At 64.2% G+C, this 47,984-nt stretch carries 39 protein-coding genes and 2 pseudogenes; 28 read left to right on the top strand and 13 right to left on the bottom strand.

Annotation, left to right across the window (positions count from 1 at the left end; translation table 11 throughout):
* Positions 1-161, bottom strand: a pseudogene (locus V6M61_RS04600) (MFS transporter); the annotation flags it as partial.
* 79 nt (positions 162-240) lie between these two features.
* Positions 241-957 (bottom strand): alpha/beta fold hydrolase, encoded by a 717-nt coding sequence (locus tag V6M61_RS04595; RefSeq protein WP_332775389.1) that lies wholly within the window; start codon positions 955-957, stop codon positions 241-243.
* A 174-nt stretch (positions 958-1,131) separates the two neighbouring features.
* Between V6M61_RS04595 and V6M61_RS04590 the strand changes: the two are divergent.
* From V6M61_RS04590 to V6M61_RS04580, 3 genes and pseudogenes are all read left to right on the top strand, one after another.
* Positions 1,132-1,701, top strand: a pseudogene (locus V6M61_RS04590) (succinylglutamate desuccinylase); the annotation flags it as partial.
* A gap of 207 nt (positions 1,702-1,908) precedes the next feature.
* Positions 1,909-2,778: a nucleotidyl transferase AbiEii/AbiGii toxin family protein gene (locus V6M61_RS04585; RefSeq protein WP_332775388.1), complete on the top strand. Its 870-nt coding sequence runs from the start codon at positions 1,909-1,911 to the stop codon at positions 2,776-2,778.
* Complete coding sequence (locus V6M61_RS04580) at positions 2,775-3,407, top strand: hypothetical protein (protein WP_332775387.1); 633 nt, start codon at positions 2,775-2,777, stop codon at positions 3,405-3,407. Before V6M61_RS04585 ends, V6M61_RS04580 begins: the two co-directional genes overlap by 4 nt.
* Before the next feature lie 80 nt (positions 3,408-3,487).
* Here V6M61_RS04580 and V6M61_RS04575 read toward each other — a convergent pair whose 3' ends face one another.
* The gene (locus V6M61_RS04575) at positions 3,488-4,132 is read right to left on the bottom strand and encodes an NAD(P)-dependent oxidoreductase (RefSeq protein WP_332775386.1); all 645 of its coding nucleotides are present in this window, start codon (positions 4,130-4,132) and stop codon (positions 3,488-3,490) included.
* A gap of 115 nt (positions 4,133-4,247) precedes the next feature.
* Between V6M61_RS04575 and V6M61_RS04570 the strand changes: the two genes are divergently transcribed.
* Positions 4,248-5,147 carry a LysR family transcriptional regulator gene (locus V6M61_RS04570; protein ID WP_332775385.1) on the top strand — a complete coding sequence of 300 codons (900 nt, stop codon included), beginning with the start codon at positions 4,248-4,250 and terminating at the stop codon, positions 5,145-5,147.
* On the opposite strand, the gene V6M61_RS04565 is transcribed toward V6M61_RS04570, so the two are convergent.
* A complete protein-coding gene (locus V6M61_RS04565; RefSeq protein WP_442957727.1) occupies positions 5,117-6,040 on the bottom strand; it encodes an EamA family transporter in 924 nt (307 codons plus the stop codon). The two genes, V6M61_RS04570 and V6M61_RS04565, sit on opposite strands and share 31 nt — an antisense overlap.
* Positions 6,041-6,071: 31 nt before the next feature.
* On the bottom strand, positions 6,072-6,545 hold the full coding sequence (locus V6M61_RS04560) for an acyl-CoA thioesterase (RefSeq protein ID WP_332775383.1): 474 nt from the start codon (positions 6,543-6,545) through the stop codon (positions 6,072-6,074).
* Between the two features lie 281 nt (positions 6,546-6,826).
* Here V6M61_RS04560 and V6M61_RS04555 point away from each other — a divergent pair, with 281 nt between their 5' ends.
* Positions 6,827-7,324 carry a hypothetical protein gene (locus tag V6M61_RS04555; protein WP_332775382.1) on the top strand — a complete coding sequence of 166 codons (498 nt, stop codon included), beginning with the start codon at positions 6,827-6,829 and terminating at the stop codon, positions 7,322-7,324.
* A 94-nt stretch (positions 7,325-7,418) separates the two neighbouring features.
* On the opposite strand, the gene uvrA is transcribed toward V6M61_RS04555, so the two are convergent.
* Positions 7,419-10,490 (bottom strand): excinuclease ABC subunit UvrA, encoded by a 3,072-nt coding sequence (gene uvrA / locus V6M61_RS04550; protein WP_332775390.1) that lies wholly within the window; start codon positions 10,488-10,490, stop codon positions 7,419-7,421.
* A 295-nt stretch (positions 10,491-10,785) separates the two neighbouring features.
* On the opposite strand from uvrA, the gene V6M61_RS04545 reads away from it, so the two are divergent.
* Together V6M61_RS04545 and ssb are read left to right on the top strand one after the other, a co-directional pair.
* Positions 10,786-12,012, top strand: coding sequence for an MFS transporter (locus V6M61_RS04545; protein ID WP_332775381.1), 1,227 nt, complete (start codon positions 10,786-10,788; stop codon positions 12,010-12,012).
* A gap of 18 nt (positions 12,013-12,030) precedes the next feature.
* The gene (gene ssb, locus V6M61_RS04540; protein ID WP_332775380.1) at positions 12,031-12,528 is read left to right on the top strand and encodes a single-stranded DNA-binding protein; all 498 of its coding nucleotides are present in this window, start codon (positions 12,031-12,033) and stop codon (positions 12,526-12,528) included.
* Positions 12,529-12,643: 115 nt separating this feature from the next.
* On the opposite strand, the gene mnmA is transcribed toward ssb, so the two are convergent.
* Both mnmA and V6M61_RS04530 read right to left on the bottom strand, forming a co-directional pair.
* Positions 12,644-13,834, bottom strand: a complete 1,191-nt coding sequence (mnmA, locus tag V6M61_RS04535) for a tRNA 2-thiouridine(34) synthase MnmA (RefSeq protein WP_332775379.1) — start codon at positions 13,832-13,834, stop codon at positions 12,644-12,646.
* Positions 13,835-13,871: 37 nt separating this feature from the next.
* Complete coding sequence (locus V6M61_RS04530) at positions 13,872-14,384, bottom strand: NUDIX hydrolase (RefSeq protein ID WP_332775378.1); 513 nt, start codon at positions 14,382-14,384, stop codon at positions 13,872-13,874.
* A 215-nt stretch (positions 14,385-14,599) separates the two neighbouring features.
* Between V6M61_RS04530 and V6M61_RS04525 the strand changes: the two genes are divergently transcribed.
* From V6M61_RS04525 to V6M61_RS04500, 6 genes are all read left to right on the top strand, one after another.
* Entirely contained in the window at positions 14,600-15,715 is a 1,116-nt protein-coding gene (locus V6M61_RS04525; protein WP_332775377.1) for a Re/Si-specific NAD(P)(+) transhydrogenase subunit alpha, read from the top strand.
* A 62-nt stretch (positions 15,716-15,777) separates the two neighbouring features.
* The gene (locus V6M61_RS04520) at positions 15,778-16,110 is read left to right on the top strand and encodes an NAD(P) transhydrogenase subunit alpha (protein ID WP_332775376.1); all 333 of its coding nucleotides are present in this window, start codon (positions 15,778-15,780) and stop codon (positions 16,108-16,110) included.
* A complete protein-coding gene (locus V6M61_RS04515) occupies positions 16,107-17,540 on the top strand; it encodes an NAD(P)(+) transhydrogenase (Re/Si-specific) subunit beta (RefSeq protein ID WP_332775375.1) in 1,434 nt (477 codons plus the stop codon). The genes V6M61_RS04520 and V6M61_RS04515 overlap by 4 nt, the downstream gene beginning before the upstream one ends.
* A gap of 187 nt (positions 17,541-17,727) precedes the next feature.
* On the top strand, positions 17,728-19,416 hold the full coding sequence (locus tag V6M61_RS04510) for a long-chain-fatty-acid--CoA ligase (RefSeq protein ID WP_332775374.1): 1,689 nt from the start codon (positions 17,728-17,730) through the stop codon (positions 19,414-19,416).
* Between the two features lie 378 nt (positions 19,417-19,794).
* On the top strand, positions 19,795-21,459 hold the full coding sequence (locus V6M61_RS04505; RefSeq protein ID WP_332775373.1) for a M14 family zinc carboxypeptidase: 1,665 nt from the start codon (positions 19,795-19,797) through the stop codon (positions 21,457-21,459).
* A 69-nt stretch (positions 21,460-21,528) separates the two neighbouring features.
* On the top strand, positions 21,529-22,251 hold the full coding sequence (locus V6M61_RS04500; RefSeq protein WP_332775372.1) for a 5'-methylthioadenosine/adenosylhomocysteine nucleosidase: 723 nt from the start codon (positions 21,529-21,531) through the stop codon (positions 22,249-22,251).
* 242 nt (positions 22,252-22,493) lie between these two features.
* On the opposite strand, the gene corA is transcribed toward V6M61_RS04500, so the two are convergent.
* A complete protein-coding gene (gene corA / locus V6M61_RS04495) occupies positions 22,494-23,480 on the bottom strand; it encodes a magnesium/cobalt transporter CorA (RefSeq protein ID WP_332775371.1) in 987 nt (328 codons plus the stop codon).
* 157 nt (positions 23,481-23,637) lie between these two features.
* Positions 23,638-24,867, bottom strand: coding sequence for a patatin-like phospholipase family protein (locus V6M61_RS04490; RefSeq protein WP_332775370.1), 1,230 nt, complete (start codon positions 24,865-24,867; stop codon positions 23,638-23,640).
* Between the two features lie 84 nt (positions 24,868-24,951).
* Between V6M61_RS04490 and V6M61_RS04485 the strand changes: the two genes are divergently transcribed.
* From V6M61_RS04485 to hprK, 4 genes are all read left to right on the top strand, one after another.
* Positions 24,952-26,211 carry an MFS transporter gene (locus V6M61_RS04485; protein WP_332775369.1) on the top strand — a complete coding sequence of 420 codons (1,260 nt, stop codon included), beginning with the start codon at positions 24,952-24,954 and terminating at the stop codon, positions 26,209-26,211.
* Between the two features lie 343 nt (positions 26,212-26,554).
* Positions 26,555-26,893, top strand: coding sequence for a ribosome hibernation-promoting factor, HPF/YfiA family (gene hpf, locus V6M61_RS04480; RefSeq protein ID WP_332775368.1), 339 nt, complete (start codon positions 26,555-26,557; stop codon positions 26,891-26,893).
* Positions 26,894-27,040: 147 nt separating this feature from the next.
* Positions 27,041-27,514, top strand: a complete 474-nt coding sequence (gene ptsN / locus V6M61_RS04475; RefSeq protein WP_332775367.1) for a PTS IIA-like nitrogen regulatory protein PtsN — start codon at positions 27,041-27,043, stop codon at positions 27,512-27,514.
* A 36-nt stretch (positions 27,515-27,550) separates the two neighbouring features.
* Positions 27,551-28,501 carry an HPr(Ser) kinase/phosphatase gene (gene hprK, locus V6M61_RS04470; protein ID WP_332775366.1) on the top strand — a complete coding sequence of 317 codons (951 nt, stop codon included), beginning with the start codon at positions 27,551-27,553 and terminating at the stop codon, positions 28,499-28,501.
* Between the two features lie 269 nt (positions 28,502-28,770).
* Here the strand turns inward: hprK and fur are convergent, their stop codons facing one another.
* Positions 28,771-29,217, bottom strand: coding sequence for a ferric iron uptake transcriptional regulator (gene fur / locus V6M61_RS04465; protein WP_332775365.1), 447 nt, complete (start codon positions 29,215-29,217; stop codon positions 28,771-28,773).
* A gap of 104 nt (positions 29,218-29,321) precedes the next feature.
* Between fur and V6M61_RS04460 the strand changes: the two genes are divergently transcribed.
* From V6M61_RS04460 to V6M61_RS04435, 6 genes are all read left to right on the top strand, one after another.
* Positions 29,322-29,876, top strand: coding sequence for an outer membrane protein assembly factor BamE (locus V6M61_RS04460; protein ID WP_332775364.1), 555 nt, complete (start codon positions 29,322-29,324; stop codon positions 29,874-29,876).
* On the top strand, positions 29,873-30,694 hold the full coding sequence (gene dapB, locus V6M61_RS04455) for a 4-hydroxy-tetrahydrodipicolinate reductase (RefSeq protein ID WP_332775363.1): 822 nt from the start codon (positions 29,873-29,875) through the stop codon (positions 30,692-30,694). Before V6M61_RS04460 ends, dapB begins: the two co-directional genes overlap by 4 nt.
* Before the next feature lie 31 nt (positions 30,695-30,725).
* Positions 30,726-31,367, top strand: a complete 642-nt coding sequence (locus V6M61_RS04450) for a MotA/TolQ/ExbB proton channel family protein (RefSeq protein WP_332775362.1) — start codon at positions 30,726-30,728, stop codon at positions 31,365-31,367.
* A gap of 174 nt (positions 31,368-31,541) precedes the next feature.
* Positions 31,542-31,967, top strand: coding sequence for an ExbD/TolR family protein (locus V6M61_RS04445; protein ID WP_332775361.1), 426 nt, complete (start codon positions 31,542-31,544; stop codon positions 31,965-31,967).
* An 84-nt stretch (positions 31,968-32,051) separates the two neighbouring features.
* Positions 32,052-34,799 carry a leucine--tRNA ligase gene (gene leuS / locus V6M61_RS04440; RefSeq protein ID WP_332775360.1) on the top strand — a complete coding sequence of 916 codons (2,748 nt, stop codon included), beginning with the start codon at positions 32,052-32,054 and terminating at the stop codon, positions 34,797-34,799.
* Between the two features lie 12 nt (positions 34,800-34,811).
* Entirely contained in the window at positions 34,812-35,318 is a 507-nt protein-coding gene (locus V6M61_RS04435) for an LPS-assembly lipoprotein LptE (RefSeq protein ID WP_332775359.1), read from the top strand.
* Between the two features lie 24 nt (positions 35,319-35,342).
* Here the strand turns inward: V6M61_RS04435 and rocF are convergent, their stop codons facing one another.
* Positions 35,343-36,266 carry an arginase gene (gene rocF / locus V6M61_RS04430; protein WP_332775358.1) on the bottom strand — a complete coding sequence of 308 codons (924 nt, stop codon included), beginning with the start codon at positions 36,264-36,266 and terminating at the stop codon, positions 35,343-35,345.
* Positions 36,263-37,378: an ornithine cyclodeaminase gene (locus V6M61_RS04425; RefSeq protein ID WP_332775357.1), complete on the bottom strand. Its 1,116-nt coding sequence runs from the start codon at positions 37,376-37,378 to the stop codon at positions 36,263-36,265. The genes rocF and V6M61_RS04425 overlap by 4 nt, the downstream gene beginning before the upstream one ends.
* A gap of 222 nt (positions 37,379-37,600) precedes the next feature.
* Between V6M61_RS04425 and holA the strand changes: the two genes are divergently transcribed.
* From holA to V6M61_RS04400, 5 genes are all read left to right on the top strand, one after another.
* Positions 37,601-38,689 carry a DNA polymerase III subunit delta gene (gene holA / locus V6M61_RS04420; RefSeq protein WP_332775356.1) on the top strand — a complete coding sequence of 363 codons (1,089 nt, stop codon included), beginning with the start codon at positions 37,601-37,603 and terminating at the stop codon, positions 38,687-38,689.
* Positions 38,690-39,056: 367 nt separating this feature from the next.
* Positions 39,057-42,608, top strand: coding sequence for an LAGLIDADG family homing endonuclease (locus V6M61_RS04415; protein ID WP_332775355.1), 3,552 nt, complete (start codon positions 39,057-39,059; stop codon positions 42,606-42,608).
* A gap of 22 nt (positions 42,609-42,630) precedes the next feature.
* Positions 42,631-43,923: a glutamate-5-semialdehyde dehydrogenase gene (locus tag V6M61_RS04410; RefSeq protein WP_332775354.1), complete on the top strand. Its 1,293-nt coding sequence runs from the start codon at positions 42,631-42,633 to the stop codon at positions 43,921-43,923.
* A 189-nt stretch (positions 43,924-44,112) separates the two neighbouring features.
* Positions 44,113-45,408, top strand: coding sequence for a glutamate--cysteine ligase (gene gshA / locus V6M61_RS04405; protein WP_332775353.1), 1,296 nt, complete (start codon positions 44,113-44,115; stop codon positions 45,406-45,408).
* A 305-nt stretch (positions 45,409-45,713) separates the two neighbouring features.
* On the top strand, positions 45,714-47,582 hold the full coding sequence (locus tag V6M61_RS04400; protein ID WP_332775352.1) for a potassium transporter Kup: 1,869 nt from the start codon (positions 45,714-45,716) through the stop codon (positions 47,580-47,582).
* The last annotated feature ends 402 nt before the right edge of the window (positions 47,583-47,984 follow it).

The following is a 47,984-nucleotide window of genomic DNA, read 5'->3' as shown; positions in this document are numbered from 1 at the left end:
ATCTGCTCGATGTAGCGCCCGGGTTTGCCGATGTCGCGCAGCAGCTCCCAGCCCAGTGCGCCCTGGCGCAGGCGGCTGCGGCGGCTTTCCTGCATCAGCGCGAGGAAGTCATCGCTGCGCTGCTGGTCGATCAGGTATTCGATCGTCACCACCACCGGGCCGTTGCAAGTACAGCCCGGTACGCTGAAGCCGCCCAGGCATCTGCGCGGCTTCAGCTCAGATGTGAATTTGCACGCTGGGCTACGCCATGCCCAGGATGGCATTTGCAAGCTCCCGTGGCCGCGAGAAATACGCAGAGTGACTCGCATCGATGGTAGACACCGTTTGGCACGGAGAGTTGACCACCATGGCGCGCTGTAGCGCGATGGACACCGCCCTGTCTTGCGTGAGTTCAATGTAGTGGCGCGGCACCGTGCCATACCGGGCGTCCGTGAGCCGCAAACGTGTTAGTGCGGGCAACGAGGGTTCGGGTGTCAGCAGGCTACGCGCAAGCTCCACATCGGCATGGCTACAGTCTGCGTAAAGGGCAGGCTGGTAGGCCTCTTCCGCCAGACTGTCCGTCAGCGTCATCTTGTTGACGCGGATGTTTGGCAACACCAGCGAGTCTCTGTCCTTCTTGAAGTAATCGACAACCCGCTCACCGTTGCGCAACATATACGCGGCAACGTATGCCGTGCCGCGCAGTGCTTGCGGGCGCATCTCCGCAACGGTCGATGCGACGATCCCCCCACGGCTGTGCGCGACGAGCAGCGCAGGTTTATCCAACTGGTCCAGGATCGCACACACGTACGAAGCCATGCTTGCCAGCCGTGTACGCCCCCGCGCGACGCGCCAGTTGCGGCCGTGGGCCGGCAAATCGGGAACGTGCACGCGGTGGCCCGATGCCTGTAGATGTGGCACCACCTTGTGCCAGCACCAGGCCCCGTGCCAGCTACCGTGTAGAAGAATGATGTTCATGGGAATGCGCCTCACGTTTGTTCAAATGCAGTACCAAAACGGTATGCACAGGAGCGTACGTGAGGCCGCACGAAAAACCTGGCCACTTTCGGACCTGTGAATGAAGTAGTGCCAGGCTTTGAGCGCCGGTAGGCATCGCAAGGGGGCGACCGCTGTAGGCAGGCGGCCATGGGTTCGATGCACGAACGCGCCGCCCCCTTGCTGCTGGCCGGCATGCAGGCGCGCAACCTCGCGCTGGCCAAACAACTGCGCTCCCCCGAGTACATCGTGGTCGATGCCGGCCACCAGGACGGCGTGCGCATGCGCGACTTTGGCCGTTTTGGCGCGCTGAACCCCGAGGGCGCTGATGCGGATACCCGCTCGCTGTTGCTGGAATGCGGCTTTCATGGCGACCTGTCCAGTCGCACAGTGGCCCAGGACATGTGCGCGCGTTTCCTGCGGGCTGCCGGAACGCTGGATACAGAAGCCTTGCAGCGCGCATTGCCGGGCTGGCTGCAGGACGATGCGCCGCGCCAGTGGGTGCTGGAAGTCACCGGCCCGGTGGTGGCCCGCAGCGCGCAGTTCCGCTTCAGCCAGCCCTTTCAGGGGCTGGAACTGATAGCGAAAGCCGATACCGTGATCGGCTGGAACGAGGACCAGCCCGTGACCACGCCTTACGACGATTGCGTGCTGGTGATGCCCTCGGTGCGCCAGGCGCGCGCCGGCGTCAGCGTGGTCCGCTTCGCGCGTCGCCGCCCCTTGTGAGGAGGTTGCACAGTCGCGTCGAGTTGACGTGCTATTACTTTTGTAGCTGTTTACGTCCATCAATCAAGGGCTACAAGCGGTTTTAATCGAATATATTTCAAAATGAGCGGGAACCAAGCAGCTGCCGATCCTCATAACATCGTCCGAACATTGAGTTTCTCTAAAGTTTATTAGATAATTAAACAATCTAATCAACTGGGGCGGCACATGGCCAAACGGCAACTCACGGCCGCTGAGGCGTTTGATCTGCGGCAAGCACTGCACGTCGCGACCCTGGATGCTCTGATGGCCTCACGTCGTTGGGCGCCCGGCGACCTGATCTTCCAGGGTGGAACCAGTCTGCACCTAACGCACGGCTCGCCTCGCTACAGTGAGGATCTGGACTTTTTGGTGAACTCATCGCTCAAACTGGATGCGATCAGCGCGGCTATTCAGGCGCGGCTCACAGGCACGGCATGGTTGCCGCCCGATACCAGTTTGAGCGTCAGCAAAGCCAAGGACGGCCGCAACCCGCACGCCTTTGTCGTTGCCATCGGTGGCCCCGACGTGATCGGCGCAGTGCGAGTCAAAGTCGAGTTGTGGCAAACGAATCAAAAAGCCATGTCAGCCCTCAAAGCCGTTGTCGCACCGGTGCGGTTGGCCCGAGGACCTGCTGCAGGGATGCAGACCTTCGTGCCCACAGCAGACCTGTCGGAAATCCATGCGGACAAGGTATTCGCGCTTGCAGCGCGCCCCTATCTCAAGCCGCGCGATGTGTTCGACCTGCACTGGCTCGCTGCACACGCAGGCCTGCGCAATTGCTCCACCGACGACATGCGCGTGCGGCTGGCCACCTACCCGAACGAAGCGCCGGAGGCGTGGCTAGAAAAAGCCTATGCCAGGCGGCAGGAGCTTCAATCTGCCATCCCTGCCATCACCCGTGAACTTAAGCGGTGGTTACCATCGTCGTGGCCGCTGGACGAAGCCAGCGTCAAGGCGATGGTGGACGCCGCGCTAGCCGCGCTTGAGCAAGGCATTGGCCTGATGCGTGAAATCGCGGCTGAACGCAAGGATGGCCACGAACATCCAAGCCCATGAAACAAATTTCAGCCATTGAGCGACTGCAAAGCCTGCCCCCGATTTTTCGGGGTGCTGATCTGACCGTTCGCTTCCAGTGGACATCCAAGACCGCTTCGCACTACCTCTACCTTTGGAAACGCCGAAGACTGGTGGCTGAGTTTGGCGGACACAGCGACGTGTTCGCGAATCTGCTGGTGAACCGACAGCCGAACTGGGAAAAGGCGTTGTTGACAGCCATGCCTTCGGCGGTGGTTCTGGGTATCGAGGCGCTGCGACTGGCGGGCTGGGTCACACAACTTCCCAGCCGTCCCGCCGTTGCAGTCAATGCACGGCAGTCCGTGTTCAAGACGGAACGATTCGAGATCACCCCCCGTGATCCCAAGTGGTTCGATGCCATCCGCGCAGGGATCATCGGGGACAGAAGAGAGGGGTTGCCGACCCTTGCTCCTGCCTGGGCGCTGGCAGACCTGCTGCGCGAGTTCGGATGGGGCACCTGCGGCCTGTGGCCTGACGACATTGAAGGCTCGGGAATCACGCCGCAGGACGAGGACCATTGGAAGGCCGCGTGCAGGGCGTTCGATCAGCCCGAGACCGACTTGCTATCGTTGGTGGAGTCACCGCGAAGCCATGGACGCGGCGGGCTTTGAGTGCCATGAAAAGCGTGTTGCCCCCTTTTGCCGGGGCGTTGAAGGCTTTGCGGCACGCTGTTACGAATACCCTTTGCTCGTTAATTTGCAACCGTAAAGCGGCGTTGCACATGGCGCGGCTTTTCGATTTCGTCAACGATGGCCACGGCCAGGTCCGCCACCGAAATACCGGCCGGCTGCTCGCCCTGACCCGGCAACAGCTGGTCCGTCCCCAGCCGGTAGTGGCCGGTGCGCTCGCCCGGTGCCAGGCCAATCGGTGGTGAGACAAAGCTCCAGTCCAGCGTGCTTTCCCCCTTGAGCTGGTTCAACGCCTCGCGTGCCGCCAGTGCGCCCTGCTTGTATGCGGCCGGGAACTCCGGCGTGTCGACCAGCTGCAGCCCGGGCGCCACATACAGGCTGCCGGCGCCGCCGACGACCAGCAGGCGCTTGACGCCGGATTTTTTGACGCCGTCCACGATGGCCTGGCTGGCCTGCAGGTGCAGGTCATGGATTTTCGGCTCGCTCCAGCCCGGGTTGTAGGCGCTGATCACCGCATCGTGGCCGGCCACGGCCTGGGTGACCTGGCTCGCATCCAGCGCATCGGCGGCGACCACGGTGAGCTTAGGCTGTGGCGCAAGCTTGGAAGGCGTGCGGGCCAGCACGGTGACTTTGTGGCCGCGGCTCAGCAGTTCTGAAAGGATGGGTGCGCCGACAAAACCGGTGGCGCCAATCAGTGCGATGTTCATGAGGGATTTCCTTGTGGGTTGAAGAAGCCTCTAGTTTGATTACTTCACAAGTTACTGAATAGATGGCTTAATTGGCTAATACTGTGAAGTACAGCTAACTAATAGCCCTCTAAACATGGATCAACTCAAACGCATGGCCATCTTTGCCGAAGTGGTGGCCGCAGGCTCTTTGACGGCGGCAGCGCGGCAGCTGGGCATGACACCTTCTGCCGTGAGCCAGCATTTGCGTCAGCTCGAGCAGGCGCTGGGCCTGGCGCTGCTGCACCGCTCGACGCGACGCCTGACGCTGACCGAAGCCGGCGAGCGCTACCACGCTGGTTGCGCCGCCATGGTGGTGGCCGCGCGCAGCGCCGAGCAGGCGCTGGAGCGGCTGCGCGATGCACCCGAGGGGGAGTTGCGGCTGGCTGCGCCGATTGGCTTTGGCAGCCTGCTGGCCACGGCGCTCGCACCCTTGCGCGTGCACCCCAAGCTGCGCCTGCACCTGCTGCTCGACGACACGCCGATCGACCTGATTGAAGCCCGGGTGGACCTGGCGCTGCGCGTCGGTGTGTTTGCCGACTCGGCGCTGGTGGCGCGCAAGATCGGCCACCTGCCGCGCCAGCTGTGCGCGGCGCCGGCTTACCTGGCGGCGCACGGCTGGCCGCAAGTGCCGCAAGATCTGCTGCAGCACGACTGGCTGGGCATGATCCGGCCCCACGCCAGCATTGACACGCTGGAGCTGCAAGGCCCGCAGGGCCAGCGCGAGCTGCTGCGGCTCGACGGGCGGGTGCAGGCTTCGCAGGTCACCGCCCTGCAGGCGCTGTGCATTGAAGGCTGGGGCATTCATGTGGTGGTGTCCGACGATGCGCGGCAGGCGCTGGCCGATGGCCGGCTGGTCCCGGTGCTGCCGGGCTGGCGGCTTGACGACGTGCCGGTCTATGCCGTGACGCCGCGGCGCGACGAGCAACCCGCCAAGGTGCGCTACGCGCTGGAGGTGCTGCGCGCCTACTTTGGCGCCGCGGCCACCGGGGACTGAAAGTACGACACAAGCTGGCTGCCAAACATCACGCAGACCAGGGCCGCCACCACCAGCGCGATGCCGGCCCACTGCCAGGCGGTGATGGTTTCGCCCAGCACCAGCATGCCTGCCGTCAGGCCCACGACAGGAACCCCCAGGCTGAAGGGCGCCACCCGGTTGGCCGCATGGCGCTTGAGCAGGCCGGTCCACAGGGCATAGGCCAGGATGGTGGCCACCCAGCCGAGGTAGGCGACGGCCAGCCAGCTGCTCCAGGGCGCGGCGGTCCATTGCCAGCGCGCGGCGGCCGGGTCCAGCCAGAAGCTGAACAGGGCAAAGGGCAGGGTCGGCACCAGGCTGGCCCACACCACAAAGGCCACGGTGTCCAGTTGCTGCGTCGACTGCTGGGCCTTGCGCGCCACGATGTTGGAGGCGGCCCACATGGCGGCCGCGCAGAGGTTCAGGAGCAGGCCCGCCGCGGTGGTGGCGCCGCTGGTGTCGCTGCCTGCGATGAAGTTCATGGCAAAACAGCCCAGGCCCAAAGCGGCCAGCAGCAGGCCGGCCTGCAGCGGCCGGCTGGCGCGCTCGTGCAGCAGCACAAAGCCAAACAGCGCGGTAAAAAACACCTGCGTCTGCATCAGCACCGAGGCCAGCGCTGCCGTCATGCCCACCTTGAGCGCCACGAACAGGAAACCGAACTGCCCCACGCCCTGAAACAGGCCGTACAGCAGCACCCATCTCCAGTGCACCGCCGGCGGCTTGATCAGCAGCACCAGCGGCAGCACGGCCACCAGGTAGCGCGCGGCGCCCAGCTGAAACGGTGTGAAATCGCGCAGGGCGAACTTCATCGCCACAAAATTGAGGCCCCAGATGACGACCACGGCCAAGGCAGCCGCCAGATCGCGGCCGGTCAGGTGACTTTTCAAAAGCGGGTTCTCCAAACCTTCAGATGAGGGCGCCGGAGCTGTTTTGGCCGCGCGTGCTGGCCGCGCGGGATGCCTCGAGTTGCGCCTTGGCATAGCTGGCCAGCACCATCTCGCCGGGGGTTTCGGGCGTCCAGGCATCGACCGGCATGGGCGTGCCCGCCTCGTCGACCGAGACAAACACGATCAGGCACTCGGTGGTTTTTTCCATCTCGCCGCCTTTCATGTCGCCGCTGTGCACTTCGACGGAAATGTTCATGCTGGTGGTGCCGGTGTAGGCCAGCCGGGCCTGCACTTCCACCAGATGCCCGATCATGATGGGCCGGTGAAAACGGATGCCGCCCACGTAGACCGTCACGCAGTAGCGCTTGGCCCAGCTGGTGGCGCAGGCGTAACCGGCTTCGTCAATCCACTTCATGACGGTGCCGCCGTGGACTTTGCCGCCAAAGTTGACCGTGCTGGGCTCGGCCAGAAAGCGCAGGGTGATGGATGACATGGCGGTTTCCTTTGATTCTCGCTTTGATTCTCGGTTTGATTCTCGGTTTGATTCTCGGTTTGATTCTCGGTTTGTCCCTGATTATCGCCACTGCGGCCGGCCCGTGGGAAAAGTCACGTGGCGTCTACAGATGGATACAAGCGAATCAAAACGGCGTGAATAAATGCACTGGATCCGGTTTAAATTGGCTGGATCGGCGACTTGTCGGTTTTGTCCTACCCGCGCCAGCGGTGACGGGCTCTAGCATTAGAACGTCAAGGTTTCCAACCAGGAGTTATCCCATGTTTTCAATCAATGCAGCAATGGGCCGCGCCCTGATCCTCGCCATCGCCTCGGTGCTGGCGGCGGGGCCGTCACTGGCCGAAAAACCCGAGTGGGCGGGTGGTGGCAAGGAAGGCAAGCACCAGAAAAAAGAAAAGCACGGCAAAAAGCAGGATGAAGGCCCCCGCCAGGACATCAAGGTCGGCGCCTATTTCGGCGATCAGCAGCGCCAGGCGGTCCATCTGTACTATGGCGAGCGCTACCGCGCCGGCCGCTGCCCTCCGGGCCTGGCCAAGAAAAACAACGGTTGCATGCCCCCGGGCCAGGCCAAGAAGTGGGCGATAGGCCAGCCGCTGCCGCACGACGTCATTTTCTACCCGGTTCCGGCCGCCGTGGTGGTGCAGCTCGGCGCGCCCCCTGCCGGGCATAAATATGTGCGTGTGGCCGCCGACATCCTGCTGATTGCCGTCGGCACCAGCATGGTGGTGGATGCCATTCAGGATCTGGGCAGGCTTTAAAGCGCAGGCAGGTCAATTGGCTATCAAATCGATAGCTGCTTGCGCGCTGGTCACGCCGGCTGGAGCCTTGAAAGACTCCGAAGTCATTTGACGATCAGGCCAGCAGCGGCTTGAGGTAGCGCCCGGTGTGGCTGCCCGGATTGGCAGCCAGGTCTTCCGGCGTGCCGACGCCGACGACGGTGCCGCCGCCCGCGCCGCCCTCGGGGCCGATGTCAATCACCCAGTCGGCGGTTTTGATCACGTCGAGGTTGTGCTCGATGATCACAATCGTGTTGCCGGCGTCGCGCAGCTGGTGCAGCACCTTGAGCAGCAGGTCGATGTCGGCAAAGTGCAGGCCGGTGGTCGGCTCGTCCAGGATGTAGAGCGTGCGGCCGGTGTCGCGCTTGGAGAGCTCCAGCGCCAGCTTGACGCGCTGGGCCTCGCCGCCCGACAGCGTGGTCGCCGCCTGGCCCAGCTTGATGTAACTCAGGCCCACGTCCAGCAGCGTCTGCAGCTTGCGCGCAATATTGGGCACCGCCTTGAAGAACTCGGCCGCGGCCTCCACCGTCAGGTCCAGAACCTGCGCGATGTTTTTGCCGCGGTACTGCACTTCCAGGGTTTCGCGGTTGTAGCGCTGGCCGTGGCAGACGTCGCAGGGCACATAGACGTCGGGCAGAAAGTGCATCTCCACCTTGACCACCCCGTCGCCCTGGCAGGCTTCGCAGCGGCCCCCGGCGACGTTGAAGGAAAAGCGGCCGGGCCCGTAGCCGCGTTCGCGGGCGGTGTTCATCTCGGCCATCAGCTCGCGGATGGGGGTAAACAGCCCGGTGTAGGTGGCCGGGTTGCTGCGCGGCGTTCGGCCAATCGGCGACTGGTCGACGTTGATCACCTTGTCGAAGTGCTCTATGCCCTCGATCGCCTCGTGCGGCGCCGGCTCCTCGTGCGCGCGGTACAGCGTGCGCGCCACGGCGGCGTACAGCGTGTCGTTGACCAGGGTCGATTTGCCGGAGCCCGAGACGCCGGTCACGCAGGTCAGCAGCCCCACGGGAAACTCGGCGTGAACGCCCTTGAGGTTGTGGCCGGTGGCGTTGACGACGCGCAGCGCCTGCATGTCGCCCTGGGTGGCCAGGTGCACGGCTTCGCGCTCGGCGCGGCGGGTCGCGGCCGGGCTGGGCGGAAAGCGCGAGGCCTTCTTTTTCTCGGCGGCTTCCATCGCTTTCACGGTGGGCAGCCAGGGCGTGCGCCGCTTGGGCACGGCGATCTTCAGGGTCTGCGCCAGGTATTTGCCGGTCAGCGAATCGGGGCTGGCCTGCACTTCTTCAAATGTGCCCTGCGCCATCACGCGCCCGCCATGGATGCCGGCGCCCGGTCCCATGTCGATCACATGGTCGGCGGCACGTATCATGTCTTCATCGTGTTCGACCACCAGCACGCTGTTGCCGATGTCGCGCAGGTGTTTGAGCGTGCCGATCAGCCGGTCGTTGTCGCGCTGGTGCAGGCCGATGCTGGGCTCGTCGAGCACGTACATCACGCCGGTCAGGCCCGAGCCGATCTGCGAGGCCAGGCGGATGCGCTGCGACTCGCCGCCCGACAGCGTTTCGGCGCTGCGGTCCAGGCTCAGGTAGTTCAGGCCCACGTCGTTGAGGAACTTGAGGCGCAGGCCGATCTCGCGTACCACCTTGCCGGCAATCTCGGCCTTGGCGCCGTGCATTTTCAGGGCGTTGAAATACTCAAAGCTGTCGCGCAGCGTGGCCTGGCTGATCTCGTAAATGGTCTTGCGCTGCGGCGCGCCGCCGGCCTCGGGCGCATCGCCCACCAGGTAGACATGCCGCGCCTCCAGGCGCAGGCGCGTACCGGCGCAGTCCGGGCAGGACTGCAGGCTGCGGTAGCGGGCCAGTTCCTCGCGCACGGCGGCGGAGTCGGTTTCGCGGTAGCGCCGCTCAAAATTGGTGATCACGCCTTCAAACGGGTGTTTTTTGCTGATCTTTTTGCCGGCAGAGTTGCCCGAGTCCATCACGTAGCTGAATTTGATGTCTTCCTCGCCCGAGCCGCGCAGCACCACCTGCTGCACGTTCTCGGGCAGGTCTTCAAAGGCCGCGTCGATGTCGAACTGGTAATGCCTGGCCAGGCTTTCCAGCATGGAGAAGTAGTAGCCATTGCGCCGGTCCCAGCCCTTGACGGCGCCGCTGGCCAGGCTCAGCGAGGGGAAGGCCACCACGCGCGCCGGGTCGAAAAACTCCATGTGGCCCAGGCCGTCGCAACTCGGGCAGGCGCCGACCGGCGAGTTGAACGAGAACAGCCGCGGCTCCATCTCGCTGAGCGAGTAAGTGCACACCGGGCAGGAGAACTTGGCGCTGAACAGGTGCGCCTTGCCGCTGTCCATTTCCAGGGCAATCGCCTTGCCGTCGGCCAGCCGCAAGGCCGCTTCAAAGCTCTCGGCCAGGCGCTGCTTGGTGTTGTCATAGTCCGTTCGGGCTGAGCTTGTCGAAGCCTGCCCTTCGCCAGGCTCAGGGCGAACGGGGGCATGGCGGACCTTGAGGCGGTCAATCACCACGTCAATGTCGTGCTTCTCGGCCTTTTTGAGCTTGGGCAGGTCGTCAAACTCGTAAGCTTGGCCATCCACCTGGAAGCGCACATAGCCCTGGGCCTGCATGTCGGAAAACACATCGACAAACTCGCCCTTGCGGTCGCGCGCGATGGGCGCCAGGATCATCAGCCTGGTGTCTTCGGGCAAGGCCAGCACGGCATCGACCATCTCGCTGACGCTTTGTGCCTGCAGCGGCAGATCGTGCTCGGGGCAGTAGGGCGTGCCGGCGCGGGCAAACAGCAGGCGCAGGTAGTCGTGAATCTCGGTCACCGTGCCCACGGTGGAGCGCGGGTTGTGCGAGGTAGCCTTCTGCTCGATGGAAATCGCCGGGCTCAGGCCCTCGATCATGTCGACATCGGGCTTGTCCATCAGCTGCAAAAACTGGCGCGCGTAGGTGGACAGGCTCTCGACGTAGCGGCGCTGGCCCTCGGCATACAGCGTGTCAAAAGCCAGCGACGACTTGCCCGACCCGCTCAGGCCGGTGATCACCACCAGCTGGTTGCGCGGGATATCGAGGTCAATATTCTTGAGGTTGTGCGTGCGCGCGCCGCGGATGCTGATCCGCTGCGCCGCCAGAATATTGGCCCCCACGCTCTTCACTGCGTGTAAGTCGCTGCCCCCCGAGGGGGCTGAACTTGGCTTGGGCGGCCCTTCGCTGCGTTCGCTGGCCAGGTATTTGCTGTCGTCGGGAGAGTTCACTTGAATGAGGGCGCCGCAAAACTCTCCATCATAGACCGAAGTGCCGTTTCAAGCACAATAGACGCTTGTTGTGCGTCGGCCGGGCAGCCGGCTGAGCCGTTCCAGGGCGGCTGACTTGACCGGATTTCCCTGTTTTAGACCCTTTTCCAGCTTTTTTCATCCCGTGACCGCGCCTTCCACCCCTCTGTCGTTCCCGATGACCGCCACCGAACGGCGTGCCAGCGCCTCGCTGGCCTCTATTTTTGCCTTGCGCATGCTGGGGCTGTTCCTGGTGCTGCCGGTGTTTGCCCTCGAAGCGGCCAAATACCCCGGCGGGGACGATCCGGCCCGGGTTGGCCTGGCCATGGGCATTTACGGGCTGACACAAGGCTTGCTGCAAATTCCGTTCGGCATGGCCTCGGACTGGTGGGGCCGCAAGCGCGTGATCATTTGCGGCCTGCTGCTGTTTGCGCTGGGCAGCTTTGTCGCCGCCTGGGCGCCGGATCTGAACTGGCTGGTCGCGGGCCGCTCGCTGCAGGGCGCGGGCGCCATTTCGGCCGCCGTCACCGCCCTGCTGGCGGATTCCACCCGCGATGAAGTGCGCACCAAGGCCATGGCGCTGGTGGGCAGCAGCATTGCGCTGATGTTTGCGCTGTCGCTGGTGCTGGCGCCGCTGCTGGCCAGCTACATCGGCCTGAGCGGATTGTTTGTTCTGACCGGCCTGCTGGCCTTGGCCGGGGTGGCGGCGGTGCTGTGGTGGGCACCGCCCGAGCCGCCGCTTCACGCCGACCGGCCGCGCGGCAGCGTGATGGAGGTGCTGAAGGCCCCGGCCCTGCTGCGGCTGGACTTTGGCGTGTTCATGCTGCACGCCGTGCAATTGGCCATGTGGGTGGCGATTCCGGCGCTGCTGGTGGGGGCCGGGCTGGGCAAAGACCAGCACTGGCAGGTCTACCTGCCGGCCATCCTGCTGTCTTTCGTGGTGATGGGCGTGACCCTGTTCCCGCTGGAAAGGCGCGGCCACCTGCGCGCCGTGTTTCTGGCTGCGGTGGCCTTGATTGCGTTGGTGCAGTTGGGCTTGTGGTGGGCGGCCTGGTCCGGGCCCAGCCTGGGCCTGCTGGCGCTGCTGCTGTTCCTGTTTTTCTGTGGCTTCAACGTGCTGGAGGCCAGCCAGCCCAGCATGGCGTCGCGCCTGGCCCCGGCGCATGCGCGCGGTGCGGCGCTGGGCGTTTACAACACCCTGCAATCGCTGGGCTTTTTTGCCGGCGGCGCGGTCGGCGGCTGGCTGACCAAAATCGCCGGCCCCGAGGGCCTGTTTGCCGCCTGCGCAGGCCTCATGCTGCTGTGGCTGCTGGTGGCCTGGCCCATGAGGACACCAGGCAGGCACCAGGCGGCTGCGACGTCGCGGCCTGCCGAGCCGCTGCCGGGCCAGCCGGTTAAACTCTGAAAATTAGGAGAACATGCCATGGCATCCGTCAATAAAGTCATCATCGTCGGCAACCTCGGCCGCGACCCCGAAACCCGCTCTTTCCCCAATGGCGACCAGGTCGCCAACGTCACCATCGCCACCACCGACCGCTACAAGGACAAGGCGACGGGCGAGATGAAGGAAATCACCGAGTGGCACCGCGTGAGCTTTTTCGGCCGTCTCGCCGAGATCGCCGGCCAGTACCTGCGCAAGGGCTCGCAGGTTTATGTGGAAGGCAGCCTGCGCACGCGCAAGTGGACCGACAAGGACGGCCAGGAAAAGTACAGCACCGAAATCCGCGCCGACTCCATGCAAATGCTGGGCAGCCGCCAGGGCATGGGCAGCCCCAGCCAGTCTGACGACGGCGGCTACGACGAACCGCGCCGCGCCGCCGCACCTGCGGCCCGTGCACCCGCACCGCGGCAGGCCCCGGCGCCTGCACCGTCCAAGGCCGCCAGCGGTTTTGACGACATGGATGACGACATCCCGTTCTGAAGTCCCGAAGTACATCGGGTCGTCGTGGCAGTCGCCGAAACGCCTGCAAAAAAGCCCGCTGATTGCGGGCTTTTTCACGTCTTTTTGCTATCAAATCAATAGCTATTGGCGCACATTAACCAAGGGCGGAAGCCCGTTTTGGCTTGAAGCCTGGGCCAAGGGCCAGGGGGTCGGGCAGGTTCTGCACATTGCTGCTCGCAATCACGCCGCCGCCCAGGCAGACATCGCCCTGGTAGAGCACCGCCGACTGGCCCGGCGTGACGGCCCACTGCGCGTCCGAAAAGTGCAGTTCGCAGCTGTCGGGGCCGGGTTGGCGCAGTTCGCAGGCGGCGTCAAGCTGCCGGTAGCGGGTTTTGGCGGCCATGGCTCCCGGCGCCGGCGCGGCGCCGGCCACCCAGCTGCAATCCTGTGCGTTGAGAACGGTTGACTGCAGCCACGAGTGCTCATGGCCCTGCACCACCCACAAGGTGTTGGTCTCCAGGTCCTTGCGCGCGACAAACCACGGTGCATGGTCGCCGCCGCCGCGCTGGGCGCCCTTGGCCTTCACGCCGCCTATGCCCAGGCCCTGGCGCTGGCCCAGGGTGTAAAAGCTCAGGCCCACATGCTCGCCGAGCACGCGGCCCTTGTCGTTCTTGATGGGGCCGGGCGCCATGGCGATGTAGCGGTTCAAAAACTCGCGGAAGGGCCGCTCGCCAATAAAGCAGATGCCGGTGGAGTCTTTTTTCTTCGCGTTGGGCAGGCCAATCTCGTCGGCAATGCGCCGCACCTCGGTCTTGTGCAGCTCACCGACCGGAAACAGGGTTTTCGACAGCTGCGCCTGGTTCAGGCGGTGCAAAAAATAGCTCTGGTCTTTGGCCGGGTCCAGCCCTTTGAGCAGCTCATGCAGGCCGGTGGCTTCGTTTTGCCGCACCCGGGCATAGTGTCCCGTGGCAATTTTCTCGGCGCCCAGGCGCATGGCGTGGTCCAAAAACGCCTTGAACTTGATCTCGGCGTTGCACAGGATGTCGGGGTTGGGCGTGCGGCCGGCCTGGTATTCGCGCAGGAATTCGGCGAACACGCGGTCCTTGTAGTCGGCGGCGAAGTTGACGTGCTCGATCTCGATGCCGATCACGTCGGCCACGGCGGCCGCGTCCACGAAGTCGATGTTGGACGAGCAGAACTCGCTGTCGTCGTCATCTTCCCAGTTCTTCATGAAGATGCCGATGACCTCGTGGCCCTGCTGTTTGAGCAGGTGCGCCGTCACCGCAGAGTCCACGCCTCCGCTTAAACCGACGACGACGCGTTGACGCTGAGCTGGCTTGTGCATTGCAGCATTTTAGATTTTGTGGTTTGGCCCTGCCAGCTCAGGCCTTTGGGGCGTAGACGCTCGGGTCGGTGGTGAGCAGCGTCAGCGGGTAGCGCTTGCCGGCCAGATAGTCTTCAATGCAGGTCAGCAGCAAGGGGCTTCGGTGCAAGTGAGTGCACGCTCTTATTTCGTCGGCACTGAGCCAGACGGTGCGCACAATGCCTTCGTCCAGCGTCTGGCCCACCACCTCGTCGCCGAGCTCTCCACAAAAGGCAAAGCGCAGGTAGGTGATGTCCAGCGGCGCAGCCTGCCCGGGCACCACCTTTTCAAAGCGCGACATGTAGACGCCGACCAGCGCGGTCGGGGTGAAGTGGTAGGCGCTTTCTTCCAGCGTTTCGCGCGTGCAGCCTTCGATCGGGCTTTCGCCGGGGTCGAGGTGGCCGGCCGGGTTGTTCAGGCGCAGGCCGTCGCGGGTCTCTTCCTCGACCAGCAGGAATTTGCTGACGCCACCGAACTGGCGCTCAATGATCGCCGCCACCGTGACGCTGGGTTTCCATCGATTGTTCTTCATCCTCTGATTATCTGTGCGGATGGCCGGGCGCACCGCCGGCCCGGCGCCGGGCACGCAAGGGCCAGGGAAATTCGCCGGAGCGGCTGGTTATAAGCTTATGTGTCTGCAAAAGACGTTATTGCCCAAATCAAATAACGGAAAATCTAATGTAAGCTTAAAGACAGGTATGAATTGCCTGTGCGCCTGAACACAACTTACGACACGAGGAGACACCCATGCTAATTGGGGTACCTGCTGAAATCACGGCGGGAGAAGCACGCGTTGCCGTCACGCCAGAGACGGCCAAGAAGCTCAAAAGCCAGGGCCATACGGTTCGCATCCAGTCCGGTGCGGGCATTGCGGCCAGTGTGCCCGATGACGCCTACGTGGCTGCCGGCGCCGAGATCACCGACGCGGCGGGCGCTTATGGCAGCGACATCGTGCTCAAGGTGCGCTGCCCGGTGGACGGCGAAACCGCGCGGCTCAAGCCCGGCACGGTGGTGGTGGGCATGCTCAACCCCTTCGACGCCCCCGGCCTGCAGCGCCTGGCCGGCGCCCAGGTGACCGCGTTTGCCCTGGAAGCCGCGCCGCGCACCAGCCGCGCGCAAAGCATGGACGTGCTGTCCTCGCAGGCCAACATCGCCGGCTACAAGGCCGTGATGATGGCCGCCGAGCAGTACCAGCGGTTCTTTCCCATGCTCATGACCGCCGCCGGGACGGTGAAGGCCGCCCGCGTGGTGATTCTGGGCGTCGGCGTCGCCGGTCTGCAGGCCATCGCCACGGCCAAGCGCCTGGGGGCCGTGATCGAGGCCAGCGACGTGCGGCCCAGCGTGAAGGAGCAGGTCGAGTCGCTGGGCGCCAAGTTCATTGACGTGCCCTACGAGACCGACGAAGAGCGCGAAGCCGCCGTCGGCGTGGGGGGCTATGCCAAACCCATGCCGGCCAGCTGGCTGGAGCGCCAAAAAGCAGAAGTCGCCAAGCGTGTGGCGCAGGCCGACGTGGTGATCACCACCGCGCTGATCCCGGGCCGCGCCGCCCCCGTGCTGGTGACCGAAGAGATGGTCAAGTCCATGAAACCGGGCAGCGTGATTGTCGATCTGGCCGCGCCGCAAGGCGGCAACTGCCCGCTGACCGAGCCCGGCCAAACCGTGATCAGGCACGGCGTGACGCTGATCGGCCAGACCAATGTGCCGGCGCTGGTCGCTGCAGACGCCAGTGCGCTGTATGCGCGCAACCTGCTGGACTTCCTCAAGCTGATCATCAGCAAGGAAGGCACGCTCAACATCGACATGACCGACGACATCGTCGCGGCCTGCCTGATGACCCAAAACGGCGAAGTCAAAAAGAAATAAACCCATTTCGGGGCCCAGCGGCCGGCCCGACGGCCAGTACGCGCCCCCTACCGGAGAAGACCATGGATGCAGTGTCACCCACCATCATCAACCTGATCATTTTTGTGCTGGCCATCTACGTGGGCTACCACGTGGTGTGGACCGTCACCCCCGCCCTGCACACGCCGCTGATGGCCGTGACCAACGCGATCTCGGCCATCGTGATGGTCGGCGCCATGCTCGCCGCTGCGCTGACGGAGACCACCCTGGGCAAGAGCATGGGCGTGCTGGCGGTGGCGCTGGCGGCCGTGAATGTCTTCGGCGGCTTTCTGGTCACACGCCGGATGCTGGAGATGTTCAAGAAAAAAGAAAAGAAAGTCGCCGCCCCGGCGGCTGACGCGGGAGCGTCCAAATGAGCATGAATCTTGTCACGCTGCTGTACCTGGTGGCTTCCGTCTTCTTCATCCAGGCCCTCAAGGGCCTGTCGCACCCCACCTCGTCCATCCGCGGCAACCTGTTCGGCATGGCCGGCATGGCGATTGCCGTGCTGACCACCGGCGCGCTGATCGTGCAGCTCTCGGGCGGCAAGGCCATGGGCATGGCCTATGTGCTGGCGGGCCTGCTGATCGGCGGTTGCGCCGGCACCATCATGGCCAAAAAAGTCGAGATGACCAAAATGCCCGAGCTGGTGGCCTTCATGCACAGCATGATTGGTCTGGCCGCGGTGTTCATCGCCATTGCGGCGGTGGCCGAGCCGTTTGCGTTCGGCATTGTGGCCAAGGGGCTGGCGACGTCCGACATCCCGTCGGGCAACCGGCTCGAGCTGTTCCTGGGGGCGGCCATTGGTGCGATCACCTTCAGCGGCTCGGTGATCGCCTTCGGCAAGCTCAGCGGCAAGTACAAGTTCCGCCTGTTCCAGGGCGCACCGGTGACCTTTGGCGGCCAGCACCTGCTCAATCTCGTGCTGGGCCTGGCCACCTTGGGTCTGGGCCTGGCCTTCATGTTCACCGGCAACTGGACGGCCTTCTTTGTCATGCTGGCGCTGTCGTTTGTGCTTGGCGTGCTGATCATCATCCCGATCGGCGGCGCCGACATGCCGGTGGTGGTGTCCATGCTCAACAGCTACTCGGGCTGGGCGGCCGCCGGCATCGGCTTCTCGCTGAACAATTCCATGCTGATCATTGCCGGCTCGCTGGTCGGCTCGTCCGGTGCGATCCTGAGCTACATCATGTGCAAGGCCATGAACCGCTCCTTCTTCAACGTGATCCTGGGCGGCTTTGGCGGCGAGGCGGGCACCGCCGCGGCCGGCGCGAAAGAGCAGCGCCCGGTCAAGTCGGGCTCGGCCGATGATGCGGCCTACATCCTGGGCAATGCCGAAACCGTGATCATCGTGCCCGGCTACGGCCTGGCGGTGGCGCGTGCGCAGCATGCCGTCAACGAGCTGGCCGAAAAGCTCCTGCACAAGGGCGTGAACGTCAAGTACGCGATCCATCCGGTGGCCGGCCGCATGCCGGGCCACATGAACGTGCTGCTGGCCGAGGCCGAAGTGCCTTACGACCAGGTGCACGAGATGGAAGACATCAACGGCGAGTTCGGCCAGGCCGACGTGGCCATCATCCTGGGCGCCAATGATGTGGTCAACCCGGCTGCGCTGCAAAAGGGCAGCCCGATCTACGGCATGCCGATCCTGGAGGCCTACAAGGCCAAGACCGTCATCGTCAACAAGCGCTCCATGGCCGCCGGCTATGCCGGCCTGGACAACGAGCTGTTCTACATGGACAAGACCATGATGGTGTTTGGCGATGCCAAAAAAGTGATTGAGGACATGGGCAAGGCGATCGAGTAAATCGCCGGGTGGTTCACGGGGCGCGCGACGTGCCCCGGAACCGTGCATTTAGAGCCTGAAAGCAATGAATTAGAGGGTTCTCCCTTCTGATTTCGCCGTTTTCCTAGGGAAAACGCAATAGCCCCGCAGAGGGCGCGCCATGAGAATTCGTGGCAGCAAGTAAAACTGTCATTTGGAGAAGACAAGCATGAATGCATCGACCCTCGATCGTCCCTGGCTGAAGGCCTACCCTGCAGGCGTTCCCACCGACATTGACCCGTCGCAATACCCTTCGCTGGTGGCGCTGATGGAGGAAAGCTTCAAGAAGCATGGCGCGCGGGTTGCGTACAGTTTCATGGGCAAGGATGTGACCTTTGCGCAGACGGACAGCCTGTCGCAGGCCTTTGCCGCTTACCTGCAGGGCCTGGGCTTGGCCAAGGGCGATCGCGTGGCCATCATGATGCCCAATGTGCCCCAGTATCCGGTGGCCGTGGCCGCCATCCTGCGCGCCGGTTTCGTGGTCGTGAACGTCAACCCGCTGTACACCCCGCGCGAGCTGGAGCACCAGCTCAAGGACTCCGGCGCCAAGGCCATTGTCATCATCGAGAACTTCGCCAACACGCTGGAGCAGTGCATCGCCAACACCCCGGTCAAGCATGTGGTGCTGGCCGCCATGGGCGACCAGCTGGGCATGCTCAAGGGCGCGCTGGTCAACTACGTGGTGCGCAGCGTCAAGAAAATGGTGCCCGCCTTCAACCTGCCCGGCGCCGTCCGCTTCAACGACGCGGTGGCGCAGGGCACGCGCGGCACGCTCAAGCGGCCTGACATCAAGCCCGACGACGTGGCCGTGCTGCAGTACACCGGCGGCACCACCGGTGTCTCCAAGGGCGCGGTGCTGCTGCACCGCAACGTGATTGCCAACGTGCTGCAATCCGAAGCCTGGAACGGCCCGGCCATGGCCAGCCTGCCCGCCGGCGAGCAGCCCACCTATGTGTGCGCGCTGCCGCTGTACCACATCTTCGCGTTCACCGTGAACATGATGCTGGGCATGCGCACCGGCGGCAAAAACATCCTGATCCCCAACCCGCGCGATCTGCCGGCCGTGCTCAAGGAACTGTCCAAACACAAGGTCAACAGCTTCCCGGCCGTCAACACCCTGTTCAACGGGCTGGCCAACCACCCGGACTTCAACACCGTGGACTGGTCGCACCTGAAGGTGTCGCTCGGCGGCGGCATGGCGGTGCAAAGCGCGGTGGCCAAGCTGTGGCTGGAGAAAACCGGCTGCCCGGTCTGTGAAGGTTACGGCCTGTCTGAAACCAGTCCATCGGCCAGCTGCAACCCGACCAACAGCAAGGCCTTCACCGGCACCATTGGCGTGCCGATTCCCAGCACGTACTTCAAGCTGCTGGACGACGATGGCAATGAAGTCCCGCCAGGCCAGCCCGGCGAGATCGCCATCAAGGGCCCGCAGGTCATGGCCGGCTACTGGCAGCGCCCCGACGAGACCGCCAAGGTCATGACGCCCGACGGCTACTTCAAGTCCGGCGACATCGGTGTGCAGGATGAAAACGGTTTTTTCAAGGTCGTGGACCGCAAGAAAGACATGGTCCTGGTCAGCGGCTTCAACGTCTACCCCAACGAGATTGAAGAGGTGGTCGCCAAGCTTGAAGGCGTGATGGAATGCGCCTGCGTGGGCGTGGCCGACGACAAGTCAGGCGAAGCCGTCAAGCTGGTGATCGTCAAGAAAAACCCGGAGCTCACCGAAGCCCAGGTGCGCGAGTATTGCAAGGCCAACCTCACCGGTTACAAGCAGCCCAAGGTGGTGGAGTTCCGCACCGATCTGCCCAAGACCCCGGTCGGCAAAATCCTGCGCCGCGAGCTGCGCGACAAGAAGTAAGGCAAAGCCTGCGTCTTTCAGCGAAGGCTAGAGTGCGCCGCGAAGGGCCGCCCCAAGCAAGCACAGCCCCCTCGGGGGGCAGCGCAGCACACGCAGTGGCAAGCGTGGGGGCCGCCGTGCCCTGCTTGGTCGGGCTTGTTATGTCGCAGCGATCAACGGTGAGTTCGGCCAGGTCGACGTCTTCGTCAATCGGCCGGTCGCGCTGCGGCGGCAGTGTCGCGGCCCCGGGTTTCCCCCGGGGTACATGACAGTAGACTGACAGCTTTGCGACACAGAATCGCTGCATCAACGGATCGAGGCGGCCGTCGCTGGCCAAGCCCTCGGCGTATGACATTCACAACATCTCGCCGGCTCTGACCGGCGCCAAGGAGACACACCATGTCGGTCCGAATCCCGTACGCGCTCGCCGCGTTCGCCGCCACCTTGTCCTTGCTCGCGCCCAGCGCGTCGGCCCAGGACGCCCGCGCGCAGGTGCAGGAATACAAGCAGTCGGCGCCGCTGCTGGCGCGCTACGGCGATGTGGCGGTGACGCTGCGCTCGCCGTTCTTTGCGCCGGGCCGCGCGCGGGTGTTCGATCCGGCGCTCGAGGCTGCGGGCTTCACCACGCAGGCGGAGATGGAGCGTTTTATCGCCGGCCTTGCTGGTGCGCCCAACCTGGCCAGCGGCTCGCTCGGCAAGTCATCGCAGGGCCGCGACATCCCCTACCTGCTGTTCGGCGCCGGCGGCGCGCGCACGATCGCCGAGGCGGCGCGCAACCGCCCCGCCGAGCGCCCGGTGGTCTGGCTGATCGGCCAGCACCATGGCAATGAGCCGGCCGGCGGCGAGGCCTTGCTCGCGTTGGCACGCGACCTGGCCAGCGGCGGTGCGCTGGAAGACCTGACGCGGCAGCTGACGATCGTGATCGTGCCGCGCTCCAACCCCGACGGCGCAGCGCTCTTCACCCGAGATACCGCGCAAAAGTCCGACCCCAACCGCGATCACCTGCTGCTCACGCTGCCCGAGACGCGCGCGATTCACGAAGCCGCCGCGGCGCTGGTGCCCGACCTGGTGATCGATGCGCACGAGTTCACCGTGGGCGGACGCTGGCTGGCCAAGTTCGCCGCGCTGCACGCCACGGACTTCGTCTACATGCGGGCCACGCATCCGCTGGTGCCGCGCGGCGCCACCGCGCTGGCCGACGAGGTGTTCTTGCCGGCGATCGAGGCGGCGGCGGCCAGTGCCGGGCTCAGTGCCTTCGTCTACCAGACCACACCCAACCAGCGACCGGAGGACAAGACGGTGGCCACCGGCGGCAACGCGGCCGGCATCGCGCGCAATGCCTTCGGCCTCACCGGCGCGGTATCCATCCTGCTCGAAACACGTGGCATCGGCATCGGCATGCAGGGATTCCAGCGCCGCGTGGCCACGCATTACCTGGCCGCTGTGGGGGCGCTGCAGGCCGCCGCGCAGGACCCGGCGCGCCTCGTGCGCACGGTGGCGGAGGGGCGCAAGGAAGCGGCCGCCTCGCGCGCCGAACTGATCGTCACGCATCGTATCCCGGTGCGGCCCGGCTTCGTACCGCTGGTCGACCCGGTGGGCACGCCGCGGCCGACCTCGGTGCCTTTTCTCGACGCGAGGCGCATCGAACCGACGGTGGTGCGCGAGCGACCCACGGGTTACGTCCTGCTGGGTGGTGAGGCCACCGCGCCGATACGCGAGGCATTGACGCGGCGCGGCATTGCCAGCTGCGCCCTCGCGGCGCCGGTCGAGGTGCAGGGCGCAGAGTCGTTCACCGTCACCGCGCGCGACAGCGCAGACCGGCGCGCGATCAATCCCGAAGGCGGCGTCACCACGCGTGCGTCGCGCGAGCCGGGGCGCACCACGGTGCCGGCCGGCGCCGTGTTCGTGCCGATCGCGCAGCCGCTCGCCGGCCTGGTCGTGGCCTCGCTCGACCCCGACGCTGCCGGCGGCTTCGTCACGGCCGGCCTGATGCCGGGTGAGGTGGACACGCGGCTGCCGCTGCTGCGCCTGCCAGCAGCCACCAAGCTGAGCTGTGGCAACTGAAGAAGTGCATCAAGGGCCGGCGTCGCCGCCATGGATTGCGGGTCAAGCCCGCAATGACAAAATGCGCTCATGACCACCGCCATTCTCAGCGCCCTTGCTGAAGAGCAACACGGGCTGCTCGATCTGCTGCTGCAGCCGCAAAAAATCAGCCATGCCGGCCGTGACTTCTGGCAGGGGGACTTGCACGGCCAGCCGGTGGTGCTGGCGCTGTCGCGCGTCGGCAAGGTGGCGGCGGCCACCACTGCCACGGCCCTGATCGAGCGCTTTGGCGTGAGCCGCATGGTGTTTACCGGCGTGGCCGGCGGCATGGGCCCGGGCGTGAACGTGGGGGATGTGGTGGTGGCGGCTGACTTTGTGCAGCACGACCTCGATGCCTCGCCGCTGTTTCCGCGCTATGAGGTGCCCCTGTACGGGCAAACGCGGTTTGCCTGCGACACAGCGCTGACGACCCGTTTGCTGGCGGCGACCCACGCGGCGCTGGCGCTCACGCCCACCGGCACGCGCATCCACCAGGGGCTGATTGCCAGCGGTGACCGCTTTGTGTCGGCCGCAGCGGAGTCCGGCGCTTTGCAGGCCGCGCTGAGCAGCGCGGGGCACGAGGTGCTGGCCGTCGAGATGGAGGGCGCGGCGGTGGCGCAGGTCTGCTTTGACTATGGCGTGCCGTTTGCCGCGGTGCGCACCATCTCGGACCGTGCGGACGACCAGGCACATGTGGATTTTCAGGCCTTCGTGGTGGAGGTGGCCAGCCACTACGCGCGGGTGATCATCGAGCGCTTGCTGAAGTCGCTATAAAAATAGTAGCTGCTTACGACCATATTTAAAGGGCTACAGGCTGATTTGATACATGAAAGGTGGCAAGCGAAGAGGCCCGTGCGCAGCGCAGGGCCGCCCCAAGCAAGCACAGCCCCCTCAGGGGGCAGCGCAGCACGCGAAGCGACAAGCGTGGGGGCCACCGAACGCCGCGAAGGGCCGCCCCGAGCAAGTTCAGCCCCCTCGGGGGGCAGCGCAGCACACGAAGTGGCAAGCGTGGGGGCCTATTTCAACCAGCCCCGCTTGCGGAAATACCACATGGGTACCAGTGCACTGGCCACCATCAGCGCCAGTGCCAGCGGGTAGCCCCAAGCCCATTTCAGTTCGGGCATGAAATCAAAGTTCATGCCGTAGCTGCTCGCCACCAGGGTAGGGGGCAGCAGGGCCACGCTGGCCACCGAGAACAGCTTGATGATCTTGTTCTGGTTGATGTTGATGAAACCGACCGTGGCGTCCATCAGGAAGTTGATCTTGTCGAACAGGAAGGCCGTGTGGCTGTCCAGCGACTCGATGTCGCGCAGGATCTGGCGCGCTTCCTCGAACTGCTCGGCGTTGAGCATCTTGCTGCGCATCATGAAGCTGACGGCGCGGCGCGTGTCCATCATGTTGCGGCGGATGCGGCCGTTCAAGTCCTCGTGCCGCGCGATCGCGCCCAGCACTACGCCGGCCAGGGCGTCGGTGACGTCGCCGTGCAGCACCTTGCCGCTGACATTTTCGAGTTCGACGTAAATGCCTTCCAGCGTGTCGGCCGAGTACTCGGCATCCGCGTCAAACAGCTTGAGCAGCACTTCCTTGGCGTCTTCAAGCAGGCCCGGCGCGCGGCGTGCGCGCATGCGCAGCAGCCGGAACACCGGCACGTCCTCGTCGTGGATCGAGAACAGCACGCCCTTGCTTTTAAGGTTGTCATTGACCAGGTTGAGGATGAAGGCCACGCGCACCGTGTGGGGCTCGGTCTCGTCGGCCACCAGGAAGTCGGAGCGGATGTGCAGCTCGCCGTTGTCTTCCTCGTAAAAGCGCGCGGACTCCTCGATGTCCTCGGCCATGGCGTCTTCAGGAATGGACAGGCCGTAGTACTGCTTGATCCAGCGTTTTTCTTCGAGCGTGGGGGCTTCCAGATCGACCCAGATCGGCTGGAACTTGGAGAGTTCTTCCAGGGATTCGATTTCTTCCTGGAATAGGCGCCCATTGGCGAGCGTGAAGATGTTGAGCATGGGCTCACTCCCTTGAGTGGTTCTGAGGATGGCAGGGATGAAAGGTGTCGCTTTCAACCCCGATGCCAGCAAGGGAGTTGAAAGCTACCAACTGGGGTAGTTTTCCAAGGATTTCTCCGTGATGAGTAAGCCGCGATTATGGCATTACAGGCCGGACTCAACCAAGCGGGGCGGGGCTCAAAAAAGCCAGCAATTCGTTTTTGCGGGCATAGGCGTCCTGCGCGCCCAGCGCCATCAGGGCTTTGGCAAAGCCTGGCTCGAACAGCAGGTAGCTGGCCAGTGCGGCGCCGCGGGCGCTGCCTTTGGTGCCCAGTGCCCCCAGCCCGGCCAGCGCGTTGTAGGTGGTCTTCGGCAGCTCGCTGGCGTGGTATTGCGCCAGATCGTCCAGCGACTGCGATGGGGAAATCGCCAGCACATCGAGGGGCCGGTAGGGCATGACGGCGGCAATTTCGGGCGGCATCTGGCGCAAGGTCCGACTGACCCGCTGTACCTGCTCCACGTCGGCCTCCAGCGTGTCCTGGAAAACGCTGGCCATGGTGTGGCCGGCGATCATGCCCAACGTGGGCCGGCTGCTGTTTTTCTGCTCGCCATTGCCGGCAAAGCCCGCCCGTTCGGGTTGCCCAACGCCAATCACCAGTATCTTGCTGGCGCCCAGATGCAGGGCCGGCGACAGTGGCGAGTTCTGACGCATGGAGCCATCGCCAAAAAATTCGCGGTGACCATCCACCCACAGGGGGATGGCCGGAAAAATGAAGGGAATGGCGCTGGATGCCACCAAATGCTCGATCGTGATGGGCTGGAATTCGGCGCGCCGCCCGGGCCGGCTCCAGGTCTCAATCGGCCGGTTGCCCGCCGTTTGGCAAAAGGTCCAGTGCACCCCACTGCTGTAGCTCGATGCGGTGACCGCCAGCGCCTTGAGCGTCTCAAATTCAAGCGCCAGCTCGATGTTGGGCAGGGAAATGGCGTGGTGCAGGGCGTCAACGAGCGGCAGGTTGTTCAGGAAGGCCTGCCGCGCCCGAACCTGTCGCGATAAAAAAAGGGCCGCAACAATCCGGTTAGAGCGGATCCACGAAGGAACCTGGAGCTGGTAGACCTGCGAGGAGTGCAAGGTGGTCCAGAAGTTGGCCAGCTGGTTGAAGGCCTTGAGGCCTTCACTGGCCCGGCTTGCGAGGAAGGCCGCATTGAGGGCGCCCGCCGAGGTGCCCACCAGGATCTTGAACGGGAACTGCTCGCTGGCCAGGCCGCCCCGCCGCTGCAGCATGCTGGCCAGGGCGTGCAGCACGCCCGCCTGGTAGGCCGTGCGCGCACCCCCGCCCATCAGCACCAGCGCGGCAAGTTCTTCCTTGGGGCTGGTCAGACCGGAGGAGATGATGGTTGCAAGTGACATGCTGGACCGCTCGGCGTTCGGTACGCGACTGTCGTGACAGTCGTCAGGCAAATGGTACATTGAAGCGTAACCCCGAAACACCCCATGACACAACCATCCCATGGAGCGCTCAGCCTGCGGCGCGAACGCTGGCTGCTGTTCACGCTGGCCGGCATCCAGTTCACCCACATCCTTGATTTCATGATCATGATGCCGCTGGGGCCGCAGTTCACGCAGCTGTTTGCCATCAGTGACGCGCAGTTTGGCCTGCTGGTGTCGGCCTACACCTTCGCGGCCGGCTTGTCAGGGCTGGCCGCGTCTACTTATGTGGACCGCTTTGGCCGAAAGAGGCTGCTGCTCACCATGTACGGGCTGTTTGCGCTGGCCACGCTGGCCTGCGGACTGGCCCCCAGTTATGGCGCCCTGATGGCGGCCCGCATTGCGGCCGGCATGTTTGGCGGCGTGCTGTCGGCGCTGTGCCAGACGATCGTGGCCGACGTGGTGCCCTTCGAGCGGCGCGGACGGGCCATGGGCATTGTGATGTCCTCGTTTTCAGCCGCCACCGTGGCCGGCGTTCCGCTGGGCCTGTTTCTGGCTGCGCAGTTCAGCTGGCATGCCCCGTTTATCGCCATTGCGGCTGTTTGCAGCCTGCTGGCCCTGTTTGCCGCCCGCACCATGCCGGTGCTGAGCGACCACCTGCACCATGCCGACCGGCCTTCGGCATGGCAGTCCATCGCCCGGGTGCTGGCGGATCGCAATCACCAGCAGGCCTTTCTGTTCTCGGCGCTGTTGATGTCTGCGGGCTTCACCGTGATTCCCTACATCACCATTTACATGCAGGCCAACGTGGGCGTGCTGGCGCACCAGATCCCCTACATCTACCTGTGCGGTGGCGCAGTTACGCTGGTCACGGCCCGACTGTTTGGCCGCATGACCGACCGGCGTGGCAAGGTCCAGACGCTCACGCTGCTGGCCGTGGCCGTGCTGGTGCCGCTGTTTGCCCTGACCCTGCTGCCGCGGGTGCCCTTGTGGACCGTGCTGCTGGTGTCGACGCTGTTTTTTGCCTGCATGAGCGGGCGCATGATCCCGGGCATGGCCATCGTCACCTCCGCCGCCAACCCGCAACTGCGCGGCACCTTCATGGCGCTCAATGCCTCGGTGCAGTCGGCGGCCATGGGCCTGGCGGCTTTTGTGGGAGGCAGCATCATCGGCCGCGACAGCCAGGGGCTGGTGCAGCATTACTGGGTGGCGGCGCTACTGGGGGCGCTGGCCAGCCTGCTGACAATTGTGGTGGCGCGCCGCCTGACCCTGCATGGCGCGCCGGTTGCCGCCGGGCCGGCGGTTCTGCAAGCCGCCAAAACCTGAGTGCGACCAGCGGGTATTGACCGTTTACCGGCCGGTTTGCCGGCCGCCGGGCAGCGGGGCCCTACCCGGGGCGCTTGGCCACAAGCCGAAAATCCCGACAAATCAAGGGCTTGGACTGATCCGGCGGCCGGACTTGGCTGGGGCAGGTGTGTCAGGCCGCAGCAGGGGACCCCGTCCACGGCAGGCCGCTTCACAGCTTGTTGCGATGCCGGCTTGCATTTGCAGGGCTTAGGGCGCATAGTGAATTCAAGCATGTTGTCCCGTCTGCCGTCAGACCCAGCCCGTCCGGGCCAGGCCTGCGGTGTTTTCAACCCAGCTCCAACCCTTGAAAAGGAGTCTCTTTATGAACTTGACGATCAGCGGTCACCATCTTGAAGTTACCCCCGCGCTGCGCGGTTATGTAACGAGCAAGCTGGATCGGATTACCCGGCATTTCGACCAGGTAGTGGACGTAAAAGTCCTGTTGACAGTGGACAATATGACGGAAAAGGATAGACGACAGCGAGCAGAGTGCAATGTGCATGTCAAGGGCCGCGACCTGTTTGCCGAGAGTTCACACGCTGATTTGTATGCTGCGGTCGATGAGTTGACCGACAAGCTGGACCGCCAGGTAGCGCGGCACAAAACCAAAATCAAGGACCACCACCATGTGGCCGGCAAGCGCCAGCTGGAGGCCGTGTAAGTTCCAGCCAGCCTGGAACGCCTCTTGATGCCGCCCTGAGGCATTCCATTAAAAGCCAAGGCCGCTTGCACCCTCAAGCGGCTTTTTTACGCCCTGAGCGTCTTAAACCGCTTGCAAAGTGCATAATTCGGCGACTAAAAGATCGTTATGAACCGTCTTTCGCAAATTTTGCCCCCCTCCCAGGTTCTGGTCGGCGTTGAAGCGACCAGCAAAAAGCGTGCTTTTGAAGAAGCCGGCCTGCTGTTTGAAAACCAGCATGGCCTCAATCGCGCGCTGATCACCGACAGCCTGTTCGCCCGCGAGCGTCTGGGCTCGACCGGTTTGGGCCATGGCGTGGCCATTCCCCATGGGCGCATCAAGGGGCTCAAAGCGCCCATGGCGGCGGTGTTCCAGCTGCATGCCCCGATTGGTTTTGACGCGCCCGACGAGCAGGCCGTGGCGCTGCTGATTTTTCTGCTGGTGCCCGAGGCGGCCACGCAAAAGCACCTTGAAATCCTGTCTGAGATCGCCGAGCTGCTCAGCGACAGCACCCTGCGCGAACAGCTCAAAACCAGTACCGACGCCAAGGCGCTGCACCAGTTGATCGCCTCCTGGCAATCGGCCCACGAAGTGAGTTCCTAGGCGTATGCGTCCGAAGTCACTCCAGCACAGGACGGCATGAAGCCCACCGTTGTCAGCGCTGATGTCCTGTTTGAAGACCACCGTGCGTCCCTGAAGTGGGAGTGGGTGGCGGGCCTGGGGGCGTCCGAGCGGCGCTTTGACGAAGTTGCCGTGCGGGCGGCGCGCTCCGGCGCCGACCTGGTCGGCTACCTCAACTACATCCACCCTTACCGCGTGCAGATTCTCGGGGAGCGCGAAGTCGCCTACCTGACCAACGCCAGCCCGGAAGACTGCGCGCGCCGCGTTTCACGCATCATCACGCTGGAGCCGCCGGTGCTGGTCGTGGCCGATGGCCAGACCGCCCCCGACACGCTGCTGTCTATGTGCGAGCGCGCGCAACTGCCCATGTTTTCCACGCCGGACTCCGCCGCGTTTGTGATCGACGTGCTGCGCGCCTACCTGTCCAAGCACTTTGCCGACCGCACCTCCATGCACGGTGTGTTCATGGACATTCTGGGCATGGGCGTGATGATCACCGGCGAGTCCGGGCTGGGCAAAAGCGAGCTGGGGCTGGAGCTGATTTCGCGTGGCCACGGCCTGGTGGCCGACGACGCGATCGATCTGTACCGCATCAACCAGACCACCATCGAGGGGCGCTGCCCCGAGCTGCTGCAAAACCTGCTCGAAGTGCGCGGCATCGGCCTGCTCGACATCAAGGCGATTTTTGGCGAGACCGCGGTGCGGCGCAAGATGCGTCTCAAGCTCATCGTGCACCTGGTGCGCCGCGAAACGCTGGAGCGCGAGTACGAACGCATTCCCTACGAGCCGCTGACGCAGGACGTGCTGGGCATTCCGGTGCGCAAGGTCATCATCCAGGTGGAAGCCGGGCGCAACATCGCCGTGCTGGTCGAGGCGGCCGTGCGCAATGCGATCTTGCAGCTGCGCGGCATCGATACCTACCAGGAGTTCGTCGACCGCCACCGCCGGGCCATGGAGCAAGACGAGTAGGCCCCCACGTTCGCCCACTGTGTGTGGCTCTCTGCCCCCCGAGGGGGCTGTGCTTGCTCGGGGCGGCCCTTCGCTGCGCACGGTGTTATCCCGCTAGACGCGGCGTTTCCTTGGCCTGTCCAGGGCTGCGCAGGCAGGTTTGGAGCCGCAAGCGTCAGCCCTGCGGGAAATTGCCAGTTACTGATTTGCTACTGTATTGATAGCTGGTGACGCAATAGCATCAGGGGCGGAAGGCCTATTTTGCTTGAGAAGCAGCCCGGCCCCGGCTGTCAAATGTGGTGCCGGGGCGTCGCCGGACGGTTGGGGCACTTGTCCTTGGTGCAGTTGGCATACATCGACAGCGAATGATCGGCAATCGCAAAGCCCTTGGCCTTGGCCACGGCGTGCTGCCGTTTTTCAATCTCGGCGTCGTAAAACTCCTCGACCTTGCCGCAATCGAGGCACACCAGGTGGTCGTGGTGCTGGCCTTCGTTGAGTTCGTAGACGGCCTTGCCCGACTCGAAGTTGCTGCGGCTGAGCAGGCCCGCCTGCTCGAACTGGGTCAGCACGCGGTATACCGTGGCCAGGCCAATGTCGGAGCGGTCTTCCAGCAGCACCCTGAACACATCTTCGGCGGTCATGTGACGCTGCTTGCCGGCCTGGAAAATCTCAAGAATCTTCAAGCGCGGCAAGGTCGCCTTGAGGCCGGTATTTTTCAGTTCGTCGATGTTGCTCATGGATTTCTCTCGGGGAAAAGGGGCTCGCCCGGCCGCGCGGTCTGACACGGGGCGGGAGGCACCCAGCCGCTACAATGGTCAATCATATCGCTACACCCTATCCCATGTCTGCAAATCACCGCTACGGCATTCAAATCGGCCTCATCGTTACCGCCTGCATGGGGCTGGCCGCGTGCAGCAACATGAGCATGAGTTCCGTCAATCCGGTCAACTGGATCACGCCCTACCGGGTGGATGTCATCCAGGGCAATTTTGTGTCGAAGGAGCAGGTTGAACTGCTCAAGGCCGGCATGACCCGCCCCCAGGTGCGCGACCTGCTCGGCACGCCGCTGGTGACCAGCCTCTTTCACGCGGACCGCTGGGATTATGTGTTCACGCTCAAGCGCCAGGGCGTTGAGCCGCAATCCTTCAAGTACACCGTGTTTTTCAAGGGCGACCTGCTGGAGCGCTTCGAGGGTGACGCCATGCCCAGCGAAGCCGATTTCATTGCCAGGCTCGACTCGGGCCGCAAGCTGGGCAAGGTGCCTGTGCTGCAAGCCACGGAAGAGCAGCTCAAGGCCGCCGCCGAAAAAACCCCGCCGGCGGCCAAGCCTGCAGCGGTGCCCGCGCCTTTGCCGTCAGCCACCAGCTACCCGCCGCTCGAAGGCGCCAAGCCGTGAGCGGGGCGACGCCCCACCTGCATGCCATCGCCGTTGCCGGCGCCAGCGGCCGCATGGGCCAGATGCTGGTCGAGGCGGTGCGCGCCTCGGGTGACTGCAAGCTGGCGGGGGCGCTCGATGTGGCGGCCAGCCCGGCGCTGGGTGCCGACGCCGCCGCTTTCCTGGGGCAAGCCAGCGGCGTGCGCATCACTGCCGACCTGACGCAAGGCCTGTCGGGCGCGGACGTGCTGATTGACTTCACGCGGCCCGAAGGTACGCTGGCGCATCTCAAGCGCTGCCGCGAACTGGGCGTCAAGCTGGTGATTGGCACGACCGGTTTTTCGGAAGCGCAAAAAGCCGAGATTGCCGCAGCGGCCAAAGACATTGCCATCGTCATGGCCCCGAACATGAGCGTGGGCGTCAATGTCACGCTCAAACTGCTGGAAATGGCGGCCAAGGCCATGGCCACCGGCTACGACATTGAAATCATCGAGGCGCACCACCGGCACAAGGTGGACGCGCCTTCCGGGACTGCGCTCAAGATGGGCGAGGTGATTGCAAAGGCCCTGGGCCGTGATCTGAAAGACTGCGCCGTGTACGCCAGAGAAGGCGTGACGGGCGAGCGCGACCCCTCCTCCATCGGTTTTGCCACCATCCGCGGCGGCGACATCGTGGGCGACCACACCGTGCTGTTTGCCGGTACCGGCGAGCGCATCGAGATCAGCCACAAATCATCGAGCCGGGCCACCTATGCCCAGGGCAGCCTGCGTGCGGCGCGCTTTCTGGCCGGCCAGACCAGCGGGCTGTTTGACATGTTTGATGTGCTTGATCTGAAATGAATGCCGCGCACCCGGTCAGCGTGGGAGCTTCATGAATTTTTTCAGCCTCATGACCCAAGGCGGCGTCGTCAGCCAACTGGTGGCGATTCTGCTGCTGGCCATGTCGGTGTCCAGCTGGGTCGTGATTTTGTGGAAAACCTGGCTGCTCAGGCGCGCCATCGGGGATGTGGCGCGCAGCATTGCGGCGTTCTGGCAATCCGCGTCGGTCGACGAGGGGCAGCAAAAAGTGGCGGCCTTTGACCGTGAGACGCTGGTCCTGCCCCTGATCGCCGCCACCCGCCTGACCGGCCAGGGTACGCTGGCTTTGGCCGGTGACAAGGCCCAGCAGCTGACCCGCGTGCTGCGCGACGCCTTGCATGCGGTGCTGCACAAGCTGCATTTTGGCCAGGTGCTGCTGGCGACCGTGGGCTCCACCGCGCCCTTTGTCGGCCTGCTGGGCACGGTCTGGGGCATCTACCATGCGCTGACCAGCATTGCGAGCGTCGGCCAGATCACCATCGACAAGGTATCGGGCCCGGTGGGCGAAGCCCTGATCATGACTGCCGCCGGGCTGGCCGTGGCCATTCCCGCCGTGCTGGCCTACAACGTGTTTGGCCGCTACGTCAACCGCATCGAAGCCGATCTCGAAGGCTTCGCCCGCGACCTGCGGGAACTGCTCACGCACAAAGGCTGAGCATGAGTACCGCCGGGCCATTCCAAGGTGCGAGAACTCCCTTGAGGGGCAGAGAGATACACGCAGCGACCGAACGCAGGGGACAACAATTTTCCGCCGGGCCGCCCCAAGGAAAATTAGCCCCCCCGGGGGGCAGCGAAGTACACGCAGTGACGAGCGTGGGGGCTTGCTAACATGGCTTTTGGCCGACTCGAACGCACGCAGGGGTCCCCGCCCATGAGCGAGATTAACGTCACGCCGCTGGTCGACGTGATGCTGGTGCTGGTGGTGATATTCATCATCACGGCCCCCTTGCTGGTCAGCGCCATCCGGCTCGACCTGCCCAAAGCCGATGCCGCCAAGCCCAATGACGCGCCCCAATTCGTGACGCTGGTGGTCGATAAAACCGGGCAGGCGTTTCTGAACGACAAAGCCCTGGGGCGGGACGAGCTGGCGCGTGAACTGACGCAAACGGCCCAGCGCAACCCCGAGACCGAAGTCCAGCTGCGTGCCGACGAGGCCGTGCCTTATGGCAAGGTGGTCGAGGTGATGGGGCTGGCGCAAAAAGCCGGCCTCAACCGCATCGGTTTCGTGGCTCAAGCCCTCACCACACCACCCTGAACGCCCCTGGGCCGGGGCATGGTCGGCCCAGCGCCTAAAATCTCCCCTGATCCGCAGCAATTGGCTGCCAGCCCGGTTTTCCTCATGCAAGACAAATATACGCACCTCGACGTTGAGCGCAGCGCTCAAACCCACTGGACCGCCGCCGACGCCTATCGCGTCAGCGAGGACGCGAACCGCAAAAAGTTCTACGCCTGCTCCATGCTGCCCTACCCCAGCGGCAAGCTGCACATGGGCCATGTGCGCAACTACACCATCAACGACATGCTCACGCGCTACCTGCGCATGAAGGGCTACAACGTGCTGATGCCCATGGGCTGGGACGCCTTCGGCCTGCCGGCCGAGAACGCCGCGCTGAAAAACGGTGTGCCGCCGGCCCAGTGGACCTACGAGAACATCGCCTACATGAAAAAGCAGATGCAGGCGATGGGGCTGGCGATCGACTGGAGCCGCGAGATCGCCACCTGCGACCCCAGCTACTACAAGTGGAACCAGTGGCTGTTCCTCAAGATGCTGGAAAAAGGCATCGCCTACCGCAAGACCCAGGTGGTGAACTGGGACCCGGTGGACCAGACCGTGCTGGCCAACGAACAGGTGATCGACGGCAAGGGCTGGCGCACCGGCGCCACCGTGGAAAAGCGCGAAATCCCGGGCTACTACCTGAAGATCACCGACTACGCCGAAGAGCTGCTGGGCCATGTGCAGCACCAGCTGCCCGGCTGGCCCGAGCGCGTGCGCTTGATGCAGGAAAACTGGATCGGCAAGAGCGAGGGCGTGCGCTTTGCGTTCACCCACGAGATCAGGGACGCATCCGGCGCCCTGATCGGCGACGGCCGCATGTATGTCTTCACCACGCGCGCCGACACCATCATGGGCGTGACCTTTTGCGCGGTTGCGCCCGAGCACCCGCTGGCCCAGCACGCCGCCAAAACCAATCCAAAGCTGGCGGCTTTCATTGAAGAGTGCAAGGCCGGCGGCACCACCGAAGCCGAGCTGGCCACCCAGGAGAAAAAGGGCGAACCCACCGGTTTGTTCGTGACCCACCCGCTGACCGGCGAGCAGGTCGAAGTCTGGGTCGGCAACTATGTGCTCATGAGCTACGGCGACGGCGCCGTGATGGGCGTGCCCGGCCACGACGAGCGCGACTTTGCGTTCGCCAGGAAGTACGGCCTGCCCATCACGCAGGTGGTGTACGTGGACGGCCAGGAGTACGACTACAACCACTGGCAGGAGTGGTATGCCGACAAGCAGCACGGGGTGACCATCAACTCCGACAGCTTCAGCGGCTTTCACTACCAGGACGCGGTGAACGCGATCAGCCATGCGCTGCAAACCCGCGGCCTGGGCGAGAAAAAAACCACCTGGCGCCTGCGCGACTGGGGCGTGAGCCGCCAGCGCTACTGGGGGACGCCGATTCCCATCATCCACTGCACCGAGCATGGCGCCGTGCCCGTGCCCGAAAAAGACCTGCCGGTGGTGCTGCCGCAGGATTGCGTGCCCGATGGCTCGGGCAATCCGCTGCACAAGCACGAAGGCTTCCACGCCGGCGTGACCTGCCCGATCTGCGGCAAGGCGGCGCGGCGTGAAACCGACACCATGGACACCTTTGTCGATTCGTCGTGGTACTACATGCGTTACTGCGACCCGAAGAACGACGACAAGATGGTGGCCGAGGGGGCCAACTACTGGATGCCCATGGACCAGTACATCGGCGGCATCGAGCATGCGATTTTGCATTTGCTCTACGCGCGCTTCTGGACCAAGGTGATGCGCGATCTGGGGCTGATCAAGATCGACGAGCCTTTCACCAAACTGCTGACTCAGGGCATGGTGCTCAACCACATTTACTCGCGCAAGAACGAGAAGGGCGGCATCGAGTATTTCTGGCCGCACGAGGTCGAAGACATCCATGACGCGAGCGGCAAGGTGACAGGCGCCAAACGCAAGAGCGACGGCCTGCTGGTGAACTACGACGGCGTGGGCACCATGAGCAAGAGCAAGAACAACGGCGTCGACCCGCAGGACCTGATCGAGAAATACGGCGCCGACACCGCGCGCCTGTACACCATGTTCACCGCGCCGCCCGAAGCCACGCTGGAGTGGAACGACTCGGCCGTGGAAGGCAGCTACCGCTTTTTGCGCCGGGTGTGGAACTTCGGGGTCAAGCTATCCGCTATGAATTCGGGAGCTGCTGGTGCAGACTTTACGGGGGCTGGGGCCGTATTTGACAAAGAAGGCAAAGCCCTGCGGCTTGAAATCCACACGGTGCTCAAGCAGGTGGACTACGACTACCAGCGCATGCAGTACAACACGGTGGTTTCCGGCGCGATGAAACTGCTTAACGCCCTGGAAGATATGACCCCCACGCTTGTCGCTGCGCGTACCTCCGGCGTTGCGCTGCCCCTTTCACCGGAAGAAGGGGCTGAGCTTGCTAGGGGCGGCCCGTCGCTGCGCTCGCCGGGCGTTGCAGATGGTGGGTTGTTGAGCGCAATGCGCGAAGGCTTCGGCATTTTGCTGCGCTGCCTCTACCCGGCCACACCGCACATTGCCCACGAGCTCTGGCAGGCCCTGGATTATGCCGGCCAGCATGGTGACCTGCTTGATGCGCCCTGGCCCAAGGTCGACGAGGAGGCGCTCAAGCAGGACGAAATCGAGCTGGTGCTGCAGGTCAACGGCAAGCTGCGCGGTTCGGTGACGGTCAGCGCCACGGCCGACAAGGCGGCGATTGAAGCCGCGGCGCTGGCCTCGGAAGCCTTTATCAAGCAGGCGGCGGGCGCGCCGGCCAAAAAAGTCATTGTGGTGCCGGGCCGGCTGGTCAACATCGTGGTCTGAACGGGAGTGAGCATGCAGCGTCGCCTTTTGCTGAGCGGGATGGTGTCCACGGCGGCCCTGGGCCTGAGCGCCTGCGGCTTTGCCCTGCGCCAGGCACCCAACTTCGCGTTCAAGACCCTGTACAGCAGCCAGTCTGAAAGCTCGCCGCTGGGTGTCGAGCTCAAACGATCGCTGCAGGCCAATGGCAATGTGCAGGTGATCAGCGACGCACGCCAGATCGATAGGGCGGATGTGATTCTCGATGTGCTGTCGGACGCGCGCGAGAAAGTCGTGGTGGGCGTGAACGCATCGGGCCAGGTGCGGGAGTTCCAGCTGCGCATCCGCTTCAAGTTCAAGCTGCGCACGCTCAAGGGCAAGGAACTGATTCCCGAGACCGAGCTGGTGCTGCAGCGCGACATCAGCTTCAATGAGTCCGCCGTGCTGGCCAAGGAGGCCGAGGAAGGCCTGCTGTACCGCGACATGCAAAGCGACATCGTGCAGCAGATCATGCGCCGTCTGGCGGCCGTGACCGAGGTCTAGACGCCTCCTGAATGGGCCCCGGACTCAGCGCACCTGGCGCCGCATCAGCGTGCTCTTGCCAAACAGGCTCTCCACCAGGTCCACGGCCAGCAGCGCGGTGCGGTTGCGCACATCGAGCGCCGGATTGAGCTCCATCACATCGAGCGAGCCCAGGCGGCCGGTGTCGGCAATCATCTCCATGCACAGCTGGGCTTCGCGGTAGGTGGGCCCGCCCATCACGGTGGTGGCCACGCCGGGGGCAATGTCCGGGTCCAGAAAATCCACGTCGAAGCTGACATGCAGGTGGGTGTTGTCGTCCATGTCGGCCAGCGCCATTTCCATGGTGTGGCGCATGCCCATCTCGTCGATGTAGCGCATGTCAAACACCTCGAGGTCGCAGGCATGGACAAAGCGCTTCTCGCCCTCGTCCACACTGCGTATGCCGACTTGCCGGATCACCGCCGGGCTGATCGCCGGCAGCGTGCCGCCAATGCGGGTCAGCACCTCGGGGCCATGGCCGCATAAAACCGCGACCGGCATGCCGTGCACGTTGCCGGTGGGCGTGAGCTGGCTGGTGTTGAAGTCGGCATGGGCGTCCAGCCACAAGACGCGCAGTTGTTTGCCGTGGTCGCGGCAGTAACGCGCCACGGCGCTGACCGAGCCTATGCCCAGGCAATGGTCGCCGCCCAGCAGAATCGGCAGATCGCCTTCGGTCAGGGCCGCATGCATGGCCGCGTGCACCGCCTCGTTCCACGCGGCCACTTCGGACAGGTGCCGGTAGCCGTCCACCGGCGGCAGCCAGGGGTTGGCTGGGCCGCTGACATTGCCCCGGTCGACCACCTGCAGGCCGTGGCCTTCCAGGGTGGCCTGCAGTCCTGCCACGCGCAAGGCCTCGGGGCCCATGGAGGCGCCCCGGCTGCCAGCGCCGATGTCGGTGGGTGCGCCTATCAGACGAATGCGTTGCGTCATGGGGTGGCCAGGGCATGCGGTGCGGAAATTCTAGTCGCAGCGGGCCGCACCCCGGTTTGGGCCACGGGGCCCAGGCGGGGACCGGGGGCCAGCAGGCCAAACAGGTCCTTGGGGTTGTCCAGGTGCGGGATCAAATCAATCTGCGGGCGGCCGTCTTTTTGCAGGCCGTGCAGCTTGTGCAGGTAGCACAGGGCGGAATAGTCTTCCAGCGCGAAGCCGACCGAGTCAAAAATCGTGACCTCAGCCGCATGGGCCCGACCCGGCGCGGCGCCGCTGAGGACTTGCGCGAACTCGGCCACGGCAAAGTCGGGGGCCAGTTGCTGGATCTCGCCTTCGATGCGGGACTGGGGTTCGTACTCGACCACCACGCGGGCATCGGCGCGCAGCAGGATGTCGGCATGCAGCTCGGTTTTGCCCGGGCAGTCGCCGCCGACCGCATTGATGTGCATGCCCGGCTCTATCATGTCCGGCGTCAGGATCACGGCATTGCGCTTGTCGGCCGTGACCGTCGTCACGATATCGGCCCCCTTGACCGCTTCAGCGGCGCTGGCGCACGGCACGATGCACAGCCCATGCAGCTCCAGCGCGTTCAGGTTGCGCGCCAGCTTCTCGGTGGCGCGGGCGTCCACGTCGTACAGCCGCAGTTCGCGGATGCCCAGCATGCGGTGAAAGGCGATGGCTTGAAACTCGCTTTGCGCGCCGTTGCCAATCAGGGCCATGACCCGGCTGTCCGGACGCGCCATCCATTTGGCGGCCAGCGCCGACATGGCGGCCGTACGCAGGGCAGTGGTGACCGTGAGCTCGGACAACAGCAGCGGGTAACCGGTGTCCACGTCGGCCAGCACGCCAAAGGCGGTGACCGTCAGCAGGCCCTGGGCGGTGTTTTTGGGGTGTCCGTTGACATATTTGAACGAGTACATGCGTCCGTCGCTGGTCGGCATCAGCTCGATCACGCCCGTGGGCGAATGGATGGCGTGGCGGGCCGACTTGTCGAACTCGCCCCAGCGCCGGTAATCGGCCTCGATTTCGGCGGCCAGCCCCTCAATGAACACTGCGGGGCCCATGGCCCCCACGATTTTCTGGATGCTTTCAATGCCAATATAGTCAACCATGATCTGTCCCTCATTATTGATATAGCCTAGTCCCCGAGGAAAAGGCCTCTTTAAAACGCCATTGTCTGGAAGCGCAGCGTCAAAGAAAAGACAGAAAACTTGGCAATTTATGTGGCTAATAACTCAAAATGCCATAAAAAATTGGCGATTTGCTCTTTTTCGATCATTTCGCCACCAGCAAAGATCAGGAAAGACGAAGAAAGGGGGCGCTAAACTTCAGCCATGAACCTGGCGCCCGCGCAACTGTCCGACCACCTCCAGCGGGGGCTCAAAAGCCTTTACACCCTGCATGGCGACGAGCCCTTGCTGGTGCAGGAGTTTGCCGACGCCCTGCGCGCAGCGGCCCGCGCCCAGGGCTACACCGAACGAGTCGTGCACACCGCGGCCGGCGCGCACTTTGATTGGAGCGAGGTGCTGGCCAGCGGCGGCTCCTTAAGCCTGTTTGCCGACAAGCAAATCGTTGAAATCCGCATCCCCGGCGGCAAGCCCGGCAAGGACGGTTCGGTAGCGCTGCAGCAAATTGCCGAGCGGGCCCAGGGCGACGATGCCACCCTCACCCTGGTGATGCTGCCGCGGCTCGACAGCCTGACGCTCAAGGGTGCCTGGTTTGGCGCGCTGGACAGCTATGGCGTGACCGTCAAGTTTGACCCGATTGACCGGCGCACCCTGCCGCAGTGGATCGCCCAGCGCCTGCAGCTGCAGGGCCAGCGCGTGGCTGCGGGCGAAGAAGGCCAGCGCACGCTGCAGTTTTTTGCCGACCGGGTCGAGGGCAACCTGCTGGCGGCGCACCAGGAGATCCAGAAGCTGGCGCTGCTGCACCCGCCGACCGCAGGCGAGGCGTCTGCCGTCTTGAGTTTTGACCAGGTCGAAAACGCCGTGCTCAATGTCGCGCGCTATGACGTGTTCAAGCTTTCGGAAGCCGTGCTCGGCGGCCAGGCGGTGCGCGTGGCGCGCATGCTTGACGGCCTGCAGTCCGAGGGCGAGTCCGAAGTGCTGGTGCACTGGGCGCTGGCCGAAGACATCCGCAGCATGAAGCGCGTGAAAGATGCCATTCAGGCAGGCCGGCCCATGCCCATGGCGCTGCGCGAAAACCGCGTCTGGGGCGTCAAGGAAAAGCTGTTTGAACGCGTGCTGCCGCAGATCGGCGACACCACGCTGGCCAATTTGCTGCATGCCGCGCACAAGGTCGATGGCATCGTCAAGGGCCTGAAGCAGCCCGACTGGCCGGCTGACGGCTGGCAGGCCCTGCACCGGCTCGCCGGCATGGTCTGCGAGCAATGCGCCGCGCAGGGCCGCCCCAAGCAAGCATAGCCCCTAGGGGGCAGCGACGTACACGCAGTGACGAGCGTGGGGGCACAGTGGACCGCGCAGGGCCGCCCCAGGCAGACATAAAACTCTTTTCTTTGCGAGATGGGAGACTGCCGCGCAGCGAAGGGCCGCCCCGAGCAAGCGACGGCCCCCTCGGGGGGCAGGGAGTTACACACAGTGAACGACCGTGGGGGCAACAGTCCGCAGCGAAGGGCCGCCCCGAGCAAGCGACGGCCCCCTCGGGGGGCAGGGAGTTACACGCAGTGAACGACCGTGGGGGCTCTACTCATCCGATCCGTCCGGTGCAAGAATGGGTGCAACGGCTGCCGGGCGGCATTCGCCCTGCGGCCTTTCCTGAGGAGCGTGTGACATGAAGCGCGACCACTTTGGCCGGCCGCAGGACGTGACGGCCACCCAGCCCATCAGCCACGATGTGCTGAAGGAAAAATACCTCAAGCCCGGCGAAAACGGGCTGGACGACCTGTACCGGCGCGTGGCGCGGGCTTTGGCCTCGGTCGAGCCCGAGGCAGAACGCGCCAGGCACGAGGCGCTGTTCCTGGAGAATCTGCACGTCGGCGCCATTGGCGCCGGCCGCATCATGAGTGCGGCCGGCACCGCTATCCAGGCCACCCTGATCAACTGCTTTGTGCAGCCGGTCGGTGATTGCATCCAGGGCGTGGATGAAGGCGGCTACCCCGGCATTTACGAGGCCCTGCGCGAGGCGGCAGAGACCATGCGGCGCGGCGGCGGCGTGGGCTATGACTTCTCGCGCATCCGCCCGCGTGGCGCCGAGGTCAAGGGAACGGCCTCCATGGCGTCGGGGCCCTGCAGCTACATCAACGTGTTCGACCAGTCCTGCTCGACGGTGGAGAGCGCCGGCGCGCGGCGCGGCGCGCAGATGGGCGTGCTGCGCATCGACCATCCCGATGCGCTGGAATTCATCACCGCCAAACGCACCCCGGGCCGCTGGAACAACTTCAATGTGTCGGTGGGTGTGCCCGACGCGTTCATGCGGGCACTGAACGATGGCCAGCCCTGGGAGCTGGTGCACCAAGCCAAACCCGGCGCGGCACTGATCGCGCAAGGCGCCTTCCAGCGCGCCGACGGCCTGTGGGTCTATCAGACGGTGGCGGCGCGCGAATTGTGGGACACCGTGATGCGCTCGGCCTACGACTTTGCCGAGCCCGGCATCCTGTTCCTGGACCACATCAACGAGGACAACAACCTGCGTTACTGCGAGGCGATCGAGGCCACGAATCCCTGCGTGACGGCTGACACCTGGGTGATGACGGCGGACGGGCCCGCGCAGGTGGTGGACCTGCTGGGGCGGCGTTTCAGTGCCGTGGTTGATGGCAAGGCCTTCCGCATCGAGAGCGAAGGCTTCTTCAAGACGGGCCACAAGCCCGTGCTGGCGTTGCGCACGCGCGAAGGCCACGCCCTGCGCCTGACGGCTGACCATCGTGTGCGGCGCGTGGCGCGCAAGACCCGCTACACGCTGGAGGTCGAATGGACGTCGGCCGCGCAGCTGCGGCCTGGTGATGAAATCGTGCTGCACGACCACCGCGCGCTCGGCGGCTGGGAGGGGGCGGGCACCGAGGCCGAGGGCTACCTGCTGGGGTTGCTGATTGGCGATGGCACGCTCAAGAGCGACAAGGCGGTGATATCCGTCTGGGCGCCCGAACTCAGGCAGGTGGGCAACGGCGCCGTGGCCTATGCGCAAACCGGTGCGGGCGGCATCGTGCGGGCGGCCGAGGCTGCCGCCGCCACGCTGGCGCACCGGGTCGATTTCCGGGGCTTTCAGCGTCCGCTTGCCGGGCGCGGCGAGGCTCGCATGGCAAGCGGTGCGCTACGGCACCTGGCCCATGCGATGGGCATGCGCCCAGGGCACAAGACCATCACCGCCGCAATGGAGAAAGCCTCGTCCGTCTTCACTGAAGGGCTTTTGCGCGGTTTGTTTGACGCCGACGGCTCGGTGCAGGGGACACAGGAAAAAGGTATCAGCCTGCGCCTGTCACAAAACGATCTGACTTTGCTCCAGACTGCGCAGCGCATGCTGCTGCGCCTGGGAATACGCTCGACAATCTATCCGAACCGGCGGCTGGCGCAGGTGCGGCCCCTGCCTGATGGGCGCGGCGGCCTCAAGCACTACGAGACGGCAGCACAGCACGAATTGCTCATCAGCGGGGACAACCTGCGGGGCTACGCCGAGCGTATTGGTTTTGCCGACACCGGCAAGGCCGAGCGCCTGGCGCAGGCACTGGGCAGTTACAGCCGCAGCCTGAATCGCGAGCACTTCACCGCCACGGTTGAGTCACTGGCAGAGGACGGCTGCGAAGACGTGTTTGATGTCACCGTGGCCGATGTTCATGCCTTCGATGCCAATGGCCTCTATGTGCACAACTGCGGCGAGCAGCCGCTGCCGCCCTATGGCTGCTGCGACCTCGGGCCCATCATCCTGACGCGCTTTGTGCGGCACCCGTTCGGCTTCGGCGGCGTGCCGGCCTTCGACTTCGAGGCGTTCGAAAAGTCGGTCGCGACCCAGGTGCGGGCGCTCGACAACGTGCTGGATCTGACCTTCTGGCCCCTGGCGCAGCAGCGCGACGAGGCGGCCGCCAAGCGCCGTATCGGCGTGGGCTTCACCGGCATGGGCAACGCGCTGGCCATGCTGTGCCTGCGCTACGACCTGCCCGAGGGCCGCGCAATGGCCGCGCGCATTGCCGTGCGCATGCGGGATGCGGCGTATGCCGCTTCGGTGGCGCTGGCGCGTGAGAAGGGGCCGTTCCCGAAGTTCGACGCCGAGGGCTATCTCGCTCCCGGCACCTTTGCCAGCCGGCTTGCGCCGCAATTGCAGCAGGCCATCCGCGCGCATGGCATCCGCAACAGCCACCTGCTGTCGATCGCGCCCACGGGCACGGTGAGCCTGGCCTTTGCCGACAACGCGTCCAACGGCATCGAGCCGGCGTTTTCCTGGACGTACCGGCGCCACAAGCGCGAAGCCGACGGCAGCACCACCGAATACGCCGTGGAAGACCACGCGTGGCGGCTGTACCGCGAACTCGGCGGCGACATGGGCAAGCTGCCCGGCTATTTCGTTTCGGCCCTTGACATGCCTGCGGCCAGTCATATCGCCATGATGGAGGAGGTGCAGCCCTTCGTGGACACGGCGATTTCCAAGACCGTGAACGTGCCGGCCGACTACCCTTATGAGGACTTCAAGGGCCTGTACCAGCAGGCCTGGCAGGCGCGGCTCAAGGGCCTGGCCACCTACCGGCCCAACACCATCCTGGGGGCGGTGCTGGAAACCGGCCCGGCCCCGGCGGGCGTCCCCGCGATCAACCCGATGCGCACGGTGATCGAAAGCCGTCCCAAGGGTGCGCTGTCGGCCGTGGCGGAAAAGGTCGAGTACTGGACCCAGGAAGGCCACAAGACGCTGTACATCGTGGTGTCCTTCCTGCCGGTGCCGGCGGCCAGCGGCGTGGGCACGGTGGACCGGGCCATCGAGTTTTTCATGCCGGTGGGCCAAAGCGGCGAATCGCAGCAGTGGATCACGTCCAGCATGCGCCTGCTGTCGCTGGCGGCGCGCGGCGGATTTCTGGAGCGTGCGCTCAGCGACATGCGCAAGGTTGCCTGGGACCGCGGCCCCGTGCGCCTGGGAACGCACCAGAAGGCCGACGGCAGCCTGGTGCCCCTGTGGCATGACTCCGAGGTCGCGGCCATCGCGCACGCCATTCAGAGCATCCTGGCACGCCGCGCCGGCCAGCGCGAGGACGCACCGCCGCAGCAGCAGGAAAGCACCCCGGCCGCCGCCATGCCGCCCGTCATGGCCGGCAAGAAGTGCAGCGAATGCGGCGCCCATGCCGTGATCCGCAAGGACGGGTGCGACTATTGCACCCAATGCGGCCACCTGGGCGCCTGCGGGTGATCCGGGGGCCTAAAATAGAAGAATGAACGCGCCTGATCTACCCCTTGCACTCGCCCACCTCATGGAAACCATGGGTTCCAAGGCAAAAGTGGCCTCCGCCCATATGGCGCGGGCGCAAGCAGCTATCAAAAACAGAGCGCTATTGAATCTCGCGGCCTTGCTGCGCCAGAATGTGGCCGCGCTGCAGAGCGCCAATGCGAAAGATGTGGCGCGTGCCCAAGCCGCCGGCCTGGCCGCCCCGCTGCTGGACCGCCTGCTGCTGACCCCCAAAATCATTGAAACCGGAGCCATCGGCTGCGAGCAGCTGGCCATCATGCCCGACGTGATTGGCGAGATCATTGGCATGAAGCAGCAGCCCAGCGGCATCCGCGTGGGCCAGATGCGCGTGCCGATTGGCGTGTTCGGCATGATTTACGAAAGCCGTCCGAATGTGACCATCGAGGCGGCCTCGCTCGCCATCAAAAGCGGCAACGCCTGCATTCTGCGCGGCGGCTCCGAGGCGATCGAGTCCAACAAGGCGCTGGCCGCGCTGGTGCAGCAGGTGCTGGCGGACGCCGGCCTGCCGCTGGAGGTGGTGCAGCTGGTGCCGACCACCGACCGCGAAGCCGTCGGCCTCCTGATCACCATGCCGCAATATGTGGACGTCATCATTCCGCGCGGCGGCAAGGGCCTGATCGAGCGCATCAGCCGAGATGCGAAAGTGCCGGTCATCAAGCACCTGGACGGCAACTGCCATGTCTATGTGGACGACCCCTGCGACATCGCCATGGCGGTCAAGGTGGCCGACAACGCCAAGACGCAGAAGTACAGCCCCTGCAACGCCAGCGAAGGCCTGCTGGTGGCGCGTGGCGTGGCTGCCGACTTTTTGCCCCAAATCGGCGCGGTTTACGCGGCCAAAGGGGTTGAGATGCGCTGCGACGCCGAAGCACGGGCCATCCTGGCCGGCGTGAAAGCTGCCAACATCCAGCCCGCCACCGAGCAGGACTGGCACGAGGAATACCTGGCGCCCATCATCAGCATCAAGGTGGTGGCCGGCCTGGACGAAGCGATTGCCCACATCAATCAGTACTCCAGCCACCACACCGACGCCATCCTGACGCGCGACCACATGCACGCCCAGCGCTTCCTGCGCGAGGTGGACTCAGCCAGCGTGATGGTGAATGCGAGCACCCGCTTCGCGGATGGCTTCGAGTTTGGCCTGGGCGCCGAAATCGGCATCAGCACCGACAAGTTCCACGCCCGCGGCCCGGTCGGCATTGAAGGGCTGACCTCGCTCAAGTACGTGGTGCTGGGCGATGGAGAGATCCGGACCTGACGGCCGGATAAATGGCGCGTGGGTACAGCGCCCGCTTAAATAAATAAAGATAAATAAAGCGCTTTCTCAACAGCCCTTGGGGCTGGCGGTTTTTGCCTCTTGTAACCGGCGGGGCCATCCCAATATCCCTAGAATTCACTCTGATATTACTGAAATCAATTTGGATTTCGCCTTTTTGAAAGTGGCCGCATGGTTCCGCATCTCATCACCGCCCTGAAAGGCCCCATCAACGAACTCGAACAGCGCATTCTTGACTCCATGCCGGCCATAGAGCGCTGGTTCCGGCTCGAATGGATGGAGCACACGCCGCCGCTTTACAGCTCGGTCGACATCCGCAACGCCGGCTTCAAGCTGGCCCCGGTCGATACCAATCTCTACCCCGGCGGCTGGAACAACCTGACGCCCGAGATGCTGCCGCTGGCGGTGCAGGCGGCCATGGCCGCGATTGAAAAAATCTGCCCCGAAGCGCGCAACCTGCTGCTGGTGCCCGAGAGCCACACGCGCAACAGCTTTTACCTGTCCAATGTGCTACAGCTCAAGCGCATCTTTCACCAGGCCGGCCTCAATGTGCGCTTTGGCTCGCTCAGCCCGGAGATCAAGCAGCCCACCACGCTGGACCTGCCGACCGGCGAGAGCATCACGCTCGAGCCCCTGATCCGCACCGACCGCCGCCTGGGCCTCAAGGATTTCGACCCTTGCACCATCCTGCTCAACAACGACCTGTCGGCCGGCATCCCGGGCATTCTGGAAGACATCCACGAGCAGTACCTGCTGCCGCCGCTGCACGCCGGCTGGACGGTGCGGCGCAAGTCCAACCATTTCCGGGCCTACGAAGAAGTGTCCAAGCGTTTTGGCAAGCTGCTGGGCATTGACCCGTGGCTGATCAACCCGATGTTTGCGCGCTGCGGCGAAGTCAACTTCGCCGAGGGCACGGGCATGGACTGCCTGACCAGCAACGTCGATGCCCTGCTGGCCAAGATCAAGCGCAAGTACAAGGAGTACGGCATCAACGAGAAGCCCTTTGTCGTGGTCAAGGCCGACAATGGCACCTACGGCATGGGCATCATGACGGTGCGCGACGCCAAGGACCTGGAGGCGCTCAACCGCAAGACCAAAATCAAGATGAGCACCATCAAGAATGGCCAGCCGCTGTCCGAGGTCATCATCCAGGAAGGCGTGCTGACCAACGAGCGCGTCAATGACGCCGTGGCCGAGCCGGTGGTCTACATGCTGGACCGCTACGTGGTGGGCGGTTTTTACCGCATCCATGCCGAGCGCGGTGTGGACGAAAACCTTAACGCCCCCGGCGCCAGCTTTGTGCCGCTGGCCTTTGCCGACAGCGGCCGCCTGCCCCAGCCGGGTGAAAAACCGGGCTCCAGCAGCCCCAACCGCTTCTACATGTATGGTGTGATTGCCCGCCTGGCCATGCTGGCCGCCAGCTACGAGCTGGAAGGCACCGACCCCAATGCCGAGGTTTACGACTGAAGTAGTACTGCAACCCGATTCCAGGGGGTAAATCGGGCTTCTCCCCTTGCTGATACTGCGCAAGCAGCTATCAAAAGCATAGTGAATAGCCGGTTTTGAAGCGGCCACCCGGCGTGGCCGCCCAGGCCCGCCATATGTATCAAGTTGTTGCGCCGCAACAAAAACAACACTTCTTTCTTTCCGGGCTGGCCGCCGGCTTGCAAGCCGCCATCCGAAGCGCAAAATAGCGTTCCCAAAGGTAACCCATTCCCGCCGCCCTTGGCCAGAGCCCCTGTCTGGCCAAGCAGCGAAGACGGGAAGTTTTTGTGTCAAGTTCAAAATCATCTCTTGCGGCGCTGACTTTAGGCGCCATCGGCGTCGTCTACGGCGACATCGGCACCTCGCCACTTTACGCGTTCAAGGAGGTCTTCGCCAGCGGTCATGTCCCCATCACCACGGACAATGTGTTGGGCGTGCTTTCGCTGTTTTTCTGGGCGCTCACGGTGGTGGTGTCCATCAAGTATGTGGTGCTCATCATGCGGGCCGACAACGCCGGCGAAGGGGGCTTGATGGCCTTGTTGGCCTTGGCGTCCCAAACGGTCAAGGACCGCCCGCAACTGCGCCGGATGATTCTGATCCTGGGCGTGTTTGGCGTGGCCCTGTTTTTTGGTGATGGGATCATCACGCCCGCGATTTCCGTGCTCTCGGCGGTAGAGGGGCTTGAAGTCATCACACCGGCCGCCAAGCCCTACGTCGTCCCTATTTCACTGCTGGTGCTGTTTATTCTTTTCGCAGTGCAAAAACGCGGCACAGCGGATATAGGCAAGTTTTTCGGGCCTGTCACGGTGCTCTGGTTTTCGGCCATCGCCGCCACGGGCGTAGCGCAGCTTGTCCAGAACCCTGGCGTGCTGGTGGCTGTCGCCCCGTGGTATGCCTTGCGCTTTGCGATGGAGCACTACGAGATTGCCTTCATCACGCTGGGCGCCGTGTTCCTGTGCGTCACGGGCGCCGAAGCGCTTTACGCGGACATGGGGCACTTCGGGAAGCGGCCCATCCGGCTGGCCTGGTTTGCGCTGGTCATGCCGTCCTTGATGCTCAACTACTTTGGCCAGGGCGCGCTGGTCCTGGCGAACCCCAAGGCGGCCAGCAATCCGTTTTACCTCATGACACCGGACTGGGCGCTGATTCCCATGGTGGTCCTGGCGACGATGGCCACGGTGATTGCCTCGCAAGCCCTGATTTCCGGGGCATTCTCAGCCGCCAAGCAGACAATTCAGATGGGATTCCTGCCGCGCCTGAGCATCCTGCACACCTCGATTCGTGATACCGGGCAAATCTACATTCCCGCCGTGAACTGGACCTTGCTGGCCGGGGTGGTGATTGCCGTGCTGATGTTCGGGTCTTCCTCCGCCCTGGCGGCGGCGTACGGCATTTCGGTGAGTTTGCTCATGGTGATCACCACGGCGCTCACGTTTTTTGTGATCCGTTTCGGTTGGGGCTACCCCTTGCCTTTGTGCATCGCCGCGACCGGCTTCTTCTTTGTGGTTGATATCGCATTTTTTGCCTCCAATGCCCTGAAGATCGCCCAAGGCGGATGGTTCCCGTTAGCGATAGCTGGGGTGTTGTACATGCTCATGACCACCTGGAAGGACGGCCGCCAGTTGCTCAACGAAAAACTGCGCGCCGACGCCATCGACCTCACGAGTTTTCTGAAGGCGGTGTTCCTGAGCCCGCCGACGCGCGTGGAAGGCACGGCTGTGTTCCTGACCGCCGACATCGGCACCGTGCCCAACGCCATGATGCACAACCTCAAGCACAACAAGGTGCTGCACGAGCACAACCTGTTTGTGACCGTGCGCCACCACGAGGTGCCCTGGATCGGCCTGGACAAGCGGCTGGAAATCGAGTCACTGGGCCGCAACTGCTGGCAGGTCATCATCCACTACGGCTTCAAGAACGACCCCGATGTGCCCGCCGCGCTGGAGCAGCTCAAGGGCCACGGCTGTGAGATCGAGGCCATGACCACCAGCTACTTCCTGTCGCGCGACGTGGTGATCCCGACGATTGGCAGCGGCATGGCGGCCTGGCGCGAGAAGCTGTTTGCGCAGATGCACCATAACGCCAGTGGCGCGGCGGACTTCTTGAGTCTGCCCAACAACTCGGTGGTGGAGCTGGGTAGCAAGATCGAGATTTAAGTCTTTTGTTGCTCTTGCCCTTGCTGCTATTGCGCGAGCAGCTATTGAATTGGTAGTGGATTTGTCTCTCTAGCCGTTAGGGCTGAGCCTGTCGAGTGCGGCCTCCTGAGACTGCAAGGTGTTTCCTATGTCCCCGCACACCCGTTTCCCATGTCTCCGGTCCATACACTTCGCCAAAAGAAAGTAAGCAAAGAGAAGGCGACCCGCAGTCTGGGTCCCTACGCTGCGCTCCGGGCAACTTGCGCTGCTCGAAGGGGACGGAAATTTCAGAAACTTGTCTGCTTCGCAGCCTTCGGACATCTGAAATTTTTAATCCGTCCCCTCCTGCGCTGCTCAGCCCAGCCAGGACGGGGCAGTCCGAAACCAAATACCAAGACAAGTACGCGCCATGGCGCGTACTTG

Source organism: Polaromonas sp. (assembly GCF_036676035.1).
In the GTDB taxonomy this organism is placed as follows: Bacteria; Pseudomonadota; Gammaproteobacteria; order Burkholderiales; family Burkholderiaceae_C; genus Polaromonas.
This window is presented reverse-complemented; position numbering and strand designations above follow the sequence as displayed.

Coding starts and splice junctions, on each gene's coding strand:
- V6M61_RS04595 (WP_332775389.1), bottom strand. CDS start 957: ATGAACATCATTCTTCTACACGGTAGCTGGCACGGGGCCTGGTGCTGG.
- V6M61_RS04585 (WP_332775388.1), top strand. CDS start 1,909: ATGGCCAAACGGCAACTCACGGCCGCTGAGGCGTTTGATCTGCGGCAA.
- V6M61_RS04580 (WP_332775387.1), top strand. CDS start 2,775: ATGAAACAAATTTCAGCCATTGAGCGACTGCAAAGCCTGCCCCCGATT.
- V6M61_RS04575 (WP_332775386.1), bottom strand. CDS start 4,132: ATGAACATCGCACTGATTGGCGCCACCGGTTTTGTCGGCGCACCCATC.
- V6M61_RS04570 (WP_332775385.1), top strand. CDS start 4,248: ATGGATCAACTCAAACGCATGGCCATCTTTGCCGAAGTGGTGGCCGCA.
- V6M61_RS04560 (WP_332775383.1), bottom strand. CDS start 6,545: ATGTCATCCATCACCCTGCGCTTTCTGGCCGAGCCCAGCACGGTCAAC.
- V6M61_RS04555 (WP_332775382.1), top strand. CDS start 6,827: ATGTTTTCAATCAATGCAGCAATGGGCCGCGCCCTGATCCTCGCCATC.
- V6M61_RS04545 (WP_332775381.1), top strand. CDS start 10,786: ATGACCGCCACCGAACGGCGTGCCAGCGCCTCGCTGGCCTCTATTTTT.
- ssb (WP_332775380.1), top strand. CDS start 12,031: ATGGCATCCGTCAATAAAGTCATCATCGTCGGCAACCTCGGCCGCGAC.
- mnmA (WP_332775379.1), bottom strand. CDS start 13,834: ATGCACAAGCCAGCTCAGCGTCAACGCGTCGTCGTCGGTTTAAGCGGA.
- V6M61_RS04530 (WP_332775378.1), bottom strand. CDS start 14,384: ATGAAGAACAATCGATGGAAACCCAGCGTCACGGTGGCGGCGATCATT.
- V6M61_RS04525 (WP_332775377.1), top strand. CDS start 14,600: ATGCTAATTGGGGTACCTGCTGAAATCACGGCGGGAGAAGCACGCGTT.
- V6M61_RS04520 (WP_332775376.1), top strand. CDS start 15,778: ATGGATGCAGTGTCACCCACCATCATCAACCTGATCATTTTTGTGCTG.
- V6M61_RS04515 (WP_332775375.1), top strand. CDS start 16,107: ATGAGCATGAATCTTGTCACGCTGCTGTACCTGGTGGCTTCCGTCTTC.
- V6M61_RS04510 (WP_332775374.1), top strand. CDS start 17,728: ATGAATGCATCGACCCTCGATCGTCCCTGGCTGAAGGCCTACCCTGCA.
- V6M61_RS04505 (WP_332775373.1), top strand. CDS start 19,795: ATGTCGGTCCGAATCCCGTACGCGCTCGCCGCGTTCGCCGCCACCTTG.
- V6M61_RS04500 (WP_332775372.1), top strand. CDS start 21,529: ATGACCACCGCCATTCTCAGCGCCCTTGCTGAAGAGCAACACGGGCTG.
- corA (WP_332775371.1), bottom strand. CDS start 23,480: ATGCTCAACATCTTCACGCTCGCCAATGGGCGCCTATTCCAGGAAGAA.
- V6M61_RS04490 (WP_332775370.1), bottom strand. CDS start 24,867: ATGTCACTTGCAACCATCATCTCCTCCGGTCTGACCAGCCCCAAGGAA.
- V6M61_RS04485 (WP_332775369.1), top strand. CDS start 24,952: ATGACACAACCATCCCATGGAGCGCTCAGCCTGCGGCGCGAACGCTGG.
- hpf (WP_332775368.1), top strand. CDS start 26,555: ATGAACTTGACGATCAGCGGTCACCATCTTGAAGTTACCCCCGCGCTG.
- ptsN (WP_332775367.1), top strand. CDS start 27,041: ATGAACCGTCTTTCGCAAATTTTGCCCCCCTCCCAGGTTCTGGTCGGC.
- hprK (WP_332775366.1), top strand. CDS start 27,551: ATGAAGCCCACCGTTGTCAGCGCTGATGTCCTGTTTGAAGACCACCGT.
- fur (WP_332775365.1), bottom strand. CDS start 29,217: ATGAGCAACATCGACGAACTGAAAAATACCGGCCTCAAGGCGACCTTG.
- V6M61_RS04460 (WP_332775364.1), top strand. CDS start 29,322: ATGTCTGCAAATCACCGCTACGGCATTCAAATCGGCCTCATCGTTACC.
- V6M61_RS04450 (WP_332775362.1), top strand. CDS start 30,726: ATGAATTTTTTCAGCCTCATGACCCAAGGCGGCGTCGTCAGCCAACTG.
- V6M61_RS04445 (WP_332775361.1), top strand. CDS start 31,542: ATGGCTTTTGGCCGACTCGAACGCACGCAGGGGTCCCCGCCCATGAGC.
- leuS (WP_332775360.1), top strand. CDS start 32,052: ATGCAAGACAAATATACGCACCTCGACGTTGAGCGCAGCGCTCAAACC.
- V6M61_RS04435 (WP_332775359.1), top strand. CDS start 34,812: ATGCAGCGTCGCCTTTTGCTGAGCGGGATGGTGTCCACGGCGGCCCTG.
- rocF (WP_332775358.1), bottom strand. CDS start 36,266: ATGACGCAACGCATTCGTCTGATAGGCGCACCCACCGACATCGGCGCT.
- V6M61_RS04425 (WP_332775357.1), bottom strand. CDS start 37,378: ATGGTTGACTATATTGGCATTGAAAGCATCCAGAAAATCGTGGGGGCC.
- holA (WP_332775356.1), top strand. CDS start 37,601: ATGAACCTGGCGCCCGCGCAACTGTCCGACCACCTCCAGCGGGGGCTC.
- V6M61_RS04415 (WP_332775355.1), top strand. CDS start 39,057: ATGAAGCGCGACCACTTTGGCCGGCCGCAGGACGTGACGGCCACCCAG.
- V6M61_RS04410 (WP_332775354.1), top strand. CDS start 42,631: ATGAACGCGCCTGATCTACCCCTTGCACTCGCCCACCTCATGGAAACC.
- gshA (WP_332775353.1), top strand. CDS start 44,113: ATGGTTCCGCATCTCATCACCGCCCTGAAAGGCCCCATCAACGAACTC.